Below are 57,671 nucleotides of genomic sequence, written 5' to 3' on the forward strand. Positions count from 1 at the left end.
CTCAACGATATGCCTTCTTCGCGTTTGGATCAGGTCTTGCAAGGTAGGGCTTCTGGGGTGTTGGTGACTTCTGCCAATGGTTCACCAGGTGCGCGCTCCAGTATACGGATTCGTGGTGGTAACTCCATCAATGCGGATAATGAGCCTCTTTATGTGATAGATGGTTTTATTGTCGGAACCGACTTTAACCTTAATAATATTAACACCAACGACATCGCCTCCATTGAGGTATTGAAAGATGCTACTGCCATCTCTATTTATGGGACGCGTGGAGCCAACGGGGTGATACTGGTTACCACCAAGAGTGGTGATTCCTTTAAAGGAGGAAAGCCCAATATTTCGGTGAATTTGTATCGGGGTGTGCAGACCATGGCGCGTAAAATCGACTATCTAAACGGACCCGATCGTGCAGATTACGGAACCGAGTTTGCTTTGAATTCCAATGGCGCTGATCCTTTCGTAGATCGTAGTGAAATTGGCGATACGGATTGGCAGGATGTAGTTTCACAGAAAGGAGCCATTTCTAATATGGACGTCTCGGTTGGAGGAAGTACCAAAGACCTTAACTATTATGTCTCGGCCAATTATTTCAATCAGCAAGGTATCATCAAAGGAACGGGGCTGGAACGTTACAACCTACGGACCAACCTTGATTTTAAATTGACGGATAAAATTAAAGCCGGTGTGCGTATGAATGGTACGCTTACCAATACAGAGAATAGTAAAGTAGATCTTTGGAATATGAGACTGGCCTTGTCGGCCTATCCGCTTTATTACCCTGATGGAGTTACCTATTGGGATCAGAATATCGTTCAGGGTGGTGCTTTGGCCAACCCGCTGGCCGATGTGGAGCTACGAACCGACTTCAGTTTGAATACCAATATTCTGACTACGGCCTATGTAGAATATAGCCCTTGGAAAAATCTTACTTTCCGTTCGACGATTGGACCTAAAATTACCTGGGGTAAAACCAACCAGTTCGATCCGGGTAACCTTCCCGTACGTGCCGCTGCTCAGCAGGGGGGCTTTGCTCAGATCAACAATACTTTTGAATATGATATCCTTCAGGAAAATACCGTTACCTATAACAAGGATTTCAACGAAAAAAATCGGATTAATCTACTTGCTGGTTTTACTTGGCAAAAAGGAAGCAGAGAAACTTTCTATGCTCAAACCCAAGGCTTATCCATCAACGCAATTAATTATGACAATCTGAGCCTAGGCGATCCGCTTACTTACCGGGTAGGATCTGGCTTCGCCGATTCTCGTCAGCTTGTATCTTGGCTGGCTCGGGCAAATTATACCCTAAACGACAAATATTTGTTTACGGCTGTAGGCCGGGTTGATGGTGCTTCGGTATACTCTGGGTCTAATAATGCCTATGCCTTCTTTCCATCTGTGGCTTTTGCCTGGCGGATTATTGATGAGCCATTTATGAAAAACCAACGCGTCCTGACCAATTTGAAATTCAGAACCAGTTATGGTAGTGCGGGTAAAGAATCCATTAGTCCTTATAGCACCCTTGCGGTTTTGAATAATAATATCTTGGTTTTCAATGATACCCAAACCATCGGAATTCAAAAGGGACGTCCCGCCAATCCCGACCTGAGATGGGAGACTACAGATCAGTTGGACTTAGGTCTGGAATTCGGATTTTTGAATAACCGGGTTACTGGTGAAATCGATTTCTATTATAAGAAAACAAAAGATCTGTTATTGGCACGCCAGATTCCCAAAGTGACTGGCTTCGATACCAAACTTGAAAACATAGGCTCTATTGCGAACCGGGGGATAGAATTATTGATCAATACAGTAAATATTGACCGCAAAAATTTTAGCTGGAAATCGACCCTGACCTTGTCGGGCAACCGCTCGAAGATATTGAATCTTGCTGGGGTTGACGAGATAATTATCTATAACCTGGAGCAAGGTGGGCCTGGTGCCAAGCTAATTGTAAATCAGCCGGTGGGCGTTTTTACAGGTGTGCAATACCTGGGTACATATAAGTCGGAGGCTGAAATTGCTGAAGACGGAAATCTGGGGATTCGCCAGGTAGTAGGTGGCCCTCGTTTTAAGGACGAGAATGGGGATGGTAAGATCAATAATGACGATCATGTCGTAATGGGTAATCCTGAGCCAAAGATTTTTGGTGGATTGAATAACTCCTTTCAATACAAGAACTTTACTTTCGACTTTTTCCTTCAGGGAACTTTGGGTAATGATATTTACCACGAATACAACCAGCAAGGGTTTTTTGGACTTAGTGAGACTAACGTGTATGCTGAGCAGATCAACCGCTGGTCGCCGACCAATCCTACCTCTAACATCCCTAAAGCGGGTGGTATAGCAAGTTTGTCGGATGTAGTGTCCAACTCCGCTATGCTGGAAGACGGTTCCCATCTGCGGCTGAAAACCGTAAAACTGGAGTATTTGCTTCCTATTGAGTCTAAGGTGTTAAAAAACCTTTCTATCTATGGTGTCGGAAGTAATGTGTTCTTGCTCTCTAAGTTCAGAGGATATGATCCAGAGGCGACTCGTTTTGGTACCAATTCTACCGTACGCGGTATCATTCGGAACCAATATCCTAATGCCCGAACCTATACCCTAGGTCTGAAAGCAAACTTCTAAAAAAATGAAACGAATGAAAAAGTTAATATTCATATATACACTACTTTTCTTAACGGGCTGCAGCAGCTTTTTGGAAGAAAATGTGAGAGGAGTCATTGCTCCTAATAATTTCTATAACTCAGATCAGGAAGCCATACAGGCCGCTAACGGTTTATACCTGGGTATGCGTACGGGTAATACCTACAAAGGCTGGCAGGGCATCACGACCTGGACCATGTTTGGTAGCGATGAGATGATGCCCAGCCGAGTATTCGGTGGTCTGGCGCCTATTATGGACTATAACCTTACCGAGACCAACTACTCCAATGCGTATGGAGTATGGAGGGATTTGTATGGGGTGATCGGTGATGCGAATTCGGTTTTGGCCAATGTAGAAGGTAACGAAAAGCTCTCTGTAGCTACGCAGAATACCGTGATAGGGGAAGCTCTATTTTTGAGAGCCTTGGCCTACTATCATTTAACGGCTATCTGGGGCGACGTTCCCTATTTTGTTACCGAGTTGCCATTGGATGAAGTAGCCGTATTGGGGCGTTCTCCGGAGGGACCTATCCGCCAGGCGATGGTTGAAGACCTTAAAAGAGCGGAGGGCCTGTTGCCCTCAGCCAACCAGGGTGCCAATATCGGTCGTGCTACCAAATGGGCAGCCAAGTTCCTGAGAACTCGCTTCAACCTTTGGCAGAAAGATTGGGCGGGTGCACTTGAGGCCACCGAAGATATTATTCAGAATTCTCCTCATAAGCTGTTGCCTACCTATGGGGAGGTATTCGACCTGAATAACCAGTTTAATGCGGAAGCGATATTTGGTTTCGACTATACCAAGGACGCGCCAAATAATAGTCAGGATATTACAGATAGTTTCAATCCGCGTCTTCGCGACGAACCCAAAGTAGCCTCGCAACGGAATGAATTCGCGGCTAAACTAACGGCACTTGGAGAGGAATTCAATGGTTACGGGTTGAACGTGCCCTTAAACGATTTGATCGACGATTTTCCTAAAGATGATCTGAGACGTCCATATAACCTACTAAATAATTATCTGGGCTACGATCTTACTTTTACCTATCTGACCAAGCGAACCAATTTTGACTTCGTTAATTCCCCCCGTGGCAATCATGGAGAGGCATGGATTACGATGCGTATGGGCCAGGTTTACCTTATGGCTGCCGAGGCGGCTAATGAGCTGGGGAAATCTGCTGAGGCTGAAACTTACATCAATAAGATTCGGGCCAGGGCTTATAGTCCCGCTAAGCCATATACCGGATTGAGCCAGACCGCCATGCGAAAAGCGATTCAAGACGAAAACCGCTGGGAACTGGCCGGTGAATCTGAGCGACGATACGATCTGGTGCGCTGGGGAATTCTGGTGGAAACTGTGAAGAATGCTAATTATGGTATCTTCAAAGGAAACGTGAATATTAAGCCTCATATGGTGAAGGCTCCTATACCCCAGCAGGAAATTGATCTGAACCCCGCTCTACTGGACTCCGATCCAACCAATAACGGGTACAGATAATTGCGATATCAATGACTATTCCTAAATCCTTTTCAAGTCTTTAGACTTCTAAAATCCTAAATCAAAACCCCTGGTGCTCCTGTTTTAGCAGGTTCTAGCACCAGGGGTTTTTTGGTAACTTTCGGGTGGACTCAGGTGTAAAATGTTTAATACTCCGGATTTTGTAAGTAAAAATAAGGGGTGGTTACGCTGGGTGCCAGAGCGGCACTTTACGCAACCACGCCGGGTTTAGGGTTTAGGGTAATATCGTTTCAAATATGATTTCTTGCCGACGAGTGGGAGGGCTATAATACTTGTGGGTTAAAGACTTCCATGACTACGGCACGATCACGGGCAACAAGGGTTTCTTTAGCATGGTAAATCTTGTTGCCTACCTTTACCGTATATTCCAGTTCCATCCCATTTCTAGGTTTATTCCCCCATTCATAGGCCTCATTTTCAAAGCTCCCGGATCCAGTAACGTCATATTGCGGATCGGCAGAAGAAATAACACATTTCCCGTTGGTGAAGTCCAGTAATAAAGGAAGGTTATCACTAATCTCTTCCGACTGAAAAGAGGTATTATAGGCTACTTGTTTCCTTCCCGTTGTAGTGAGCAAGGTTACCCCATTTTGTACCATATTGGCTGCTTTATAGGTTTTGGTTTCTATAAGTGCGCCTGTGGAATCTTCGACAGAGCTCTCGCCCTGAAAAAAGTAATTTCCATGATACTCATTGATATATTTAATAGCGAACAGGGTAAAGTCTTTGGGAGCTACGATCCAGTTCTCCTGTCTGCGGGGGTCGGGGTTGGTCATCGTGCTCTTTCCACTCACAATGGAGTCTACATCTGCTGATCCCACCAGACGAAGTGGGACTACATAGTTAAGGCCAATGGCTTTTGGATCATTGAAGAATGCCTCGGTCAGTTGTACTTCCACGGCCCCATTATATTTCCCCTGAGGTATCACCAAGCTATTATTAGACGAAAGACTGTAGTATTCTGCCGGTAAGGCCTGAATGGTATCTCCACCCGAGTTAAACAACACTTGCTGGCAAAGAGATTCGTCGACCGCGATTTGAAATACACGATCCCGGTCATTTTTATAGACCCCGCCCATAGCAGCCGAGATCAGGAATTTATGCGCATTATCGTTGCTGTTATCGTATATATCGTCTCCCAGAACCAGTGTTCTCACAGGATATTGATAAGGGAAATATCCAGAGGTATAATCGAAATCGGGATGGACAATTTCACCATTTTTGCAGGCAGCCACTCCCAGGCCTACCAGCAGGAATAAAAAGATTTGTTTCATATTATTGAACGGTTATGTATTTACTGCCATCCCTGGTTCTGGACCAGGCCAAACTTAATTATTTCTCTTTCTGGAATGGGCCCATAATGCATATACCCATTGTCATATACCCGGTTTTCAACTGTAAAATAGTCGTAACCCTGGTCGTTAATGCGAACTCCCATAGCCGGCTGGGCCAGGTCTGCCTTCCAGCGGCGAAGGTCCCAGAACCGGAAACCTTCGAAACACAATTCCAATCTGCGCTCATTGCGGATAAGTTCGCGCAGGGCTTGTTTGCTCGCAATACCGGAAAGGTATTGGTCGGGCTGTGCCAGTCCGGCACGTTCCCGAATCTTAGCAATGACTTCTTTGGCCGAATAGGCATGGCTGCCTTTTCCATCGGGCCCCCAGGCTTCGTTGGCTGCCTCGGCATAGTTCAAAAACAGCTCGGTATAACGGATATGGGTATTGAAATGTTTTTGACTGGAAGAAGAGGCAGGATTAACATTTACATCCTCCCTTAAAAGCTTTTTGAGATAATATCCCGTCCTGGTTGAGGTAGGAATATTTTCCAGAGCGTCTGGACCTCCTTCTGTTTCCGTATTAATTTCATTGCCTTTAAGCTTGCTTCCATTAAAAACGATATAATGTGAAAGCCGGGGATCCCGGTTGGCGTAGGGATCGGCGGGATCGTATTCCGACATGGGATCCGATATGGGGAAACCATTGGCAGAGGGAAAAGCGTCCACCAGATTTTGGGTAGGATTTATCCGTCCGTTTCCATAGAGGCTGGGCGGGAAGTTATCCCTTTCGCGGGCATTACTATTATAGATAGGTCTACGCCAAAGAATTTCTTGAAGATCCATTTTGTCGCCGGTTGTTATATCGGCCTGGTCTACCTGCTGTTTTCGATAAAAGAGGTGTCCCTTAGGGTCCATTCCTTGCAGTCCGCCAATATCATTGAGTAATGTAGCCGTAAATTCGGCAGCTTGTTGCCAACGTTGTTGGTCAGACTCGGGATTGAAGGCTGGGCTAGCGGCAAGTAGTGCGGTTCTGGCTTTGATAGCCAGGGCATGGCGCCCGCTGATGCGTTGCTGGGTATAGTCGCCAAATACTTCGTTATAATCTGCTAGGTCAAGTTGGGCAGGAAATCCTTCGGGGAGGATGCTGCGGTCTCCAAAATCCATGGGGATATACTTTCTGGCCTCTTCAATATCGGCAAAAATGCTCGCTACTGATTCAGAGAAGGCGGGTCTCGGCGTTGCAAAATCTTCCTGACTTTCCAGGAAGGAGTTATAGATAGGAGTGCCAAGGAGGGTACCTCCGGCGCCAATACCCCCGTGGTTTCGTAGTAAGTAGTATTTAAAAAGAGCTCGGAGTGCATAAGACTCTCCCTTAAAGCGTCGGATATACAGATCTTTAACGGCTGGGTTGGTCCATTTCCACGGCACTTGCTCCACGACCGATAAGAATTGATTTAGGTAAAGAATTCCCTTATTACAATTGTCCCAGGTGCTCTCCGGATTTAGCCTGGGCGACCACTCACCAGTAGCTATTCTCAGGTAGCTGCTGAGCCGGTTATTGGTAACTGCATCATCCGTGGCTACCTCTTCAAAAGAATAGTCGTTGGTAGGAATATAGGTATAGGCCTTGATGAGCAATCCCTCGGCAAACGCAGGGTCTTCATATACCCGGTCCAGGGTGTTATGGTTGTCGGCCTCGGGCTCCAGCATGCTGCAGGAGGGTATTCCTAAGGCCAATATAACGATCAGGAAAATGGTGGTTATTTGTTTCATATTCATGTCAGATTAAAAATTTGCTCGCACTCCGATAGAGAAACTTCTGTAAAGGGGTTCACTCCCTACCCGTAATTCTCTAATCTTCCGGTTTTTCGATACCTGAAACAAGTCGCTGGCATTGGCAAAAACATGTAGCTGGCTCATCCTTAAAGTTTGTGCTACCGAGGTAGGTAAGGTATAATTGAGCTGTACCTTGCGAATTTGGAAGTAATCGTTCTTATACAACCAGTAGCTGGAGCGCCGTAAATTATTGCTGCTTGTTTGCGTGCTTAGTCGCGGATAGGTCGCTGTCTCATGGGTTTCAGGAGTCCAGCTATTAAGTACTGTTTCGCTGTATTTGTCATTACCATCGATCCAGAAGTAGCTAGATTCCCTGAAATTCTTGGCTCCGTTCTGCCCTTCTCCAAGGACGAATAGTCCCCAATTTTTATAGGATACTTTCAGCTGTAATCCCGCAGAAAAGGGGGCTTGCCAGCGTCTTAGGAATACCTCGTCATTGGCATTGATGATGCCGTCATTATTCTGGTCCTTATATTTTATATCGCCTGGCTGCACCGTTCCAAAAGAATGTAAGGGGCTGGCGTCAATATCCGCCTGATCCTTAAACAGTCCTAAAGCTTCCAATCCGAAAGTGGCATCCCGGGGCTGGCCCTCCCTATTCTGGTATGCATTATCGTAAATCTCGTCTACCTGCATTCTTTTGGAGGTAACATAGAGTAGGTTGGTACCTATAAATAACCCCCAGTCTCCCCATTGCTTGTTAAATGTCAGGCCTAGTTCAGCACCTACATATCGATCGGATTCAAAATTTTCGTAGGCGATAAAATCACCGTAATAGCCCGGATATTGTGAGCCTGGCCGGGTAACGAGCCGGTCGTAGAGATTGTAAAAAACGTTGGCCTGTACGCCAATGGTTTTATTGAAGAATAGACCATCTACTCCTAAATTTAGCTCATTGCGGCGTGCGAATCCAAGATTGCTGTTGGCACTCCAGCTTGAGGCGACGCCACCCCGGTTACGCGTGCCCTCATACCAGTTGTAGGAGCCCGATCCGCCATAGCGATTGTCGTAATAAAAAAAGCCTCCTATGGCCAAATCGGTTTTCAGTATGCCCGCCGATACCCGCAGATTGAGGTAGTCCACTGCCTTAGCTGAAGCAAGGAACGACTCCTTATGTAGGGCCCATGACAGTCCTACCGAAGGAGAAAATCCTTGGCGGTTATTTTCCGGAAGCTTTACCGAATTAGCCAGGGTACTGCTGAAGTCGATGCTGTATTTGTTGCGGAACTGATAGGCTAGTTGCAGACCAATATGTGCATTTTTGACTCCCTGGAAGTTTCCATTTTCTTTATAACTACTTCCAAAAGCTAGTAGATTGCCCGTGAAGCGGTGGTCGTCACGAAATGTACGGTCGTATTTTACCTGACCATAAAAACCTACCCGGCGGCGGAAGCGTGAATTACCTACTACCTGTGTTCCAGGTCGGGTGTCGCGGCCGTGCTGTTTTAGGCTAATGATCCGGTCCTCATTTTCCGCCCAGGTCGGCTCATAAACGGAGTACTCGTTGGCAATAGTTTGGTTGTATGCCGTAAAGAAATCGAAACTGATGTTACTATGTGCCGATAAACCGGGTGTAACATCGGACAGGTCGAAATCGATCCGGTTATTAAATGTAAATTTACGATAGATAGACTGTACCGTTCCAGCGGCATAACCATCCCCAAAGGGAGAACTTAGATATGAATTGTTTCCGCCCAGTAGATACTGACCATCTACATCAATTTTACGGCCTTGCAGCAATTCGTTTTCAGAATCAATCAGGTTAAAGGGTAATAGTGGGGTATATTCATGAGGACGAATACTGTTAGCCTGGCTCCAGTAATTGCCCCTGGCTCCCTGATCACTACCGAATAAGGCTACGGCATCTATTGCCGTTTTAATCCGACGGTTTACCTTTAGATCCACGTTCCCTCTTACGTTAATAATATCGGTTCGGGCGTTTTTCCCTTCCCCGAACTTGAAAAGTCCTCCCTGAGAGTTCCATCCTATGTTGGTATAGAATCGTGCGTTCTCATCGCCCCCCGACAGGGCCGCCGACACATCGTGGTAGGTTTTGAAGGGTTTTATGAACTCCGAGGAGTAATAGTCGGTGCTGGGATAGCGGTATGGATTCCCTGATCGATAGTTTTCGATTGTAGCATCGGTATACTGTGGGGCTAAACCATCATTTTTCCGGGCCTGATTGAATACCGTCATATAATCGGCCGAATTGAGAAAGTGGGGCAATGCGCGCGGAGTGGAGAGCCCATAATTATAGGTGATTTCCGCGGTGGGCTTGTTGACTTTGCCCCGTTTAGTCGTGATCAGTACCACGCCATTCACGGCCGCGCTGCCATATAAGATGGCGGCGTTGACATCTTTGAGAATGGAGATCGATTCTATTTCAGAAAGTCGTAACCCCTCTATATCCCTGGGCAGGCCATCGACTACAAATAAAGCGTTGCCAGAATAAAGTCCGCTGCCCGTAAGGTCGCTGACATTGATGCCAATTCCGACACCTCTGATACTATTTCCTCCCAGCATGCCCAAGGAGCGCCCCGATAAGGCTGAGCTTGCCCAGATATTGAAATCATATTGACCGAAACTTTTGGGATCCAGAGCCGTTACTGCTCCGGTTAAGTTGCCTACCGTCTCCGATTTAAAGGCCACATTGGTCTTGGTATCTGGGTCGAATACGGGTTGAGCCTGGCTGGAAGTACTGTCAGCCTGCGCCCAGACCGAAGCGGGAGCCGTCAGAAGCAGTCCTAAACAGAAGCCTAATAAGATTATATTTTTCATAAGGTACTTGTTAAAGTTTTGGATGAGGACTACCAGCCGGGATTTTGAGGAAACCCATCATACAACCGGGTAAAACCAACTTGAATAGGTAGCCAGTTATGCTTTTTCTCAGCGGCTCTGCGGATTACCACCCGTTCCTCCAGATTGATGGGCTTGCCATCTGCTCCTCGGTTGAAATCTATAGCCGTCTTATCGAGATAGCGGGGATCGTCATTTCTATTCCAGCGACGCAAATCACAGAAACGGGCCCCCTCGAAGGCAAGCTCTATGGCCCGCTCCCGCACGATGGCTTCGAAAAATTCGTCTTTGGAGCCGGTGAACTTGTCCTCCAGGTTGGGTATGCCCCCCCTGTTGCGAATGGTATTGAGGGCATCTACCGCAGTCATACTATAATTGCTGGAGGTGCTTTTGGGGCCTCCATTGTCGGAGAAGGTTACCGCCTCTGCATACATCAAATAAATATCGGCCAAGCGCAGGTAGGGGATATAGGCTTGTAGACCATTGGCCTTGCTCGCCGAAAAATCGGGCCCTATGGGACTATAACGCTTATAATAATAGCCGGTTACACTGGGCGGGTTGATCTGGGACCGGTGGAAGCCTCCATTATAAAGCTGTGCGTATCGATCTGACCCGGAAGCACTGTGTATGCGGTCGCCATCGACTACAATATCTTTGTAGAACCTTGGCTCACGTCCTGTCCAAGGATCGTTCGGATCGAAGCCCGATGCAGGATCGTCGATGGGCAGCCCATTGGCCATGCGATAATTTTTGATGAAATTATGAGTTGGGACTTCGGCATTGGACCCGCTGTTCATGGAAAAAGAAGAGGGGACAGTAGCGCCCAGGGTGGACCATCTCACCCTACCCCGGTCATATATGGTAGGGCTCATGATTACTTCATCTCCTCCAGGTCTTTCATAATTCCAGCGCCAAAAATTGTCCGTCCATGATTCCCAGGGTTGTAGCTTGTAGATGCCGGTCTGGTCGGCAAGGGTAAGTAGTTCTCCGAAGGCCTCAGCAGCTCGTTGGGCCAAGGCTCCGTCGAAATTATTGGCCCCTTTGGCCTCCTCGTTGATCATAGGACTAGCGGCATAGAGTAACGATTTTCCGAGATAACCCAAGGCATGAAACTTGTTTATACGATCGTCGTTATGTCCTAAGGTGGCCTGCCCTGAGGGACTGTTATCCCAATGGTCAGGGAGTAAATCTGCCGCTTTTCGGAAGTCGTCGGCCATAAGTAGAGCCGTTTGCTGGAAATTCAAGCGCCGGAATTCGTCTGTAGTCAGTTCTTCCGTAGGGCTTAAGGTACGGGTGATATAGGGCATACCTCCCCAGTAGCGGCAAATTTCGAAATAGAACCAACCTCTGAAAAAATGGGCCTGCCCCCTTAACAGATTTTTTTCCTCATCAGTCCCTTGAAATAAGCCTTCTTGATCGAGTTTTTCCAGGGCAAGATTAGCTTTCCGAATGCCATACCAGGCGTATTCCCAAATTCTTTTGGTTCGGGAGTTATTGTCTGTTGTATTGACATTCTGTCCAAAGAAATATGCTTCGTTGGACCAATAATTACCATTGTCGAAAGGATAAGGGTAGTTATTTAATGTTTCGTCGGCAAACAGATAACGGTTCCATGCTCCACCCTTATTAGGATCCATGATGCAGTTATACATTTCCTCCACAAATCCTTGAAAACTAATGAAATTTCCGAAGGCCACTTGTTCGGTTATATCCGCTTCGGGCGCCTTGTCGAGATAGTCCTCACAAGAAAAGAGAAGTAGGGTGACGAGTACTAATTTAGTGCCCAGAATCCGGGGATACTTTAAATTGTATTTTTTCATAATCAATTTTATTCTAGAAGGAGAAATCAATACCAAGGTTAAATCTTCTCATAGTAGGGTAGGCGCCTTGGGTGGCACTACCGCCGCTGTAAGTTCCTTCGCGGTCGTCGGGGAGTTTGGACCAAAAGAATAGATTGGTGCCACTCAGGAATACCCGCATATTGCTCATCCGCAATCTTTCCAGAAGGGGTGTTTTAGCGAAATCGTAGGACAGTTCGGCGGTGCGAAGCCTTAAGAATGAGGCATCGTAGAGGTAGTAGTCGCCAATATTTTCAGCCTGTGTTTTCCACCGGGGCAAAAATGAGCTTGCATTTGGATTGTCTGCCGACCAGTAGTCGCGTACATGGCCAAAGACAATGTCTACGTCGTGCTGGTAGTTATTAAAGGAAATTTGGCGGTTAACATTGCTGGCTCCATATAGCTGAACCATCATACTGAAACCCTTATATTTTCCTCCGATTCCAAAGGTTCCCGTATTCTGAGGTACTCCCGTATACCCAATGGGGGGCGTATCTTCATTATTTTTGATGATGCCATCGCCGTTAAAATCTACTAGGTTGTAATAGCCTGGCAGCTTCTGCAGGTCATTGGTTTCGGTGGGCACGCTGGCATATACTTCATCCCAGTTATTATAAAAACCAGAACGAATCAGACTCCTGTTCTGGCCTATTGAATAGCCTGCGGCCTTTAGATAGTCGTATTGCAGGGGGGCATCATCCTTGGCGATAATCGTATTCTGATTATGGGCATAGGTAATATTGCTCCATATAGAGAGATTAGGATTCAGACGCTTGTTGAATTTTAGCTCTATCTCATAACCCTTTGATTTAACCTGGCCTAGATTGGCACTCGGGGGGGTAGTGCCGAAAAATGGCGGTACATTCCGGCTCGATCCCGACATCAAAACATTCGTCCTGTTTTCTTTGAATATATCGACGTTCAGATTCAGCAAGTTTTGGAAAAAGCCCATCTCAATTCCCAGGTTAGACTTCACTGCCGTCTCCCAGTGTATGTCGGGATTCCCCACTACGGATTCCCTATAGAAGTTATATGGGCTGGTGCCAGAGGTACTTTGATTTAAGCGGCTTCGTCCTCCATAGCTAAGTTGCGAGGCATAAAGCCAGCGACTGCCACTGATGTTATCGTCCCCAACTTTACCTACACTATAGCGGAATTTGAGATGGTCCATAATAGGATTTTTGAAGAATTTCTCATTCGAGACCACCCAGCCTAGCCCTACTGAAGGGAAGAAGTCAAAACGATATTTAGGGCCAAACTGCTCGGACCCATTATAGGCCCCATTTACCTCGAATAAATAGCGGGTGGCATAATCGTAGGTGGCACGGAATACCCAGTCCTCCCGATAGTTTTTAAACATGCTGCCACGTGCCGACTCCTCCCTTTTGGCCAAGGCCATGGCGGTAACATTGTGTTTTTTAAACTGGCGGGCGTAATTGATCTGGAACTGGTACATCAGTTTCCTAGTAATGGGGATATACGATGACCAATTGGCAGCACCGATGACCTCTTGTTTAATGGTCCAAGGGCGCAGGATCCAGTCATATTCCTCATCACTGACAGGGAGGTAGGCCGTATATTCGGCAGGATCCTGATCGGGCCCTTGGTAAAGATGAGGGTATATTTGTTTGTAGGCTACATTGGTTCTGGCTTCGGCAGGCCGGATGCTGTTGGCATTATCGAATATTCCTCCCTCAGAGCGAATGTTATTATCGTAAAACAGAGAGGCGCTAGCCTTAAGTCCCTTGGTGAGGAAGCCCAGATCCTGCTGTATGGTGAAGTCAGAATTTAATTGAGTCGCTCGTGTTTGGCGAACACCCAAATTATAAACAACGGCCAGTGGGTTCAGCGTATTATTTCCGCCCTCCTGATAGGCCCCCCAACGCCCATCGTCGTAGCGGGGAAGGAAAAGGTTCGGAGCCAGAAAATAAGCTGCTGACCACATCCACTGGTCGGCGCGACTGGTGCTCCCCTCATTATTATAGTTGGTGTTTTTCTGGCTATAATATCCGGCGAAATTTAGCTTTAGTTTGGTTGTTTTGGTGACACGAACATCGATATTACTCCGGAAATTGAAACGGTTGAAATCGTAATTGGGCTTATAGCCTTTTCCATTATCCTGATCGCGGAACATATCACCTTCGTTGAGGTAGGCCAGGGAACCGAAATATTGAACGGCTTTGCTCCCTCCACTGGCACTCAGGGTTGCACGGTGAGAAAACCCTACATCTTTAAACATGGCTTTGGACCAGTCTACATTCGGATATATCTCGGCATATTCGGGCGACTGGGGGAGTCTGTATCGCTGTACCAAATCGTAAGGAACATAGGCGTTCCAGGATGGCTCGTTTAGAACACCTTCACGTTCTATGATTTCATTTTTGGCCATCATAGCTGCGTAGGAGTCTAGCTTGTCGGGTTGCCGGGAGATTGTTTTGGCGGTGGTGGTGTAATTGAAATTGAGCTTGGTTTTTCCCTGAGCTCCTCTCTTGGTGGTAATTAAAATCACCCCGTTAGCCCCTTTTACACCGAATACCGCCGTAGCGGAAGCATCTTTGAGTACCGAAATGCTGGCGACCTCATTTGGGTCGATATTGTTCATGCTTCGCTCTACGTTGTCGACCAGGATCAGAGGTTGTCCTCCATTCCAGGTATTCTGCCCGCGAATGAAGATATTGGTAGCGCTTTCACCCGTGGTAATCCCTCCTGGTTCGCCTGAGGAAGTGATCGATACTATGCCGGGAAGCTGCCCGGAAAGGGCCTCTTTTAAGTCGGTTACGTTCCCGTTTCGTTTAATTACTTCATCCGACATTTGGGCTATAGATCCTACTACGCTTTCCTTTTTTTGTTCACCGAAGCCTACTACCACGATTTCATCGAGTATTTTATAGTCTTCAGCTAGGATAATGGTAAATTCGGATTGGCTACCAATGGGTACCTCTTGGGGAGTATAACCGATAAAAGAAAACCGAAGTATATTATTTCGCCCGACCCGATCAAGGGTGAATTTCCCATCAATGTCGGTAACGGTTCCGATGGTGGAGTTGGCAACCATCACCGTAACGCCGACAAGTGCCTCGTCGTTTTCATCCTTAACCTGACCCTTCACCGTAATGGTTGTGTCTTGGCGTATGGCGGGCTGTTGGGCTACAGCATGAGAGGATACTGGGATTCCTGGTAAGGGCCGCACCGATTTTTTGGCCCTTTCTTTGTCGTCGACCGAAACGGAAATTGCCGGAACGGACGCAGAAACACCGAAGGCTACTACAGAAAGCAGTGCCATTAATGTAAACTTTTTTTTCATGATTTTAAGCGTTAGGGATAAGTCAGTATAGTAATATTCTTGCTAGTACTGGTGCTATGTTGCTTAGGCGAAGGCCAAGCACTTTTCAGATATTTTAACTTAGGAGCTAAGGATCGAAAAGTACAGGCCAAGCATAGCAGAGGCATAGAATGAGGTCTGGCCGAATCATACGCATGCAATGTTTTTTTGTGAAAATAGAATGTTTCTTCTTTTTGCCGAACCCTGTTTCGAGTGTAACCCGGTGAGGAATCAGGCTAATATCTTCTTGGTAACATAGTCAACTATAATAACATGACGAAGAAAAGCGTTGATCCCATGACGAATAAATAAAATAATTTTTAGATTCAGTATAAAATAAGAAATAAATAGGATTTTGTAATTTCTTGAATGCTTGGGAAAATCCAAATAAATACAATTGTTATTCTATGTAATCTGGCTTGTAACCGCCATTTGAAGATTCAAACTCGCCTGGATTTTAAGTGTTTGAGCGACAGTAATGGGCGTAGCGAACTATAGGACTATTTTAATGTGTCTACAGTTGCGATTAACCCTGAAAAATTCAGGACGTAAAAGCGGTCACATCTTTCTGATATTATCGAAAAGTACCGCATAGGTATATATGTAAGGTTGTGCCTTGTATTCTGGAGAAAATACAATGGAAATAATTCGAATATGAGCCAGAATAATTATTAATTATTTTGACTCATATTGGACGAGAAATTACATTTAGTTGCTCAACTGCAGCATTTATTACTTCATGCAGAAAGGAATGGAAAACCTTTTAAATTTTTAATTTATGATGATTAGCTAGACTGCTTTAACCAACCTGAGGCAATGAGGTATTGGGCCAGACCATAGGAAAACATAATCCATAGGTCGGCGCCTTGAACCCCACCACCGAAACGATTGAGGGCTATAAAACTATCGGAGAGGATAAATAGTATGGCACCTATCAGTACTGCTGCGTATCCCGGAAGGAGAGGCTGTCGGAGAGAAGCCGTATAGCCCATCAGACAGATTACCCCTGTATAGGCATATAAGGGCAGTTGCAAAGGAGGCGGAATCTTTCCGTCTAAAGGTCCTCCTAAGAGCAAGGCAGCGAAACATAGAAAAGGAAGGAAAAACAAAGGTCTCCAACTGGACGTCATGAGAAAGAGTCGGATATAGCAAACCTGAGCACAAAAGAATGCCGCCAGGCCGAAAATAAAATGCTGTTCTCCAGAGAGCATCAAAAATAGGTCACCAATCCAGGAGAACAGCAAGGCTAAAAATAATATCCATCTCGACTTTATGCCCCCTTTATGATTCCAGACGAGTACGATCAGGTAAGGCATCAATAGGGGTTTAGTGGTGGCCGATAGGGGGGCATAGGCTAGAGAAATGCCCATTAAATGGAAAGTAAGCAATATAAAATAGCCAATTGTAACCTTCGTCATCATTCGCTTCTTTTGAAGTAGTTAAAGGAAATTTAGGACAAAGTACATTAGGGAACCTCCTGGCTAAATAGTGCCAAAAGAAAAATGGCATCAGCAGAACCATCCATGGTAGGTTCGTTGGTTGAGTAATCTGCCCAGTCGTCCATATATTTGATATGTGGGGGCTGCAGGGCTTCATATTCATCGGGTTCGTCAGGCTTAATGCCAATCATTCCACCGTGAATAGTCTGCCAGATAGGGCCGTCAACCAGGCTGCCTGCGATCATTTTTTTCTGAAGACGCCAAAATGGCATATGGACATCCAGTGGATAATCGCCGTCGGCAGGCAGCCCGGTAAACATACTGGTGCCCCAAGGATTATTGCCCAGAAGCCAGTCGCGGTGCGCTGCCAGCAGCGAGCGAAATTGCTGGTCACCGGTCATTTGTTCGTAGAGGTAGGCTTGTGTAGCAACAGCTACTGCCAGATTATTGGAACACCAAATAAAAAGATGACTTACGCCATAGGGATTGGTTGCGGCCTTAACTTTTATTTTCTCCAGGTTATGCCGATAATACCCAGCCAGTTCTTGTTTATCTCTCTGTGTTACAATTTGACTAAGTACAAAGTGTCCGATATTTATAAAGGGATACATTTGATAATGAGCAGCAGAGTCCATTTCCATCCAGGAAGTGGTATTTGCTAATTGTGCATAATGCAGACCATCTTTTAGGTATTCCTTCTTTTTAGTCGCTTTGTAAAGTTCGGCAGCAGCCCATTCCATATCGTCCGCCCAGGTGTCTTCGGTGTAGCGATAGGGCGCACCGTAACTATTGCCCTGTTGATAGCCTTCTTGCTTTTGCCCCATCTCATATAAATCAATGGCGGCGGTGAGGCACTTCTGGGCATAAGCTTGATCTATTGCTTTAAAATGTCGAAAACCTAAGGCCATAGCCGCTGCTGACCGGCCTGCGAGGTTAGCAATTCCAGTGGCTTCACTAAGATATTTTCCCGCTCCCTGGGGTTTCCCTGTAGCAAAATATACGGGTCGGGCTCCGTTTTCTCCCCAACCATAATCGGCATTGTCCTCGTGAGGCAGTTTAAAACCTCGATGGTCTCTATCATCAGCCACCTGGTGGTAAAGCTGACCGGATGCAGGGTGTAGTTGATGTATCCAGTCCAGGCCCCAGCGCGCCTCGTCAAGAATATCGGCAATCTGATTGCCCCCCTCTTTCCCCATGGCATCTACCTTGTCTCCAAACTTGGTTGGGGCCCATTCATAGGCCAGCAGCATACGGGCGGTAGCATTGCTAGACGTTATCAAATATTTGAGCTGGTCTCCGGCATCATGCCAGCCTCCCCTTGCATCCATTTGAGTGGAGTCAGGAAGGGGACCAAAAAATGTCCGGCCATCTTTTTGATGGCAGTATACATCCAAAAATGGATTGTACCCACAACGCTGTGAACGCATAAAATGAAGAACTTCTTCCTGATAGGCAGGATATGGGCCAATGGAAAATAGCCCAGAGCGAGTCGCTCCGTCAGCTGTGGTCAGAAAATATTGCCCCGGCCTTTCACAGGCTGTAAAATCTAAACTGTAATAGTAGGGAAATGGGTCCCAGGGCAAGGGTTTTTCATGAGGCATGATACGCATCACCGTTTTATTACTACCCGACATTTTTAAATATATGGGTTCCTTGCAAGGCTCTCTACTCAAGTAAAGAGCCTGCTTAATATCCTTTGCTGCATAGCCCACCAAGTTATATCGGAATAACCCTGATTGAGAAAATGCATTTTGTGTGATTAAAAAAAGTCCTATTAACGCTATCCTCAGCATCTTGATTACAATTATGAATAGAAAATAAATATAGATAATAAAGTTTGGTGCCTTTTGATTTTCCTGTCAGTTTGTTTTTGCTTTTCAGATTTAATCCCTCAAATGTCTTCCATAGTCCTGCTCATTAACCCCATTGCGGATGGTCATATAGGAATTACGCATTTCTGATTGCTCCTGGTCAACCCACTCTTTTCCATTGGCATGCCGGGGATTAATTAGTATAGGCTTGAGCTCTGGGATTGCATTGAAGAGATCAGGCAGGTCGTAATAAGCCAATACACCCGGTATAGAAGAAGGGATGTATTTAGTTTGATAGTCTTTTGCCAGTGTGATAGACTCAAATGAAATCAATGGGTCGATCATCACTAGTTTGGTGAAACCCTGCTGAAAGAGGGAGGCGTGAAGCAAGTCAGTCCCCAGCGTACCCCTGGAAATACCTATGAGCTTTTTTTGTAAGGGCAGCTTATTTTGGATAAATCTGGAGAGCAGCCCAATTTCTTCCATACGGATAGCTATGGGATATTGATGTGTCAAAATCCCCAGATGCCATAGGTTGAGTGGGACTCCTTCTATGACCGAATCGCCTCCGCGGATATATCCGGTAGAAAGCTCTCCAAATCCGCTCAGGTCGGGCAACAGTACAGGGTGGCCAGCCCTAAGCAGGGAGTGGGCAAACCCTTCCTCAGAAAGGGCGACAGCCTTACCACGATCGTCCAGTAGCATTACCGGCTCCAGGGATATCTTATTGGGCAGGAGCCAAAGTATAGGAAGATAGTGGTCTCCAGTCCCTTTTATCAAATACCGATCAATAGTAAAGCCCTTTTTTACTGCTCGGCCCGAGAAGATCGTCTCGGGTGTCACTGTGCTGGGTCTGTAGCCTGTTATTTTAATTATTTTTTCCACGAGTTCGGTTGCTGATTGAGCATTCGGCCTGCCGGCGATGAGCCGTTGGCTAAATTCTTTGTTTATACTAAAAATAGTTTCACTCTTCAAGTCCGTAACTACCTGTCCTGTAGTAGTCACTTGGAGCTCTAGTGGGCTTAAATATTGAACTTTCTCGTCGGTGGAGTCACCCGGATTGTTAAGTGCTTTCTGGAAAAATGCATAGGAAGCCTCCCGGTTTTTTAAGGTGGAGGCATGACCGGCATCGTCCTCTGTGAGCTGCATATTTTGGGGAAAGCCCCAGGCCCGATAGGCATTAAGGGCTTCGGCATGGGCATCTCTGGCACCTTGAATGGCAAACATATCGTTGGTGGTGGCTACTATTAATGCCGGTTTTGGAGCTCGTACGATTAAAAAGTCGGCCATATCCAGACCATTTTCCAGCCCATGCAGTAGGTTTTGTTCAGCATCCTGCGGACCATTAGAACGTAGAAGTTTATCGAAACTGGTGATATAACACTCAGGAGCTGCTGCCAGGATACGGTGGTCCAAAGCCGCTATATAGGCACTCTGGGTACCACCCCCCGACCTGCCCGTTATACCGATGCGGGCTGGGTCGACTTCTTTCCGGGTGAGTAAATAATCGACCGTTCTGATGCCATCCCAAATAAAATAGTTGGCCGGTGGCCGGCCAGAAAGAAAGGATTGACTGCCGGGGTAGCTATGCTCTTTTACTGCACTTTTTTGAAGGTCGGTGCCCGGATACTGGCTGCGCTCTCCCTGCCCAATGGGATCGAAGGCCAGAACAATAAATCCTTTTTTAACATAATTCAGAATTATTTGCTGGTAAGTCTCACTGCGGAATCCCTCGGTAGTATGGCCGCTACAGTAGATAATGGCTGGTGCTGGGGTAGCGCGTTGCTGAGGTATGAACAGAGCGGCCGTGACATAATATCGGGGTCTGGATTCAAAATATAGCTTCTCAACCCGGTAGCCATTTTTTTCGAAGCTGCCCGTTATAACAGGATTTAGGGGCGTTTTTTCGGGAAAAGAACCCACAGATAATGCGAGTTTCGATTGAAGTGTTTCCTGTCTCTGCTTCCACTGTGCCGGGGTCTTGAGGTCCTTCATATCTTTTCTGCGCTGTTCCAACTGACCAAAAGCGAGCTGGGCCATCTGCTTATACAGCGCTTTGCTTGGTTCTCCCTCATAATATTTCCAATAATTATAAACATCAAATTCGTTCTGGCCGAGACATAAGCCAGGCAAAATAGTCCAAATGAATAGGAAGAAGATAAGATAAGGTCTACTTTTCATGGTTTAGGATAGGGATTGATAATGGTTGTTATCTGCGTAAGCATTGATTATGTTTACAAGCAGGGCAAAAAATGAATTATATTTTAAGGTACGATCAACTTGACTATGGAGGCTATCCGAAAATATTTTGAAAGGAGTGTCAGGCAGTCGGAGGAGGACTGGGCAATCTTTTCGTCCAAACTGTCCCCTTATAAGGTGCAAAAGGGGGAGAATTTGCTAGCTACTGGTCAAACAGAAAAATATTTATCATTTATCGAGACTGGCATGCTGCGATTTTACAGTATGTATAGCCTGGAAGAAAAGACATTTGGTTTTGCCTTTGCGGGTAGTTTCGTGAGTGCTTACGATTCGTTTCTGACCCAGAAGCCCGCTGCCTATTCCATCCAGGCCCTGGCCGATTCGGAATTATGGCGTGTTTCCTACGAAGATTTGCAAATTATTTATCGGGAAACTCAGGTTGGAGAAAGGATAGGTCGACTGGCCTCGGAGGCTCTTTATTTGACTAAGTCGAAACGGGAACTTTCTTTGCTCTATGAATCAGCCGAATCCAGATATTTAAATTTATTCGCCGAGCAGCCCCACCTTCTTCAGAATATCCCATTGAAATATATAGCCTCCTATATAGGCGTTACTCCACAGGCATTGAGCCGGATCCGTAAGCGTATTACTTAACCTGGGTTCATTGATGCGGGTTGTATTATGACTTTACTTTGTAGGTGTCAAATGTAAATTTTATACCGAGATGAAACCGCTCATTCTACTACTTTTTGTTTTTGCTATTTCCGCCTTAGTCTTCAAACTCTTTTCTAAACAATATCAATGGAGCCGCTGTGGTAGGATTGCCATGTTTGCCATGCTCTGTTTTACCACCTTAGGACATTTTATGTATGCCAAAGGTATGAGTCTGATGATTCCGGAAGTCATTCCTTTTAAAATTGAACTGGTATATCTCACTGGTTTTTTGGAAGTGGGACTGGGGCTGGCTCTTTTAAGGCCAGGTATCAGGCAGAAGGCGGCATGGATGTTAATTGTTCTCTTTATCTTGCTACTTCCTGCCAATATATCCGCTGCTCTGAGCCATCTCGACTATCAGTCGGGAACCTTTGATGGCCCCGGGCCCGCCTATTTATGGTTTCGGGTCCCTTTGCAATTATTTTTTATTGGCTGGGTATACCTCTTTGCCATTCGCTCCTGATCTCATGGGCCGAGTATCGCTGGACTACCGATGGCGTAACATATGGGATCTCCAAATATTTCTATTTAATTATAATTTATATTGTATTAATTATAATTTCTTTTGATCAATACGCCTCATCAGAATTTGAATATTAGGCAAATTACCTTAGGTTATTTAGTAAAAAAACTGAATTTATATTTGGCAAAAGGGCAATACTGCTTACATTTGTCACTGAGAATTTTACAATATACTTTATCAACCTGAACCTTGTCTATCCACTCGTTTTCTGGCATTCGCCGGCTACGAACACTTCCCCAATGCTTTGATGTAGGAGAGTTTTCCTGGAATTGGTCCAAGTGGAAAAGTCATGTCTATAGGCTGGGTAAAGTGTTTTATTATCATTCTCATTTTTTTTACCTCCCCACCAATTATAATAAAAAAATTCTATGGGAAAACGAGTATTAATTCTTTTACTATGTTGCCTAAGCCTGGGTTTACAAACTACCTGGGCGCAGGCCGTGACTTTACGTGGTAAAGTTTCTACCACCGAAGACGGCAGTCCATTGCCCGGAGTGAGTGTGGCGATTAAGGGTACTACTACGGGTACGCTAACAGACGAAGCAGGGGAATTTTCCCTACCTGCTTCTAAGGGTAATGTTTTGGTATTTAGCTATATCGGTTTTCTTTCAAAGGAAGTTACTGTAGGCAACGCCAGCTACTTGGCGGTGGACTTGGCTGAAGATACCAGAAACCTTAATGAAGTGGTGGTGACCGCCTTCGGTGTCAAGCAGGACGTGCGGCAACTTGGCTATTCGGTGCAGAAGGTGGCATCTAAGGAGATAACGGATTCTCAGCAGCCGAACTTGGTAAATGCACTTCAAGGCAAAGTGGCAGGGGTGCAAGTTACCAATTCCGGGGGCGCTCCGGGTGCATCCTCCATTATGTTGATACGGGGTGGTACCTCCTTGAGCGGTAATAATCAACCCCTTTATGTAGTTGATGGTATCCCTGTGGACAATACCACTGCGGTGAGCCAAGGAGGCTTATCTGCAGGAACAGCCCCGGCTTCTAACCGGGCTATAGACATTAATCCGGAAGACATAGAGAGTGTTACCGTCCTGAAAGGCCCCGCCGCTGCTGCCCTGTACGGTCTTCGCGCTGCCTCCGGAGTTGTGGTCATTACCACTAAAAAAGGTTCGGGAGGAAAGGCCAAAATCAACTACTCTAACAGCTTTTCTTTCGACCAAGTGAACAAATTGCCCACCTTGCAATCGGTGTATAAACAAGGGGAGCAAGGGGTTTTCAATCCTAATTCTATAGAATCATGGGGGCCAAAATTTGAAGCCAATGATCCGATTTACGACAACCTGGCCGGAATGTTTAAAACATCATTTACCCAAAAGCATGATATTTCGGTAAGTGGAGGGAACGAGCGTTCGACTTTTTATGCCTCCGCTTCACGCTTCGATCAGAGCGGGATAGTGAAAAATACGGGATTTGAACGTACCTCTTTTCGACTTTCTGCCGACACAAAAGTGGGTGATAAACTTACGGTAGGAGGGAACTTGAGCTATATCAAATCGAGCCGAGATTATGTATCGCAAGGAAGTGCGAATGGCGTGATGGGAGCCGTTTACTGGCCCCGTAATGATAATATGGCCGATTATTTGAATCCGGACGGCACTCAACGCAATATCGTAAGCAACGACAACCCGCATTGGGGGGTAATCAACAAGCCATTTACCAACGATGTGGACCGCATCATGGCCATTGGTAGTGTGGTATACGACCCTTTCAAATTTTTAAATGTTACTTATCGCTTAGGTACGGATTATTATACGGACAATTTTAAAAGCGTTAGATCGGTGGGAACGACTATTGTGGGTGAGGAAAAAGGAGCCATCAGTCAGTCAACCACCAATAACCAAATCACTACCTCCACCTTATTGGTAACGGCCAAGAAATCATTTGGTGAAGATTTGAATATGAGTTTGACCCTAGGTCATAATTTAGAAGATGCTCACCGACAAACGGCCAGCTGGTATGGACGTAACTTCATCGATCCCAGCTTTGCCAATATCAATAATGTATTGGAAACTGATCGCACCATCTCTCAGAATATCCAGAAACGTCGCATCATGGGTGTGTTTGGTGATCTGAATATCGACTGGAAAGGCATTGCATTTCTGAATTTCCGGGGACGAAACGATTGGTCCTCGACCCTACCGGTGGAGGCGCGCTCATTTTTCTATCCTGCTGTAAGCGGCTCCCTTGTAGTAACCGATCTGTTAAAAGAAGTGGGGGGCGTTGCTGAGAATGATTTCCTTAGTTTCGCAAAAATTAGAGGATCCTGGGCACGGGTAGGTAAGGACGCCCCTCCTCATGTGCTGGCCTCCACTTTGTCCACTAGTACGAACAGCTTCACGATTGCTCCCCGTGGTTTTATCTCTAACGTAAACACCTACTTTGGAAATCCAACCTTAAGACCGGAGTTTACTAATTCCATAGAGTTTGGTGGAGACTTCCGCTTCTTTAAGAACCGGGTCAATGTGGATGTTACCTATTATAAGACCAGTACCGACGACCAGATTTTAGGTACAAGAACTCCTCCTTCTTCGAGTACTTTCCTCGCCTATCTGAATGGGGGCCAAATCGATAATGAAGGGGTTGAATTTATGGTGGGTGTACAACCCCTCAAAAGCAGCAAATTGACCTGGTCTTTAGACTTTAACTTTGCTCATAATAAGGCCACAGTGAAAAACCTTCCAGGGACTTTAGATCGTATCGAGCTTTCAGATGCGTGGGTAGCTGGAAATGTGGCGCAGGGAGCGGCCTTCCTTGGCGGTTCACTCTTCGGAATCAATGGCAACGTGTGGAAACGAAATGACTCCGGACAACTTTTGCTTGACGATAATGGTTATCCGCAGGTACAGTCTACCTTACAAGCTATTGGCGATCGTAATCCGAAATGGACTGGAGGGATAACCAATACATTAGGGTACCAGAACTTCTCACTCTCTTTTATGTGGGATGTTCGTATCGGGGGCGATGTGTATAATGGCACGGAAAATACTTTGGTGAACTCTGGCCTCAGCACCAAGACCCTTGATCGTGGCCAAACTAAGGTATTTGAAGGAATTATCGAAAAGACCGGTGAAGCCAATACCAAGTCTGTTGTTCTGGATCAGAATTACTACCAGACTCTGTACAGTAAGCAAGGTTATGATTTTGTTGAAAATGGAGGGTGGGTGCGCTTGCGTTATGTAACCTTGAATTATGCCTTACCCAAAGCCCTTTTAGGCAAAACGCCGATCAGCAGACTTCAGATCTTTGCGACAGGGCGTAATCTGCTATTATTTACCAAATACTCCGGTGTAGATCCTGAGGTATCTGGCAGTGGTGCCGGAGTAGGGGGGTCTGGCTCTTTCGGTTTCGACAATCTTGGTGTGCCCGCTACACGTGGTTTCGATATCGGGCTAAAAGCCTCGTTCTAGTAAGCAACAGCTCACTGTAAACGAAAAATGCTTATTTAATTTTAAATACTATTTAGTGTATTATGATAAAATCACTCGCTAAAATATACCTGCCGCTGTTAGGTGTCTTACTTTTCAGCGTATCCTGTTCCGATTATTTAGATGTCAACAGTGATCCTAATAATCCATCACAGGTGCCTGCGCACTCCCGTCTGGTAGGGGCCATTACCACGGCTAATGGCGCTGCTCAATGGCGTGGGACCCGAGAAATTACGGGAGTCATGCAATATGGCGTTACCAAAAATACTACCGGTTCCAACCGGAATGCCGAGACTTGGCGTTTTACTGCTTCCTATTTCCTATGGCAAAATGCCTATACCTGGGCGCTACCCAATGCTGTGGATTTGGCCGTTTTAGGAGAGAAGGAAGGTTCCCCCCATTTTGTTGGTGCAGGAAAGGTGCTTCAGGCATTTCTATATGGTTTGCTTACCGATCAGTATGGAGCCATTGTAATGTCGGAAGGGTATGATGGAGTATCTCAGGTAAAACTTACCCCGAAAATGGACGACCAGCAGACGGTTTATCAAAACATAGATAAATTGCTTGACGAAGCCATTGTAGCCTTTGAAAATCCTAATAATAAGACTCCTCTGAACTTTAGCGGAGGCGATATCATGTATCAAGGGGATGTAGAGAAATGGAAAAGGCTGGCTTGGTCCTTGAAAGCGCGTTATCTCAACCATCTTTCGAAAAAGAGTACGTATGATGCTCAGAAGATTATAGAAGCCTGTACAAAAGGATTCAATGCGGATGGGATGGATGCGGAGTTTGCTTATCTGGCCGGTGCCCAACAGACCGACGAGAATCCTTTCGCAAGCTGGGGAGGATTTACTAGTACCACCGATCCACGATATTTCACGTACTCGCAGTTTTTCGTTGACCTCCTTACCAAATTTCCCGTAACAGAAGCGGCCTTTGTAGATCCTCGTATACATAAGATTATGAAACCAGCCGCTTCAGATGGTCAATATCGGGGACTAAAACCGGGTATGGGACTCGCGGGCGGACAAGGAGGAACGGGCCAGTTCACCAAAGAGGCTGACTATGGTCCCTTCTCTAAGAGCGGCTTTTATACCAACGCAACATCACCCTTCCCCTTCATCACCTATTCGGAGGTGAAGCTGATCGAAGCAGAGGCGCAGTTGCGGGCTGGAGATGCAGCGAAGGCATTGGTGGCATATGAAGAAGGCGTAAAAGCCAATATGCGTAAGTTGGGAGTTTCTGCTACTGACATTGCTGCCTATTGGACAGCCCAGCAGGCCGATGGACTGGCGGCACACTTCAATGACAAGACTAAAGGTCTCAGTCATATTATGCGTCAAAAATACATTAGCCAATGCTTGAACCCGGAAACTTGGGTAGATATGAGGAGAATGGATTACAGTCAGGCAATATATGGACCGAGTCTGACTCGTCCTGCTAATATCAATACCGTCGTATTCGATGCGAATGATGAAAACGATTGGATTCAAGCTATGGTATATGAAACCAATGAGCAGAATAGAAATCCAGATAACGTAGGGGATAACAGTGAAAAATATAGATTAAGAACACCATTATGGTGGAATCAGCCCTGATCGTTAATAATTATTTTGATGCAGCAGGCTTCTTCAGAGAAGCCTGCTGTTTTGCGTTTGAGGGCTCCCGATCTATTAAAATTCTGTAAAGACAAGGAGGTTTTGGGCAACACACGCTTTGATTATACAAATAAAAATCAATGGTCTATAGCCTATCTGAATAAAATTGATTGAGTTGCTTATGGTCTATTATTGCATATTAGCAAATATTGCAGAGGTGGCTCTTCACTAGATAGTCCCATATATCCGAAGATGTTTATGGGCCAAAATAGCCTCATCGATCGAATGGTTAATTCTAAAAAATGACTCCAGGCAAATGGTAAAGTACGATATGAATATGAAAAAATTACTGATCTTTATTTTCCTGATAGGTACCACAAGTTATACTGGCAGGGCTCAGAAGGAGGCCAGCAAGTTGGCAATTGTCTTTATAGGTAATAGCATTACCCAAGGTAAGGGCGGTCCCGAGGGCTCGCCACCCCCTACTCATGCCGTTCATTACCTAAAGCAAAAAAGGGGCTTGTCCGATCTGCCTTACATAAATGTAGGCAGAAGTGGAAGCACGACGGTAGATTGGCTTCCAGAAACCAAGAAATTTTTCTCCCTGGCTCTTAATGCTGCCGATAGTCTGTCAAAATTGCCGGGTTATGGCCTGGTGTTTTCATTGAAATTGGGAACTAACGATAGTGCGATGAAAGGGCCTAATGGTGCGCCGGTATCTGGAACTACTTACCGGCAAAATATTACAAAAATCATTGATACCTTGCTTCAACGCTATGCGGGAAGTGAGGTGATCCTGCATCATCCGATTTGGTATAGCACCAATACATATAACACCTCCATGTATTTAGAGGAAGGGCTGGAACGGCTCAATTCGTATATTCCGATACTCGACGAGCTTGTTTTAAGCTATCGTGACAGGTTCCCGGGAAGGGTACATCTGGGAGATACAAAAGCTTATAAATATTTCAAAAAGAACCCTCAATACTTTAAGAATGAACAGGGACAACAGGGTATCTTTCATTTGCACCCCAATGAGGCTGGGACTAAGGTACTGGGCGAATTTTGGGGGAAAGCCATTCATCGCCGAATTCGTTGAGGAAGAAGTTGCTGCAGAATTTTTCTGTAGGCAAGATAATCACGATGCTGGAAATTTCTGTCAAATTCTGTTGTCTCCCATTGCCTTTCTGACAGTAAATTACTAGTTTGTAGTTATAAAGTGCTTCCTATGCAAATGTCCATATACCATAAATGTTCTGATTATGATCTCTTCGAGCTTTTTACGAAGGGGGACGATCGTGCTTTTGCAGAAATTTATGAGCGTTATAAAGGGCCTTTGTTTATGCATAGCTATAGAATTCTAGAGAATGAGGAGGAAGCTAAAGACGTATTGCAGGAGCTTTTCACTGCCCTATGGAGTAAACGGGAGCAGATCCATTTACAATCGAGCCTCTCGGCATACCTGTATTCAGCCACTCGGAACAGGGTACTAGACCTCATTGCCCATAGACAAGTGAAGCAGCGCTATATCGATTCACTTTCCGATTTTATTTCATCGGGCACCTGCATTACTGAGGAACATCTACGAGAGAAGGAGCTGGCCTCCATGATAGAAAAAGAGGTAAGTCTGCTGCCAGAGCGGATGAGGTTAATTTTTGAGCTAAGTCGGAACCACGACCGATCTTATAAAGAGATTGCGGAAGAATTGAATATCTCGGACAAGACGGTAAAAAAGCAGGTGAGTTACGCTCTGAAAATTTTACGGGAGCGATTGGATCTTACCCTTATTATTTCTTTAATAATGGAAATATTATAATTTTTTTTGAAATGGTCTACTACCAAGGGCCATCAGAGTCGTCTTATATGCAGTGACGAAAAAATACTGCATCGATGAATAAGGAAAAAGCCGAGGAACTGCTTCAGAAACTCAGAAAAGGTACGATAGAACCACAGGAAAAGGCCCTGTTAGAAAGCTGGTATCTCACGCTAGGCGGAAATTCCTCCCTGTCGGAGCCTGAATTGCAGCGCCATTTCGATGAGGTCTGGGAATCCGTCCAACAGCAGAAGGCGAGTATCCCGCTCCGTCAGCAGTTGAGTCCATTATGGCGCTGGACGGCCGCCGCCTGTATCTTACTGATAGGAGCTTGGTTTTTGGTGGAAAATTCTGGCAATAAACAACAGGTGCTTACAAGTCATGCAGATCGGGCCCCAGGAACCAGTAATGCAACTATTCTACTTTCCGATGGTTCTGAGCTGGACCTGATGGAAATGACATTAGGGAAAGAGACAAGAATAGGGGAGGTTACCCTTGTGAGACCAAAGGAAGGGGAGGTGGTATACCAAACCACGAACGAAGAAAGGGATATGGAGAATACGATTTTTCATACCATTGCCACCCCAAAAGCGGGGGAGTATAGGGTAACGCTCGCCGATGGTACCAAGGCTTGGCTCAATGCCGCCTCATCCATCCGATTTCCCGCTATTTTCGGATCCCGGGAAAGACGGGTGGAAGTGATTGGGGAAGTGTATTTTGAAGTGGCCAAAAAAACGCATAATAACAAGAATGTCCCTTTTAAAGTAAGAGTGGGGGCACAGGAAATAGAGGTTTTGGGAACGCACTTCAATGTCAATAGTTACGCCGACGAAGGCGTGGTGCGCACTACCCTTTTAGAAGGTAGTGTAAAGGTGCGGGTATCCGCTCAGGAAGTACTCTTACACCCGGGGCAGCAAGCTACATTCAATCCCAAACATTCAACTCTGGATAGGCAAACGCATAGCCGTATAGATGTTAAAACTATCGACGGTGAAACGGCTGTAGCCTGGAAGGAAGGTTTCTTTAAGTTTGACCAGGCTAGCCTTCCCGAACTGATGCGTCAGATAGCGAGGTGGTACGATATGGAAGTGGTGTACGAAGGACCTATTCAATCTCATGAGTTCGTTGGACAGATCGAGCGAACCTCCAGTTTGTCAAAAGTTTTGCAAATCCTGGAAATGGGTGGTGTTAATTTTAAAATTGAAGGAAAGAAAATAATTGTCATAAATCAATCTAATCAAATATGAAGTGTATGCCTAAATAATTCTGTATCTGGTAGACATTCCTGCAAAAAAATGCCGCTTCAGTTGCGACCTGAAACGGCATAAGCCCGGATGTGTACGGCCGATGCGTAAGACGCAACCGGTCAGTAATTCTTATGTGACTAAAAATAACTTACAGCCTAGACTTATCTCAAAAATATGAAACTTTTTTTACAGAGAAAAGTACCGTATAGTAATATGCGTTCTTTTTCCAAACTGATAAGGGTGATGAAACTTGCCATATTCTTAATGACCGTAGCTATGCATGTATCTGCTGCGAGCTTCTCCCAAAAGGTGGTATTAACACTAAAAAACGCACCTCTATCGGCCGTTTTCGGTCAGATAGAACAGCAGACTGGGTACCGTTTTTTTTATGACAATAAACTTGTCAAGAAAGCGGGTACGATAACAGTTGATTTTAATGGAATTTCCGTGGAGAAGGTTCTTGATCAGATCCTGGTGAAGGAAGGTCTTACCTATTCCATTGTAGATCAGACTATTGTGATTAAGAAAAAGCCGAAAGGGACGTCGAAGACATCGGAACCTACTCCTGCTTTAGGAAGCCGGCCCTTAATTTTGCTGGGGGGCGACCAAAGATCAAATTCTGGAATAGTGGCAAGAGGATCCCATTTGCAGACGCTACCCCAAACAGCGGAATTAACCGTAAAAGGTATTGTCACGGATGAAGAAGGTGAGCCATTGCCGGGTGTCAGCATTATCGTAAAGGGAAGCCAGCGTGGGACAGTAACATCAGTATCGGGATCCTATGAGCTAGTGGTTCCCGACAAAGAAAGTGTTCTCGCTTTTTCCTATGTAGGTTATCTGGCCCAAGAAGTAGCAGTGGGCAATCGTGGGGAGATTAATGTGAAGCTAAAGGCCGATACGAAGGCGCTCGAAGAGGTAGTCGTTATTGGCTATGGTACTCAGAAAAAGGCTAATCTTACCGGGGCGGTGTCAACCATTGACGTAGCAGCTCAAACGGAAAGCCGCCCAATTACTTCACTTTCGGCCGGACTTTCAGGACTGGCCTCTGGTTTATATGTCAATCAGGGGAGCGGTCGTCCTGGCAGTGATGGTGCCACTATCCGCGTAAGGGGGCAGGGTACACTCAATGACTCTAACCCCTTGGTGATTATCGATGGCGCAGTGGGCGATATGAACCATTTGAATCCTCAGGATGTAGAGTCCATATCCGTTTTAAAGGATGCTGCTTCGGCCGCTATTTATGGATCTCGAGCTGCAAATGGAGTAATATTAATTACCACCAAGAAGGGGCAGTCGGGGGAGGCTAAGATCAGTTATAACTCATTCTTTTCTATTGCCAAGCCTTCAAACGTGATCAAAACGGTATCCAATTATGCAGATTATATGGGTTTGATCAACGAAGGCTATCTTAACAGTGATGCCAATGCAACACCTATTTTTTCTCAGGAAAAAATAGATTTATGGAGAGCCAACGAGGGAGGCAATTCCTTGTTGTATCCTAATACCGACTGGAGTAAAGAGGTGTTCCAGACCAATGTTGTTCAGAACCATAATCTTTCTTTCTCGGGTGGGGCTCCCAAACTGCGTTATTTCGGCTCTATGGGCTATTTGAACAATCCAGGGGTAATTGAAAAAGCGGGGTACGAGCGTTTTAGCATGCGCCTGAACCTCGAAGCGAATGTGAAACCCTGGTTAACTCTAGGAGCCATGCTCAATGGAATTGTAGCCAATACTGAAATCGGAACGGATGTATTGGACGATGTATTTACCTATGCCAGTGCCAGTACACCGGGCATGGTATTACGTGCTCCCGATGGAAGATTTGGTAGTCCCAATAATCCTGAAGATGATCCCCAGTCCAACAACGTCTTGCACCGACTATATGGCCGCAAGGGGGATTATAAACAGAATAAGCTAACGACCAGGCTTTATGGAAAATTACAACCTCTGGAGGGTCTCTCCATTGAGGGATCCTTCAATTATGTATATGACGACGAAATGCGCTATCAACAGCCTGTTTTCAATGATCGCTGGAATTTTCTGACGAATACCATTGCCACGTCTGGAGTAGGGAGAAGTTCGGTGTATAACCGTAACCAGAAAGACTTGCAGTACTATATGGATGGGATTGTGCGTTACGAAAAAATGCTTTTTGGTGACCTTAACCTGAATGTAATGCTGGGTACCAGCCAGGAGTATTATAAGACGAGCTATTTCTCGGCCAGTAAAATGGATTTGATAGACCCGACTTTGAGTGTGATCGATGCGGCCACCATGGATGCTAATGTGTCGGGAAATGCCTCCGACTGGGCCATGCGCTCGCTATTTGGAAGACTGTCTCTCAACTTGAAGGACAAGTATCTGCTGGAGGCTAATTTACGCCGCGATGGAACTTCACGCTTCGCATCTGGGTCTAGCCGTTGGGGACTGTTTCCTTCTTTCTCGGCTGGATGGCGCATTTCGGAGGAATCCTTTTACGATCTGAGCTGGATGCCTACATTAAAGGTTAGGGCTTCGTATGGCTCACTGGGTAATAATGCCGTGGGAAACTACGAATATCAAGCAGTGTATAATGCGGCCAACTACGTATTGAATGATAACCTTTTCGTGGGTTTCGCTCAAACGGCCCTTTCCAACGCCGGCCTTACTTGGGAGAGTACCTATATTACCAATATAGGTATTGATTTTGGCTTGTTTAATAATAAGCTAGACGGTACCATCGACCTATTTAATAAGCATACCAAGAATATCCTCATCAATCTTCCCGCTCCTTTGGTGGTTGGGAACGCTTCGATACCGAAGCAGAATGCCGCAGAGGTCCAAAATAAAGGTATTGAGTTAAATCTGACTTACCGTGACAGAATAGGCGAGCTAGGGTACCGAATCGGAGGTAATTTTACTTTTATCGATAATAAGGTTACCAAATTCAAAGGAGATGAGCGTAGTATTTCTGGTGCTAACCTTATTCAGGAAGGATATGCCATCAATACGCAATATGTATTGGCAACCGACCGGATTATTCAAACTGATAGCGACCTAGCATTGGTTCAAAGCATGATTGATAATGCGCCTATTGACGAGGCTACCGGTAAGAAACGCAATCCATTTGCATCCTATGGTACCCCACAGCAGGGCGATTTGCTTTATAAAGATACCAATGGGGATGGAGTCATTAACGACGACGACCGGGTGACAGTGGGTCATGGGAATGCGCCACGGATTACCTATGGCTTTAATCTGGGACTAGATTGGAAAGGCTTCGATTTATCAGCTTTATTTCAAGGCAATGCCGGAATCAAGGCCGTATGGAACGATTTCTACCATACCAGTGGAGTACGCTGGGGATATTTGGTTAACCAGGAGGTGGCCGACGGACGCTGGGTGCCAGGCCGTGTCGATGCCACCTATCCCAGACTCCTTAACTATAATAATACCCTGAATACCCGAACCAGCGATTTTTGGTTGCAGAATAAGTCCTATCTCCGTCTGAAAAACATACAAGTGGGTTATACTGTACCTAAAAATATTACAGAAAAGCTTAAGATTTCGACGGTTCGGGTTTTTGGTAGCCTTGAAAACTACCTCACCTTTACCAGTTACAAGGGCATAGATCCGGAGGTGAGTGGTACCCAATACCCCACCATGAAGCAAGCCCTGTTGGGAATCAACTTAACCTTCTAATCAAGATTTGTCATGAAGAAAATACTTTTTTTTATATTACTCCTGTCCGTTAGCAGCTGCTACGATCTGGATACGCAACCCTTCGACAAGGTGAGTGCGGGAACGTTCTGGAAAACTGAGGCTCATGCCCTACAAGGGGTAATGGGCGTGTACGCCGATTTGAACGATCATAATGTTTTCGGACTCTATAATATGTTTGACAATGCCACCGACATTGCTTTAGGGTATGACGGGCAGGGGTTGGGTGATATCATCGCAGGGACTTTTACCGACAGAAGTACCAACGTAGTCAATCGCTGGCGCCGGGGTTTCGATGGGATCCAGAGAGCCAATTCCGTTATACGCAATGTAGCAACCATGGATATACCCGAAGAAAGCAAGCGAGTTTATATTGCAGAAGCTCGGTTTTTGCGCGGGCTATATTATTTTTATCTGAAAAACCTGTTTGGAGGTATCCCAATTTACGATGAAACGATAGATCTTAATAAGGATTTTAATGATCTGAAGAAGCCCCGTAATACAGAAGATGAGGTTCAGGCCTTTATTCTCGCCGACCTGGCCGCCGCTATTGCTGGTCTTCCAGTGAGCCACGATCCAGCCCATCTAGGAAGAGCCACCAAGGGAGCCGCTTATGCACTTCGGGGGAAGGTGTTCCTCTACGATAAAAAATGGGAGGAGGCCAAGGCCGACTTCGAGGAAATTGTTCAGAACAAAAATAATAGCTATGGGTATGCACTCTATCCTGACTATGCCGGGCTGTTCAACCTGGAAGGGGATAATAGCAGTGAAATGTTGTTTGCTGTTCAAAATAAAGGTGGGGTAGGCTTTGACTATGGGATGCCATTTGCGCATTATTTGGGCACTCGATCCACTTTTGGGAGTTGCTGGAATAACGGGCTTCCCTCCACTAAATTAGCCGATATGTATGAAAATCGGGATGGAACTCCATTTAATTGGGATGATCAAATTCCGGGCTACACTGGCAGTAAAGCGGTGAAAAGGGAAGCGATGGTGGCCACACTAAGTAGTGGAAAACTTACGGCAGTTCCCGATACTGCCAAGTTAGGCAATATTTACCGCAACCGAGATCCGCGCATGATGCAAACCTTAGTAGTACCTTATTCATGGCAGCTAGGCTGGAATGCGAATGCACCAAGACCCATGCAGCTTGTACTGGCAACGGGTGTTAACGAAAATTTTGGTCAAATTCGGAATAACAGAGGCTGGATGACCTACGTATGGCGAAAATTTGTTCCTGAAGGTAACCTCAATGGTGAGCTTACAAATCGGGCACATACTCCATTTAATTTCCCTTTGATCCGTTTGGCGGATGTTTACTTAATGCTTGCGGAGGCCTATAATGAAACAGGGCAGCTGGAAAAGGCCATTATTGAGCTGAATAAAGTTCGTGCTCGAGCGTCTATGCCGGGTCTCAATAGCGGTGCAGTAACTTTGGCCGTAGGAAGCAAGGCTGAAATGACCCAGCGTATTATCCATGAGCGGGCGGTGGAGTTGGCTGGAGAAGGCCATCGTTACTTCGATTTGAAACGTTGGGGCTTATTGAAGGCCTATACGGAAGGCAAAGTTGAAAAAAGTATCGTGGATGACATTTTGCTCACAAGAGGCTTTCAGGATCGTCACCGCATCTGGCCCATCCCAGCGCAGGAGATTGAGGTCAATCCGGCACTTACTCAAAATCCTGAATGGTAAAATAGAACTATCTGAGTATCTCAGTAATTTATAGTAAATTAATAGGCAACTAGCGAAAGTATCGCTTGGTTGCCTATTTTTTTATTGACCTATCGTTTATTGCGAGGGTGCTTGCTCTTGGGGAATTAGATGACAACTGTAAAATACTGCCTAGGTATTGGCATTATTTTTGAATCAAGCTACGTTATCTCTACGGCTTCTTTATTATAGGAGAAAGACATTGTAGAATAATGACGATATTATTTGAATTGACTGCTTAAAGTAATAGAAAAGTTTTTCTATATATAGCTAGAATTTAATATTTATCTACCAAATAGTTTGTAATCGTGACTTGTAACTGGATTTTCCGTATTGATAATTTAGCAATATAACCTTCCCTCATATGTACCAGAACGAGATTTTCCCTGCAAGAGATATTGCACTTTCACTCAGGCAGCAGCTTCTGGATAATTTGTTGCCTGTATCCGTCATGGTTAATAATATGGGTGAAATTATTCCGAGCCTTTCTCCCCTCAACGAAGCGGTGGAGTCCTGTTTTGAAATGGCCAATGAAGCATGGATCCTGATGGAGCCGGAATCTTTATCCCTGGCCAATCCCCTTTTACTTACTCTTACTGCCCAGGAATCAGTAGCTTACTGGTTGTGTATTACCTTAGATCCGCAGAATCCTCTCTATTCAGTTATCCGGCAATTAGGTCTTGAGCACAGCCTTAAGCATTCGTAATCCATTCTAATTGACTAACATTTTCTTTGTCCACGCCCGAGATCCCAGATGCCGTCTAGACCCGTGCTGGAGATAATTCGATAAAATACTCCTGTATAAATTCTTATTTTTCTCTAGCCTTCTTCCTTAGTTAAACCGACTTTATTTGACGTTCAGTTGATAAAATGTAAAACGTAAGTAAGTTTAAATTACTAATAATTTTCTAATTCCATAAGATTGTTGGATTCATTGAATAGTAAAGTGTTTATATTTTTATACATATAGCTTGATATATCAATGCGAACAATATTATATTTGTTGGGTGAATATAAGATACACAGTCTTTTATAGCTCCACTATACCATACACTTAATGATTAGCTTGACAACGAATTTTTTAATTTTATCAGAAGAGGTGAACCTGGTTGACCAGATATCAGGTATGCTCGAATTGCTATATAACGGCGCCACTGTCCATTGGGGGCCCAACTTCAGGGAAGGGTTAAATAAATTGAAGGATTTAAGACAGGTAGAACTAATTATCCTAAATGCCCAGATGTCGGCAGGAGGAAGTCCTGGAATAGTCGGAGCCTTCAGAGGGGTTCAGCCTGGCGTAAGGATCCTAGTGGTGGCTGAAGAAAGCGGTATCAAGCAGGCTATTCATTTCCTAAGTGCTGGAGCCAATGGGTTATTAAATAAAAATGCGTTAGATCAGGAATTTCAAATTGCAGTTAAAAGAATTTTGTCAGATAAAAAATATCTAACAAAGTCTGTATACCAAAAAGTTACCGACGATTTCTTGTCCACGAACAAGTCTTCTGGTACACTCCGGGAAATGCCATTATCGCCACGCGAACAGGAGGTTATGCATTTGCTGCTTCAGGGAAAACAAACAAAAGAAATTGCCTCCTTATTAAATCTCAAACTTCCGACAATAAGCACTCATAAAAGCAAGATTTTTCAAAAGATGAAAGTGTCTAATATTGTGGAATTATTTCGGAAAGTAAATAAAGAGAATTTATAAGGATTCACAATAGATTTTAGGTTTGTTATAACTTTTTTCCCTGTATTCTGGTCTTAAGTCTAGGAATATCAGAGGGCAGGCATCAGATATATTTTCCAACACAATGGCATGAGGGGATCTCTCCTGAGACTTGAATCCCCTTGGCAAAGTCTAAGTAATACTATAGATTTCGCCTCTCGTATGGGCATAACAGTTATCGCCTAACTGTACTCCTTTTCCAATTTTTTATAAACCCTAACTGGCCCGGGTTTAAATCTTATATACTTCATCTGAGGCACTTTAATGGAATGTGTTCGGTATATATCTCAGTCTTGGCCAGAGGCTGGCTTACCCAATACGATAAAACAGAGTCTTGCAAGTTGGTCTTTTGGTACCATCCTTAATCAGCAAAGCCGTCAGGCCTGATATCCTTTGGAAAACATGGAAAGCTATGGAGGAGGTACTGATCTCGGTATGTCGTCAGAACATTTATCAAAATATATTCAATGGATTAGAAATATTTTTAGTTTATAATAAATTAATTCGAGTTGTAACACGTTGCTAAAACTTAATTTTGTGCACTCTGGTCTGAATAAACCAGATTCAGGCACTCTCATGAAAATAGTCAAATTGGGGATTTGATTCAAAAAATCCTGAGAAACTGAAGTGACTTTTGTGGAAAATACCGTAATACAAGGGCATATTTCTGCTGATTTCAGATCTATTGCCTCAAAAAATATACTAATTTTTTGATTTTAATTTATCGAACTGACGGGCATAAGTCCGGAGTCCACACACACACAATTCTATGAAAAAGATTACAGCTATTTCAGCACATTTTTGCTCACTGATCTGTGATGCAGAAGCCCATCAATTTATCTTACCCTTTAATTATTAATTTTATGAAAAAGTACACGGCAGAATTTTTAGGAACATTTTGGCTTGTTTTAGGTGGCTGTGGTAGTGCAGCATTGTCGGCAGCATTTCCAGATGTAGGCATCGGCCTGCTAGGAGTGTCCCTTGCATTTGGTCTCACGGTCCTCACCATTGCTTATTCGCTTGGGCATATTTCGGGTGCGCATTTAAATCCGGCAGTTTCCATAGGCTTATGGGTTGGAGGAAGATTCTCTTCGAAGGATTTGATCCCTTATATCTTCTCTCAGGTATTAGGGGCTATTGCAGCTGCCTTTGTACTGTATACCATAATTACCGGAAATGGTAGCCTGATCGGAGACTTTGCTGCAAATGGCTATGCTGAACATTCGCCAGGGAAGTACAGTATGTCTGCCGCCCTGATTACCGAGTTTGTAATGACTTTTATGTTCTTAATTATTATACTAGGCTCTACCAGTAGTAAGGCCTCAGTTGGATTTGCTGGCCTGGCCATCGGTTTGGCTCTAACACTGATTCACCTTATCAGTATTCCGGTCACCAACACTTCTGTTAATCCTGCCCGGAGTATTAGCCAGGCACTATTTGTTGGCGGTTGGGCTATGGAGCAATTGTGGTTATTTATCGCTGCTCCTATTGCCGGAGCCGTGCTGGCGGGTATAGTATACAAAGCCCTACTAGAAAAGGAATAAGGAAAGTTATTTTGGACTGCAACCTCAGGATATTTGCAGTTCTATTCACCGATATGGTGCTGGGAGCCGGGATTGTTTCAATTCCGGCTCTTTTATGCGCTTTGCTCACGTTTATTCCCAATCGATAGTCGCATTGCCGACGCTCAACATCAATACTTAAGTTATATAGAAGTTTTTGTCTGTAATACGGAGCAGGTAATCCAATTTTTGTTGTCTAGTTCTTTTCGTCAATTTTTCTACAATGGCATGGGTTCTAATTGGCTTAATATCAGCTTCTATACCCACTGGTATATCTTAGCTTTCCTCTGATGGCCTTCTACTTTTAGCTCTGGATGCCTGTCGGGTTATAACTTACTATTAAAAATAATAGATAATAGACAAGCGTTGACCGATACTACCGTAACAATTTTACGTCCAATAAATAAATAACGGATCGGTTGTTAAAATATTTCTGCCTCATTGGTACTTTATATATTTAATTTACTAATTTAGTGTACTATATTTGTCAAATATTTATTTTCAAGCCTATGTAGATCAGTTTATTTTTAGTTTACTTATTGTTACTATAATTGTTTAAATAAACTAGTATTTATACGATAATACTTTTAGGTATATTGCTTAAATTTAATCAAATTCTCTTCCTTTTACTGTTGAAACGGAACTGATTTACCGAAATGCGGCTATCGGAAGCTAGTTCGATTATGGGGGCGGTTAAAGACGCTAAACGATTACTTTCTACTTCATCATAACATAAAGACTATGAAAACTATTGGATTAATTGACGATTTTATCATCATTCGCTTGGGACTGGCTTTGGTTCTCAATAATACCTTTTCAGATCTGGAACTCCTGGAGGCAGAGTCTCTTGATGAGTTTGAGAATTTATATCCTGGGAAGCGCCCGGAATTAATAATACATGGTAATAACAGTACTAATCGGCAGGAGTGTATTAATCTTGCAGCCAGGATAAAGGAGCAATATCCGACAATACCTTTAATCGTATACGACGATCACCCCAAGCTTAATCTGGCTATACCGTATTTTGAGGCGGGGGTAAATGGATATATATTGAAACAAAATATCGCTGAGGAAATCGTACCAGCAGTGAAGGCCATGAGAAATAACCGCCTCTTTCTATGCCAGGACATGATTGAAAATCTATTGATGTATATAGCCAAAAAGCAGCACCAACTCTCCAGCCCGAGTTTGCTTACACCCAGAGAGTCAGAAATTGCCCGTTATTTAACTCAGGGCATGAAGACTTCTTGGATAGCTAAAACCTTGGGAAGAAAACCTTCTACCATCAGTACCATTAAACACAATATTTTTGAAAAAATGAAAGTTGAAAATATAGTCGAGTTAAAAAAGGTATTCCTGGAAGGATAAAGTCATATTCAGTATCAAGACCTTATGGTCTTTGCGGAATTCTTTGCGTACTTTGTAGCCTACTCTTCCGCAAAGCGTTTTATGAAAAGAAGGATCCCCAAATGGCTCGCGATATTCATTAAAGAAACTTATGCTCTATTTTTTCAGGCCTTTGACGCTTCCATCAGTGCATGGATGAGTTTATTGGTTATTTTATTGGTATATGCACTGACATTCTTAGAACAGAGCGACACCGTTTTTATAGCCTTGCTCGATCAAAATCCATTAAGCCTAAGTTTATTTATCCTCCTTCTATTTTTTCTTGTTGAAGTCGTAGCCTATTATCCCACTTTTATTCATTTTAACCGAAGGGCTAATATAAAGGTGAGGTGGTTCATAAGACCTATTTGGTTGGGAATGGGCCTGATTACCTTTAGGCAACTCAAGGTTCCAGATCCTTTTAATTCACGCTTTCGATTTGCCCTGGGCCTCAGCTTACTGACTGCCGTGTTTTATATGATTACACGGATACATTTTAAAAATGTCTTGGTGCTGCAGGGTTCCGATATAGAAATTTTTCAAGGCAAGGGATTGCTCAATGTGCGGACTATGGCCTGGACATTTTTTATAGCTGGTCAAATGACCTATATCCTGTTAGATTATATATTAGGGATGCGTTGGCCTGATAAAACGTCTAATCTTCGACCCCATAAAATTCTTTTCTATGCTGCCTTTGCATTTCTTCTTATTGGCATATCGGCAACGCTCTATACTTCTACCACCTATGGTTGGAGTAGCTTTAGCTACTATAGCTTTTGTACGATGATGTTTGGAATGGCATTATTTTACACCATATTCAAAATCAGCCGCAGGCAGGTGATTTTGCGAACGGACGAGCAATTCCTATTTTTCCTTGCTATGGGTGGAGTGTTGAGTTTGTTCGTGGTGTTGGTTGCTCATATGTATCCATTGCTTTTTAATCCTTTGGTGATCATTCTAGCCTATTTTCTGGTGTATTATGGCGTGCTAATTATTCCTCTGAAACATTATCTCTATTACAGACAGTTCGATCGGGCACGTCCCCCCTATAGGAGGCCAGTAGCTTATTATGTTTTTAGTTGGGGAGTGCCTATTGCCCCTTTTCTTTTTATCGGATATTATATCTATTTCGAATACATAGTAGGTAATGACTTACATGTCCTGGAAACGGTTAGTCAGCAAGCTTACCGTCCAGCCCAAAAAAGTGGTCCTGTCGGACTTGAAGAGTTCAAAGGGCGGCTGCTTCAGCATTTTTCTGAAAGGGATACCTTGTATTTTATTTCCTTATATGGCGGCGGGGTAAAGGCGACCGTTTGGGACCAGCTAGTACTTGCAGAGCTGGCTTCCTCTCGCTATCCGAATCTTCTGGAAAACACCGTGGCCATGTCGGGAGTGTCGGGAGGTGCTATAGGCCTGTCTTTATTTACGGCAACCCAACGAATAGGTCGTGATCCTGTAGAGCTCGCCATAGAATTAAGTATGAAAAACTTTGCAAGTATCGACATTACCTATTTATTGGGCCGGGATATGATATTTGATCTGTTGGGGCAGGGCTTGTTAGACCTGTTGGGGGTATCCGAGGATCGGGCCAAGAGAGCCATGCGGGAATATGCGAATATAACAGCAGGTTACCCTTCCAATTCCCGAGCTCCGAATCCATTGATCGATAGTTCATTTCAGGACTATTGGGCCCCATTATTTAGAGAAAAGGGTGAGGATAAAGGCTTTTATCCGGCGTTGCTAACCAATGCCGCAGGCACCCATGCTCAGAGAGGTATTGCTTTCTCGGTGAAGATGGATAGTGTAAGGTTTGATGATATTTTTCTGGACTCTAATAATCTGCTAAACTTTGAAGATAACCGTTCATTGCCCTATTTATACGCCGCTTCTACCTCCGACCGTTTCCCTATTTTTAGTCCAGCAGCTAAAGTGAAGACCAAAGGCTATTTTGTAGATGGTGGATATTTTGAAAATAGTGGTTTGATGAGCTTGATGGATTTTAGTACTTTTCTGAAAGAAAATGTGTTCCCGAAGGAGGAACGATGGAGAGCCAAGAAGCTCATATTTATACAGATTGCCAACGATCAATCGGTGTATATTCGTGATCTGCTTCAGCATACGTCAATACGGAAGAAGGTAAAGGACTTTCCCGAGTTTGGTTCCATAATTAAAGCGGTAACATCCATAGGTTTCATTTCTACTTATTTGAATAGCAAATTTGAAAGAGATGAAACGGTGGAATACGTCCAGGTGCTATTACCCTATATCGTAACTCAATCGGATTTGGACGCTCTATATCAGGGAGAGGTGGACACCAGTGGAATCAGGGAATTGGTCATGAAAAAAAACCGCATCATACTGGATACCTATCGCTCCGATCCCTATGCTTTGGTACAACCCCCTTTGGCCAGACTTCTGGGCAGACAGGCCTTTAAGTATATGCAGTCCAATTTGGAGAATACTAAAATAAGGGAATTGAGGTAGGGAGCCGGGGATTCTTAGTCTTTCTGCCAAGCTTTCGATGTCGTAATGTCCTGGTTAGAATATCCATAGAAATTAATACCGCCTATTTATGACAATACCTTTCTTAAGCAACGGCTAAAGGTGGCGGGTGTCGTACCTAGGTATGTGGCGATATAATGATCTGGAATTCGCCGGAAAAGGTTCGAAGGTTGCTGTATATAATGTTCGATGCGCTCTTCCACGGAGAGATATTTAAATACTTTTACCCGATTGGTGAAATTGATTAGATGCTGTTCTAATAACTGTACTGCCAGCCCAGCCATCTTTATGTCGTCGGCAATAAGCTTCCGGTAGGATTCATATGTGATAGAAATGCCTGACGTGTCTTCCAGGGTCTCCAATACCTCGTTTGAAGTTTGCTGCAGAAGAAAACTTTCGGCTATGCAAACAATATCCCCATCCGAAACCAGAAGAGAGGTAATGTCTTCCGAACCTCTTAGATAGTAGGTTCGCATGGCCCCTTTGTCAATAAAATAGAGACATTTACTGATCTGTCCTACGTCCACAAGCACCCTCCCTTTTGGAATCATAAATGATTTCAGATTTTCCCCAAAAGGTGAATTCATCAGGTCGGGGGGGCTGCTATTGGAAGCCTCAAATAACTTATGCAGTAAATTCGAATCCTCAGTCATTTTAGTCTTCCATGTTAGTTTTGAAAATATTCGGCGAGCAAAAAAATTGTCGTAGGACAAGTCAAATCTATGTCTAAGGACAAGTGATACAAATATAGGTTAAAGTTAAATTGGGGTTTATTAAATGCATAGGAAATAAAGATCATTTTGAGAATAAATATCACTTTTAAAATCTGACGGTCATGATAAAGTTCATTATTACCTCTAAGTTGGTTATGCTACTCCTGCTGGGTTGGATCCCTGCGGGTGAATGCAGGGCACAGCAGTCGGCTAACCACGAATTACAGATTGGCTTTGGCCCCTGGGCTCGAGAGCAAGTGTTGGACGACATGTTATCGAATTCATTTCGATCTCTATTCCGCCTTCCCATCCACAGCTTTGATTTCTCTGAATCCTATACGCTTACCTATCGATATCAGACACCCAAGCGACTTGCCCTGGGCCTGACAGCGGGTCTGACAAAAGGCTCAACCTTTAGGGATGAACTGTTTTCTTCAAACACTTCTTACGGACATACCAATGCCTTAATGGCTATTGAAGCAAAGTTTGCTTATCGGGAAGTGCGGTTATGGTCTTTCTATGGTGTGGCAGGTCTTGGAGGTTATATGGTAAAAGTGAGTAATCCGCAAAACCCTAAGGGAAAGGATATCTATGTATTTCCTACTAATCAGATTACTCCCTTAGGAGTTCGGTATGGAAAAGGTCTGGGGGGCTTTGTTGAGATTGGGTATGGATACAAAGGCATTCTGAATTTCGGAGTAAGCTCAAAGTTTTAAAGTGGATATTTGAAAATGTGTTTGCAAGGGCTAGCGCTTTATTGCACAAAAGGACTAGGCTCAACAAATAACCCGTAAAGTTATGGGAGGTGTCTTTTAGGAATTCACTTATATTACCGTTCATGAATGATGCGCTTCAATAAAAAATTGCAGGCATGGTCGGTTATCCAGGTTTGCGCAATACCGGTAAAGGCTATTTTGTAATCAGGATAGGTTGGAGGAAAGGAAGATTTAGGAAAATTGATGCTCCTGCCCTGCTTGTCGCTTTAGTCTCCATTTCTCCTTACCACGCTGAACGGTTATACTTTAATTCCGTTCTATAAGGAGTCCACACCGTTTACGGAACTTTTCACCCCCGATATACTGTCTAGGTTTAAAAGAAATCTGAATTACGCAACATGAAAAAAATAGGATTTTTATCGTTTGGGCATTGGTCTAAGCACCCAGCCTATAAGGCCCAGACGGCGAGTGATACCTTGCTTCAATCTATTGACCTAGCGGTAGCCGCCGAAGAGATAGGTTTGGATGGAGCTTATTTTCGTGTCCATCATTTTGCGTCTCAGCTCGCATCACCGTTCCCATTGCTTTCGGCTATTGGTGCCAAAACGAGAAAAATAGAAATTGGTACAGGGGTGATTGACATGCGCTACGAAAACCCGCTCTATATGGTGGAAGATGCCGGGGCTGCAGACCTGATATCAGAGGGGCGCTTGCAGCTAGGGGTGAGCAGGGGGGCGCCGGAACAGGTGATCGAAGGTTGGAGGTATTTTGGATATGAGCCAGCAGAGGGAGAAACTGACGCGGATATGGGACGTCGTAAGGCCCTGGAATTCTTGGAAAGACTACAAGGCAAAGGTTTCGCTGAGCCAAATCCTAACCCGATGTTTCCCAATCCTCCGGGCTTGCTGCGTCTGGAGCCTTATTCTGAGGGGTTGCGAGAACGAATCTGGTGGGGTGCAGCTTCCAATGCTACTGCCGTTTGGGCCGCAGAAAACGGTATGCATCTACAAAGTTCTACCTTGAAATACGATGAAGGGGGCAAGCCATTTCATATACAGCAGGCCGAGCAGATTAGGTTGTACAAAGAGGCATGGAAGAAGGCTGGGCACCAGCGCCAACCTAGGGTGTCGGTGAGTCGGTCTATTTTTGCATTAGTAAACGATCAGGATCGTTATTATTTTGGACAGGAATCGGATAGGAGAGACAAAATCGGAATGATCGAACAGGATAAACGTGCGATTTTTGGTAGAGGCTATGCCGCAGAACCCGATCAACTCATTAAGGAGTTGGCCCAGGATGAGGCCATCAAGGAAGCGGATACCCTACTGCTGACCATACCCAATACACTGGGCGTCGATTACAACATTCATGTGCTGTCATCTATTTTGGAGCATGTAGCACCCGGACTGGGATGGCGCTAGGCTATTGGGGTAGAAGTATGTATGCGATTACACTCGTTAAAATGAACTTCCGCTCACGTGACCGACTTTTCCCTAAGCCCTAAGCCCTAAGCCCTAAGCCCTAAACCTTAAAGCCTCAAGCCTAAAAAACTGGGAGGGAGACGGGTCTCGAATCGGGACGCCGAACCGCCGCGCACTATAGAACCACAATCTAGTGGCTGCTATCTGGGTATGGGTGTCTGATTTTATTCTAAAAATACTCGTTATCATGAACTCAACGGCTACCGATCGGTTTGTTCCCTAGGCCCTAAGCCCTAAGCCCTAAGCCCTAATCCCTAACACAAAAAAAAGACTGCCTAAAAAGACAGTCTTAAAACTGGGAGGGAGACGGGTCTCGAACCCGCGACCTCTAGAACCACAATCTAGCGCTCTAACCGACTGAGCTACAACCTCCGTTTGCGGTCACAAAAATACGAAAAGGTTTACAGATTGCAATAAAAAAGAAAAGTATTTTTTTGCTTCTGTAAACCTTTTTGTGTCTATAATTTTTATTTCGCTGCAACAAACAGATTTTCAGCGGCTTTCCAGTCTACTACATTCCAATAGGCGTCGATATAGTCTGGGCGTTTATTCTGATATTTTAGGTAATAGGCGTGTTCCCATACGTCAAGACCCAAAATCGGTGTGCCTTTTACTTCGGCTAGGTCCATAATGGGGTTGTCCTGATTTGGAGTCGAGGTGATAGTCAAAGCGCCATCTTTTACGATAAGCCATGCCCAACCGGAACCAAAACGAGTAGCGGCTGCCTTTTTGAATTCTTCTTTGAAAGCGGTAAAGGAACCGAAAGTGGAATCGATGGCTTTTGCTAATTCTCCTGTAGGCTCACCTCCGCCATTGGGAGAAAGTGATTTCCAGAAAAATGTGTGGTTATAGTGTCCACCACCGTTATTACGAACGGCAGCAGAGGCTTTGCTCACTCCGCTTAATATTTCTTCTATGCTTTTACCCTCAAGTTCACTACCTGCGATGGCGGCGTTCAAATTGTTAACGTAGGCCTGGTGGTGACGGTCATGATGAATTTCCATGGTAAGTGCGTCGAAATTAGGCTCCAGTGCATCGTTTGCGTATGGTAAGGGATCTAGTGTAAATGCCATTTTTGAATTGAAGTTTATGGTTAATAATATTAAACAGTACTGCTCTAACAAGATATGAACATATTATGTTCTTAGCTGAGAAAAAAAGTTATGAAGAAGTGTTTGACTTTCTTCAGCCATTAAACCCTGTACGACTTCTGTCTTAGGATGTAAAAGATTCATGCCAATTCTAAGGAACCCTTTTTTGTCATCAGGTGCGCCGATCACGATTCTGCTGATTTGGGTCCAGCTCAGGGCTCCTGCACACATGATGCAAGGCTCGAGGGTGACATACAGCGTGCAATTCTTGAGGTATTTGGCCCCAAGGTGTCCGGCTGCAGCGGTAATAGCCAGCATTTCGGCATGCGCTGTTACATCCTGAAGGCGCTCGGTTTGATTATACCCCTTACCCAAAACCCGTTCTCCATGCGTGACCAGGGCTCCCACCGGGATCTCTCCTTCGGCATAGGCACGTTGCGCCAGCCGTATGGCTTCCTGCATAAAGTAATGATCGATAAGGTCGGCTTCCAGGTTCATACAATAGCTTGGGAGTTATTTTAATAAAATGGGATATCCTGCATAAAGAGGATATCCCATAGATAAAAGACATTGGTTGATTATGGCTTCAGAACCCGGTGGACCTTACTTAAGGATCCGTTCTCTATCCGAATGAGATAGATACCTGAAGATAATCCAGTAAAATCTAACTCGTTAAATTGTGACTTCGTGTGTTTCTTTTGGTGAATCACGCCGCTAGGGTCGATTAACTCAAGCGTGGCGCCACCTTCAGCCATTTGGCCCGAGAACTCCACCAAGCACTGGTTTTGTATGATTGTAGGATAAACCTTCACCCAATTGGTGATAGGAGGCTCAACACCCAGTACCGGGTCTACTTGTACTCGGGCAGAACCTTTTCCTGTCGCATTACCACAGGCATTAGATACCTCACGGATGGTATAGGTAGTAGTTTTGGCCGGAGCAACATTAATGTTCATCGGGGTTGTAGTGGCCCTTATCAGGGAGTCTTTGCTGCCATCATTTAAATACATCTCCCAAGGTCCCACTCCTGAAAGCGCTACTGAAAGTTTTGCCGTTTCACCCACAATTATCGTTTGTGACCCGGTCAGCGTAGCACCCGCAATAGCGTTGATTTTTAAAGGAATTGGACTGATTGTTCCGGGGCGTGTAAAATCGGGGTTAGGGTTCTCGCTTGTAACCCTAACATAATATGTTCCGCCTGCCGTACTGTCCGGCACGGTGGCAATAATGGAGGATCCATTAACCACCGACGGAATGGAATAGAAGCTATCTGAGTCGGTCCTTGTCGACACCTGAACCACAAATTTACTGTCGTTAGGGAAGTCTCCCGATTTCTGATATAGGATCTGAAAGGTCTTTCCAGCACAGACTTCTGCTACCGATGGGTTTCCTGTAGTAATATTGGGCACCAATACATTTACAACTGCAAAACCTAATGGTATACCCGCTCCACAGGCGTTAGATACGCCGGTGACTAAATAGGTAGTTGTAACGGCGGGTTTTACAGGAATGCTGATATTGGCCGATGTCGCCGTGCCTTTTGTACTATCGGATAGGGTGTAGGTCCAGGGGCCGTCACTGGTAAAGGCCAGAGAAATGTTAGCTGTCCCTCCGAATGGAATAGTAGAAGTGCCCGAGATGGTAGCCGAAGGCTTGGCCTTGATATGGATTTTAATTTCTTCTTTGGGACTTTCGCAACCATTTACCTGGCCGGTCTGGGTAACATAAAATGAATAATCTTCTACTTTTTCGGTAAAAGGAGTGAAGGGATATCCTTGCCATTCTCCGGTAGTCGTACGGTACCATTTCAGTGCATAGCCCTGAGCATCCAGAATAGGAGCCGTTTCTCCCTGACAATAGGCCAGGTAAGTTGTTGTCACTGGCTTTGGTGTGGTATTCACCCTTACGTCAATTTTAGCCCTGTCTCCAATACAGCCATTAAGAGTTTGGCCCACATAATAGGAGGTAGTACCACCAGTTTCCGTAGAGGGGGTTGGAGCAGTAGGAACTGCTGAGCCGCCCGTTGCATTATTCCCATACCAGTTAAGTACGGCTCCAGTCTGTGCTGTGGCCGAAAGGGGATCGGCTTTTATAAACTGACAATATTCTATAAAGTCCTTAGTGAGTACGGGAAGAGCAGGAAGTGGTTTAACGGTGATTTTCTTGGCTACGCGCGAAGGACTTTCACAATTTTTATTGCTGACCTGAACAGCATAAAAAGTAGCATCCCCAGGGTTCTTTAGATTAACGGTCGGAACCGCAGACAAGGGCGACCCTCCGGTTGGAGCTGCATACCAGGCTATGGTGTTGCCTGCAGTGGCCGTAGCAGAAAAGGCATAAGACTTATCGACTTTCTCCTGACAAAATTCCTCGGCACTCACTGTCGCAAGAGCCGGAGTAGGATTTACAACTACGGTTACCTTTGCCCTAGGGCTTTCACAAATTAAGGTAGAAGTACCTACAGTATAAGTGTTCTTCTGTGAGGCATAATAATCCGTGTTGCCAGCTGTTGCTGTGGAGGGTGTTGGGGCCGTTGCTAGCGGAGTGTTGCCTGTAGCGGATGTATACCAGTTGAATGCGGCTCCACTCAGCGGAGTGGCAGTTGCCCCTACACAAAGTGCGTCGGGTTGGGTAACAACTGGTGTCAAGGGTGTGTCCTTTACAACGACCTCGATTTTAAGCCTCAAACTTTCGCAAGATCCTGAAGTTGTCTGGCTGACATAATAACTAGTACTTCCTGCAGCAGTGGTATTAGGAATAGGCGAGCTGGTTAGTGCCGTTCCGCCTGTTGCTACTGTATACCATTTCAGGGTCGTCCCAACGGCTGTCAATGCGGTTGCTTTTTCATTTTGGCAGAGAGTTACCACTGGCATAGAAGAAGTTGGCGTGTTAGAAATGGCCCTGGTAGTGACTTCTATTTCGGCTTTCTCACTTTCGCATCCATTCGCAGTTTGTGAAACAAAATAGCTTTTAGTTCCAGCTACTGTGGTGGCGGGAGTGGGCGCAGTACCGCTGGAAGTAGTTGAAGTGGCCGTGTTATACCATTTAAGGCCTGTCCCCGTAGCAGTAAGTGCTGTTGCAGTTTCGTTTAAGCAATAAATGACAGGGCTGACTACCACCGGGGCTGCGGTCTCCTTTATAATAACATCAATTTTAGCTCTGGCACTTTCGCAAGGGCCTACTGTTTGTGATACATAATAACTCTTTGTTCCAACTATGGCGCTGGAGGGTATAGGTGCCGTGGCGGACCCTGTTCCTCCTGTAGCAGTCGTATACCATTTCAAATTAGTTCCAGAAGCCGTAAGGGCCACTGTGCTAGCGTCCTTACAATAGGAGATGTTAGTCACCGTTGGTGCTGCCGGTGGCGTACATGCGGATACGGTTACGGTGATTTGTGCCCTTGGGCTCTCACAAGCACCGACGGTTTGTGTTACCCAGAAGTTTTGGGTTCCTGCTGTGGTGGTAGTCGGGGTAGGTGCCGTGGCAGAGCCCGTACCTCCTGTCGCAGCGCTATACCATTTCAGGGCGGTGCCCGTGGCGGTTAACTTGGCAGGCGTGTCGCCCACTGTATAAGAAATATTGGCTACCGTGGGTGCTGCCGGGGGCGTACATGCGGATACGGTTACGGTGATTTGTGCCCTTGGGCTCTCACAAGCACCGACGGTTTGTGTTACCCAGAAGTTTTGGGTTCCTGCTGTGGTGGTAGTCGGGGTAGGTGCCGTGGCAGAGCCCGTACCTCCTGTCGCAGCGCTATACCATTTCAGGGCGGTGCCCGAGGCGGTTAACTTGGCAGGCGTGTCGCCCACTGTATAAGAAACATTGGCTACCGTTGGTGCTGCCGGTGGCGTACATGCTGATACGGTTACGGTGATTTGTGCCCTTGGACTCTCACAAGCACCTACGGTTTGTGTTACCCAGAAGTTTTGGGTTCCTGCTGTGGTGGTAGTCGGGGTAGGTGCCGTGGCAGAGCCCGTACCTCCTGTCGCAGCGCTATACCATTTCAGGGCGGTGCCCGAGGCGGTTAACTTGGCAGGCGTGTCGCCCACTGTATAGGAAACATTGGCTACGGAGGGTGCTGCCGGGGGCGTACATGCTGATACGGTTACGGTGATTTGTGCCCTTGGACTCTCACAAGCACCTACGGTTTGTGTTACCCAGAAGTTTTGGGTTCCTGCTGTGGTGGTAGTCGGGGTAGGTGCCGTGGCAGAGCCCGTACCTCCTGTCGCGGCGCTATACCATTTCAAGGCAGTGCCCGTAGCGGTTAAAGCGGCAGGCGTGTCGCCCACTGTATAGGAAATATTGGCTACGGTGGGTGCTGCCGGTGGCGTACATGCTGATACGGTTACGGTGATTTGTGCCCTTGGGCTCTCACAAACCCCGATGGTCTGTGTTACCCAGTAGTTTTGGGTTCCTGCTGCAGTGGTAGTCGGGGTAGGTGCCGTGGCAGAGCCCGTACCTCCTGTCGCGGCGCTATACCATTTCAAGGCAGTGCCCGTAGCGGTTAAAGCGGCAGGCGTGTCGCCCTCATTATATGAAACATCAGAAACGGAAGGAGTTGTGGGTGGAATTGAAACATTTAGCGCCGCACTTTCGGAGCCAGTGACGGCTGGGGTAGTGGTTATTACTCTAATTTTATAAGCTGAGCCAGCAACTGTTGCAGCTGGTATGGTCGCGGAAATGGGGGTGGTGATGCCGGATCCGATAACGGTGGGTGTGGAAAAGTCTCCGGTTGGGTCCGATAATTCAACAGTGTAGGTCGTTGGGTCTGGAAATGTGCCGGTTGTCGAAAAGGCTACGGAGGCGGTAGTACCTGCACAAATGCTACTAGGGGTGACTACACCGGTGCTGATACTTTGTGCAAATGTCGCAGTTGTCCATAAGACGAGAGCTAAATTTACAAGAGTGACTTTTAAGGTAAACAATTTTTTCATGTACAGTTTTAATTTCTATCCACATTGCAGTTTACCGGTAAAGTTAGATATAATTTTCAAATTCACGGACTTAGGGTAGTGCGCTTTTACGATCGGTAATAGAAGCGTATACTGTTTCCTGAATCCTTCGCCGAATTCTGTGGGTGTTAATGAGGGAGTTTCGGGCACTGGGATAGACCCGATTCGATAGGAAGATAAAGCTTAAATCTTCGTCTGGATCCATCCATACCATGGTTCCAGTAAAACCTGTATGACCGAAGGAATTTGGGGAGACCATATCGGAGACATAGGAGCTGTTCCCCGAGCTCGGAGCTTTGTCCCATCCGAGACCCCGGCTATTGGGCTCATTATATAATCTGCTAAAGTAGGGAATGGTACTGCTTTTAAAAATCTGTTTATCCCCATACTTTCCCTTCCATAGATTCATTTGACAGAGAACCGCCAAATCCTGGGCCGTGCCAAATAAACCTGCGTGCCCCGACACCCCGCCGACCTCGGCAGCCATCTGATCGTGAACAGTACCCCTCAGCAGTTGATTTCGATAGTAATTATCCAGCTCCGTGGGAGCGATTTGAGACACAGGAAACTGAGTCAAGGGTTTGAATACAAGATGTTTTAGTCCTAAGGGGGCGTATATATTGCTGTAAACGAAGGAATCTAAACTACTTCCAGTAATTCTCTCTACTACTTTCTGCAGGGTAAGGAAACCCAAGTCACTGTACATAAATCCATATTGGCCAGACCGCAATCGTTTATTGTTCAAAGGGGATTGAACAATCCACTTCCATACCGAATCTCTTAGAGCGCTTTTCGCATATAATTTTGGAGCCACCTGAAGGCTAAACGTCGTATCAGGCTGAGTTCTGTAATATTCAGGCTGAAAACCCCCACTTTTTGTTAGGGTTCGATTCCAGAGGGTAGGATAGAACGATTGCATACCTGACTGATGGAGAAGCAGGTCACGAATGCTTATGCTTTCTTTATTGGTTCCAATCAGTTCGGGTAAATATTTAGATGCCCGTGCATCAAGATCAAGTTGTTGACGGTCATAGAGCAGCATAACAGCTTGCAGAGTAGCTGACACTTTGGTAAGAGAGGCCAGATCGTAGAGCGTTTGTTCGTTGACCGGATCTGTAGAGCGATAATCCAGGGTTCCGAATTGCCTGTTATAAACAATCTTGCCTCTTCTGCTAACTAATATTTGACATCCAGGGAAGGCTTTCTGCTCTATGGCTTCCATGGTGACGTTGTCTATCTTCAGTAAAACTTTGGAATTCATTCCAACACTTTCCGGCGTGGCATTGGCAAGCCGGTTAGCAGTTGATAGATTTACTCCCGTCCCCGCCTTATATGTCTGCACGGAAACCGGTAGCACTCCGGTAGCTTCCAGGGCCCCAAAGAGAATTTGAGGAAGGAGTTCTTGTTGCTCGGCCCCGTCTTGGTTGGCGCAAACCAACGCATCCACTTCCGGGAAAGAAGCCAGGCTATAAGGTGTACCAAAAACACAGAGGATGACTTTTTTACCCTGCCCTTTTAGCTGACTGACAAAGGAAACGGATTTCGGGTTAACGTGATAATTGCGATTAGGCCTGGTGGAAAGGCCGTTAATGCCAACGATTACCGTTGAGTAGGGCGCAAGATGATCCAACATTTCGCTAATCTCCTGCTGAGACTCTGGTCCGTCATAGAAGGAATAGGTCTGCATGGGATGATAGAAATTGATCATCTTATTGAATTTCGCATGGGTACCTGAACCCATCGAGACTGTGGCAATCTGATCACTCGTTCCCGGTGTAAGGGGTAGGAGATTTTTATCGTTATTAACTACTGTAATAGAGGCCTGGCACAGTTGTCGATATAACACCTGACTACTTTCCTGATTCAGATCTTGATAAAGGTTTTCAATTGCTATAGGTTGATAGCGGTTTAGGCCTGCCCAGTATTTTCCCTGGAGAATCCGTTTTACCTTATCATCGATAATCTTCTCACTAATTTCTCTGCTGGCAATAGCTTGTTTGATTCTGGCCACTGTCTCTCCCACATTTTCGGGATATAGTAGAACGTCGTTGCCTGCAATAAGGGCCTTCAGATTGATTTCCGGAGCAGGCCCTGTTTTGGCCACGCCACGCATATTCATAGCATCTGTAAATACGAGCCCGCGGAAACCCATTTCTTTGCGAAGTAGTCCGTTGATGACCTTACTGGATAGGGAGCTGGGCAGTTGCGGGGTATTGTCCAGTACAGGGACATAAAGGTGCCCGCTGAGCACACCCATCAGGCTGTCGGCAATCAGGCGGCGGTAGGGGTAGAGGTCAGTTTCTGTTAGCTGCTCGCTACTATGGGTAAGTACCGGCAGGGTGTAGTGGGAATCTGTTCCAGTATCTCCATGACCCGGAAAATGCTTGGCTGTGGCTATTACACGTTGGCGCTGAAGTCCTTTCATATACGCAACGGCTTTTCGGGTTACGTTTTCTCGGTCTTCGCCAAAGGAGCGAACCCCTATTACAGGGTTTTTGGGATTGCTATTGATGTCGGATACCGGAGCAAAATTGATATGGATGCCTAAACGCTTGCACTGCCTGCCAATATCTTCACCCATCTGATCGATGAGTTCATTATTCTTAATAGCGCCTAACACCATTTGTTTAGGGAATGAAATAGTGCTGTCCAAACGCATACCTAGACCCCACTCCCCGTCGATTCCAATAAACAAGGGCACTTTGGAACGTGCTTGATAGCGGTTGCTTAGTCTGGCCTGGCTTACAGGCCCTCCCTGAAAGAAAATAAGTCCACCTAAATGATATTCTTCTATGAGTTTGTCAATGTAATTGTAATGCCGGTTATCCCTATTGGAATAGGTTGCTACCATAAATAGCTGACCGATTTTTTCATCTAGGGAAAGGCTGTTAAGCGTGCTATCCACCCAGGCCGACTCGGGCAGTACCAGGATGGGCGAATTCTTTTTTGTTCCTTTATGTGGGGTTGGCGTGGTAGGTGTAGGCACGACTTCACTCTTAATGCCCACCGATTTATGAATGAGCATCAGCGCCCCTGTAACGGCAGGGCTAAGGATAATCAATGCCAATACCGCCAGAGTCGCATACGAGCGTTTTTTGATCCAAAATTTCATATGCTTTTTATCTATTTCTTCCGTTATGTCCTATTAATTAAACGTAGGTTTATTTAATAAGTCACTTCAATTAATTTTCCGAGAACTACAATTATAACAATTTTTTTGAGTAAAAATCCCAGATCACGAACGATTTAAGGCAATTCTAATAAATTGGCAAAATCCTACACTATGGTGTAGTCCTTGTTAGGGATGCAAAAACATTTTCCAGGGATTGCCCTGAAGCTCTCAGATTTTCTAACGTAGTATCCACAACGAGACGTCCTTTATTGATCAGCAGTACCCGGTCGCAGAGTGCCTCTACCTCTTGCATGATATGAGTAGAAAACAAAATTGTTTTTTGTTTTCCAGCCTGGCGTATAAGGTCTCTGATTTCAAGGATCTGGTTAGGGTCCAAACCGGTAGTGGGCTCGTCTAGAATTAGAACCTGAGGGTCATGAAGAAGGGCCTGGGCCAACCCAACCCGTTGCCGGTATCCTTTAGATAGTTGACCTATCTTTTTACCCTGCTCAGCAGTTAACCCACAGTCGTCCATAACTTGTTGAATACGGAGTTGTAGTTGGTGCTTATCTAAGCCGTAGAGTTTCCCCGAGAACTGCAAAAACTCTTTAATGTATAGGTCTAAATACAGGGGATTATGCTCTGGAAGATACCCGATTTTACTTTTAGCCAACTGGGCATCTTTGCCCAAATCATGACCGGCAACCCGCGCAGATCCGGAGGAAGCGCTCAGATACCCGGTCAGTATCTTCATCGTGGTTGACTTACCTGCTCCATTAGGACCCAGAAAGCCTACTATTTCACCGGGTTGGAGCTCAAAGGTTAGGTCATCAATGGCCTTTTGCTGGCCATAATATTTAGTTAAGTTGTTGACTTGTATGGACATGTGTGGGGTACCTATTAATAATGGTGGAGGGTGGGTAGCTGCTGGCAGACTCCAACCCTTTACAAAGTACCAATTTTAGGGCTACACTTTCAAGAATAATTTATTTTTAAAGAGCAAATACATAAATGCCCACTGGACCCCGATAAAGGCCAGTACTTCGCCTACTTTTTCTGCTGCTTCAGGAAGAAAGTCTAAAATTCCACCAAAAAGGGCATGTGCAGTATATCCAAAATTAATAAAATCACCAATCATATAAATCACAATCGAATTCATCCCGATAACCACAAAGAAAAATGTCCATTTGCGGAAATTCAGAACATCGATAAACCAATAAAATAGTGCGAGTAATAAAGCGCTAAATCCTCCTGCACATAGGACAAATGAGCTAGTCCAAAGATTTTTGTTGATAGGAAAAAAATGATTCCAGACTATACTGATGAGCAAGCTGATGACACCGGCAGCTACCAGGTAAAACACCTTATTCTGCTGGCTAATGAGATCATTGCCTTTCCGAAGCAGCTCCCCGGCGAATATTCCCAAAAGGCCTGTCCCTATCGCTGGAATCATTGTAACTAGTCCTTCCGGGTCATGAATCGTTTTATAGAGTTTTCCAGGGACCAATATCTGATCGAAATAGCTAGCTGGGTTACAATCCATAGTAAGCAGTCCGGCTCCACAGCCTGGAACGGGGTAGAGCATCATAAAGGCATAATAACCCAACATCAGCGCTGCAAACCATAACCATCGGGCTTTAAAGCCGAAATAGAGATAGATAATTTGTGCGAACATCCCTGCCAGGCCAATTCTGCCCAGCACGCTACCATAGCGCATATTTTCCCACTCCGTCTGGAAAATACCATTATTATAAATGATGCCTAAAAATACCAGAATCAAGCCTCTCTGAATTACTTTTCTGATCATGGCTCCCGGGGGTACGCCCTTTTCTAAACGACTCCCCAAAGAAAAGGGAGTAGAAACACCGGCCAGAAACAGAAAAGTGGGGAATATTAGATCGTATGCTCTGAATCCGTGCCATTCAGGATGGGTAAGTTGCTGAGCTATGGTGATGCCCCATGCCCACCCCGTCACTTTTGCCAGAACAAAAAATATCTCTTCTCCCCCGGCAATCCAAAACATATCAAAACCTCTTAAAGCGTCTAGAGATAGTAATCTTTGGTTTTTGGGTTGCTGATTTGTTTTGGTTTGTGCCTCAGTTGGCAAATTTTCTATGGTAGTAAGGGGCATAGACTTCAGTTCGTTATTTCAATATACAGTTAAACTACTGGAATATTTGTCAAAGATACTAGTCTGCTCAGCACAATTTTTTTCTATCGCCCGGTTTTTATGGGCAAAGGTTACCGGTGAGGTTTAGCCGGTTACTCAATTTATTGTCCTATACGTTCTTCCTAATTCGTCTTTTTATTTCTTTATTCTGATCTTTGATTCATATCAGGTTAAATCCCCTCCTTTCATTTGGAAACTTCTATACTCTTTAAGTCAGCGCTGCTAATTATAAGTCTGCTAATCACCATCTTTTTATGGGTAAGAGCGAGTAATCCACTAGAAACCGATAGGTCTGCTACCGCAAATTTGATTTTGGTGGCTCTGGTACTGCTCACCTTCTTATCCCGTTACTGCTATATGTCCGATGTGGAGCCCAATGTTGATACAAGCACCTGGCTGGCATCGACCCTTTCATTGAGTGCGCTTCCAGATAAACTATGGTTACTTTTGAACTACACGGATTCCCGTCCGCTCACGGTATTGCCAATTTGGCTTTCCTATTCCCTGGGAGCACCTCTTACCTATACCATGGCAGAGATAGTAGGATTGATATTTTGGCTGATTTCAATCGTTTTTTTTTATCGCAGTCTATGCTTATTTATTCACCCATCTATAGGCCTCCTTTTGGTCTGGTCCATATGCCTGCTGATTGGGACCACCTCGTATAATGATCATATCGCCTATAATTCAGAGCATTTAAGTATTTTGGTTCTGACGATGTGCTCGTATGGGTATTTGAAGATGGAGAAAACTGGATCTATTACCATCCCGGCCGCTGTTTTGCTAGGGGGAGCCCTCGGGAGCTTGCTTTATATTAAGTTTCAGAACGTTCCCATGGGCTTAGTC

General features: G+C 45.1%; 33 protein-coding genes, 1 tRNA gene and 2 pseudogenes (2 of these 36 running past the window's edge). 20 read left to right on the top strand and 16 right to left on the bottom strand.

What is annotated here, in order from left to right:
• Nucleotides 1–2,628: the 3' portion of a SusC/RagA family TonB-linked outer membrane protein gene (locus tag X939_RS0120230; protein ID WP_025765102.1), read on the top strand. Its footprint begins 390 nt before the window's first position; the window shows 2,628 of its 3,018 coding nt (coding positions 391–3,018); the start codon falls outside the window, past its left edge; it ends in the stop codon at nt 2,626–2,628.
• A gap of 13 nt (nt 2,629–2,641) precedes the next feature.
• Nucleotides 2,642–4,141, top strand: coding sequence for a RagB/SusD family nutrient uptake outer membrane protein (locus X939_RS0120235; RefSeq protein ID WP_025765103.1), 1,500 nt, complete (start codon nt 2,642–2,644; stop codon nt 4,139–4,141).
• A gap of 284 nt (nt 4,142–4,425) precedes the next feature.
• Here X939_RS0120235 and X939_RS0120240 read toward each other — a convergent pair whose 3' ends face one another.
• The 8 genes from X939_RS0120240 to X939_RS0120275 form a co-directional block, all read right to left on the bottom strand.
• On the bottom strand, nt 4,426–5,436 hold the full coding sequence (locus X939_RS0120240; RefSeq protein ID WP_025765104.1) for a DUF5627 domain-containing protein: 1,011 nt from the start codon (nt 5,434–5,436) through the stop codon (nt 4,426–4,428).
• A 20-nt stretch (nt 5,437–5,456) separates the two neighbouring features.
• Nucleotides 5,457–7,211 carry a RagB/SusD family nutrient uptake outer membrane protein gene (locus X939_RS0120245; protein ID WP_025765105.1) on the bottom strand — a complete coding sequence of 585 codons (1,755 nt, stop codon included), beginning with the start codon at nt 7,209–7,211 and terminating at the stop codon, nt 5,457–5,459.
• A gap of 12 nt (nt 7,212–7,223) precedes the next feature.
• Nucleotides 7,224–10,052 carry a SusC/RagA family TonB-linked outer membrane protein gene (locus X939_RS0120250; protein WP_025765106.1) on the bottom strand — a complete coding sequence of 943 codons (2,829 nt, stop codon included), beginning with the start codon at nt 10,050–10,052 and terminating at the stop codon, nt 7,224–7,226.
• 29 nt (nt 10,053–10,081) lie between these two features.
• Entirely contained in the window at nt 10,082–11,890 is a 1,809-nt protein-coding gene (locus X939_RS0120255; RefSeq protein ID WP_025765107.1) for a RagB/SusD family nutrient uptake outer membrane protein, read from the bottom strand.
• 13 nt (nt 11,891–11,903) lie between these two features.
• Entirely contained in the window at nt 11,904–15,212 is a 3,309-nt protein-coding gene (locus X939_RS0120260; RefSeq protein WP_025765108.1) for a SusC/RagA family TonB-linked outer membrane protein, read from the bottom strand.
• 803 nt (nt 15,213–16,015) lie between these two features.
• Nucleotides 16,016–16,651 (bottom strand): lysoplasmalogenase, encoded by a 636-nt coding sequence (locus X939_RS0120265; protein ID WP_025765109.1) that lies wholly within the window; start codon nt 16,649–16,651, stop codon nt 16,016–16,018.
• 44 nt (nt 16,652–16,695) lie between these two features.
• Complete coding sequence (locus tag X939_RS0120270) at nt 16,696–18,462, bottom strand: glycoside hydrolase family 9 protein (RefSeq protein WP_025765110.1); 1,767 nt, start codon at nt 18,460–18,462, stop codon at nt 16,696–16,698.
• A gap of 90 nt (nt 18,463–18,552) precedes the next feature.
• Entirely contained in the window at nt 18,553–20,661 is a 2,109-nt protein-coding gene (locus X939_RS0120275) for an alpha/beta hydrolase family protein (protein WP_025765111.1), read from the bottom strand.
• A gap of 105 nt (nt 20,662–20,766) precedes the next feature.
• Here X939_RS0120275 and X939_RS0120280 point away from each other — a divergent pair, with 105 nt between their 5' ends.
• The 15 genes and pseudogenes from X939_RS0120280 to X939_RS0120350 all read left to right on the top strand — a co-directional run bounded on the left by X939_RS0120280 (nt 20,767) and on the right by X939_RS0120350 (nt 42,575).
• Nucleotides 20,767–21,333, top strand: coding sequence for a Crp/Fnr family transcriptional regulator (locus X939_RS0120280; protein ID WP_025765112.1), 567 nt, complete (start codon nt 20,767–20,769; stop codon nt 21,331–21,333).
• Between the two features lie 70 nt (nt 21,334–21,403).
• Complete coding sequence (locus tag X939_RS0120285) at nt 21,404–21,856, top strand: DoxX family protein (RefSeq protein WP_025765113.1); 453 nt, start codon at nt 21,404–21,406, stop codon at nt 21,854–21,856.
• A gap of 428 nt (nt 21,857–22,284) precedes the next feature.
• The gene (locus X939_RS0120290) at nt 22,285–25,332 is read left to right on the top strand and encodes a SusC/RagA family TonB-linked outer membrane protein (RefSeq protein ID WP_025765114.1); all 3,048 of its coding nucleotides are present in this window, start codon (nt 22,285–22,287) and stop codon (nt 25,330–25,332) included.
• Between the two features lie 62 nt (nt 25,333–25,394).
• The gene (locus tag X939_RS0120295; protein WP_025765115.1) at nt 25,395–26,948 is read left to right on the top strand and encodes a SusD/RagB family nutrient-binding outer membrane lipoprotein; all 1,554 of its coding nucleotides are present in this window, start codon (nt 25,395–25,397) and stop codon (nt 26,946–26,948) included.
• A gap of 337 nt (nt 26,949–27,285) precedes the next feature.
• Entirely contained in the window at nt 27,286–28,047 is a 762-nt protein-coding gene (locus X939_RS0120305) for a GDSL-type esterase/lipase family protein (protein ID WP_025765116.1), read from the top strand.
• Nucleotides 28,048–28,176: 129 nt separating this feature from the next.
• The gene (locus X939_RS0120310) at nt 28,177–28,764 is read left to right on the top strand and encodes an RNA polymerase sigma factor (RefSeq protein WP_229236121.1); all 588 of its coding nucleotides are present in this window, start codon (nt 28,177–28,179) and stop codon (nt 28,762–28,764) included.
• A 74-nt stretch (nt 28,765–28,838) separates the two neighbouring features.
• Nucleotides 28,839–30,008, top strand: a complete 1,170-nt coding sequence (locus X939_RS0120315) for a FecR family protein (RefSeq protein ID WP_025765118.1) — start codon at nt 28,839–28,841, stop codon at nt 30,006–30,008.
• A 243-nt stretch (nt 30,009–30,251) separates the two neighbouring features.
• Nucleotides 30,252–33,689 carry a TonB-dependent receptor gene (locus X939_RS0120320; RefSeq protein ID WP_229236122.1) on the top strand — a complete coding sequence of 1,146 codons (3,438 nt, stop codon included), beginning with the start codon at nt 30,252–30,254 and terminating at the stop codon, nt 33,687–33,689.
• Between the two features lie 192 nt (nt 33,690–33,881).
• Nucleotides 33,882–35,384: pseudogene (locus X939_RS0120325) on the top strand (RagB/SusD family nutrient uptake outer membrane protein); the annotation flags it as partial.
• Nucleotides 35,347–35,433: pseudogene (locus X939_RS24175) on the top strand (hypothetical protein); the annotation flags it as partial. The pseudogenes X939_RS0120325 and X939_RS24175, both read left to right, overlap by 38 nt.
• A gap of 348 nt (nt 35,434–35,781) precedes the next feature.
• On the top strand, nt 35,782–36,123 hold the full coding sequence (locus X939_RS0120330) for a hypothetical protein (RefSeq protein ID WP_025765121.1): 342 nt from the start codon (nt 35,782–35,784) through the stop codon (nt 36,121–36,123).
• A 351-nt stretch (nt 36,124–36,474) separates the two neighbouring features.
• Nucleotides 36,475–37,125: a response regulator transcription factor gene (locus tag X939_RS0120335; protein ID WP_025765122.1), complete on the top strand. Its 651-nt coding sequence runs from the start codon at nt 36,475–36,477 to the stop codon at nt 37,123–37,125.
• A gap of 881 nt (nt 37,126–38,006) precedes the next feature.
• The gene (aqpZ, locus tag X939_RS0120340) at nt 38,007–38,687 is read left to right on the top strand and encodes an aquaporin Z (RefSeq protein ID WP_025765123.1); all 681 of its coding nucleotides are present in this window, start codon (nt 38,007–38,009) and stop codon (nt 38,685–38,687) included.
• A gap of 759 nt (nt 38,688–39,446) precedes the next feature.
• The gene (locus X939_RS0120345) at nt 39,447–40,073 is read left to right on the top strand and encodes a response regulator transcription factor (protein ID WP_025765124.1); all 627 of its coding nucleotides are present in this window, start codon (nt 39,447–39,449) and stop codon (nt 40,071–40,073) included.
• 81 nt (nt 40,074–40,154) lie between these two features.
• Nucleotides 40,155–42,575: a patatin-like phospholipase family protein gene (locus X939_RS0120350; RefSeq protein ID WP_025765125.1), complete on the top strand. Its 2,421-nt coding sequence runs from the start codon at nt 40,155–40,157 to the stop codon at nt 42,573–42,575.
• Between the two features lie 86 nt (nt 42,576–42,661).
• Here X939_RS0120350 and X939_RS0120355 read toward each other — a convergent pair whose 3' ends face one another.
• Complete coding sequence (locus X939_RS0120355; RefSeq protein WP_025765126.1) at nt 42,662–43,246, bottom strand: Crp/Fnr family transcriptional regulator; 585 nt, start codon at nt 43,244–43,246, stop codon at nt 42,662–42,664.
• A gap of 182 nt (nt 43,247–43,428) precedes the next feature.
• On the opposite strand from X939_RS0120355, the gene X939_RS0120360 reads away from it, so the two are divergent.
• Nucleotides 43,429–44,022, top strand: coding sequence for a hypothetical protein (locus X939_RS0120360; protein WP_025765127.1), 594 nt, complete (start codon nt 43,429–43,431; stop codon nt 44,020–44,022).
• A 398-nt stretch (nt 44,023–44,420) separates the two neighbouring features.
• Nucleotides 44,421–45,443 carry an LLM class flavin-dependent oxidoreductase gene (locus tag X939_RS0120365; protein WP_025765128.1) on the top strand — a complete coding sequence of 341 codons (1,023 nt, stop codon included), beginning with the start codon at nt 44,421–44,423 and terminating at the stop codon, nt 45,441–45,443.
• Between the two features lie 357 nt (nt 45,444–45,800).
• On the opposite strand, the gene X939_RS0120370 is transcribed toward X939_RS0120365, so the two are convergent.
• The 7 genes from X939_RS0120370 to X939_RS0120400 all read right to left on the bottom strand — a co-directional run bounded on the left by X939_RS0120370 (nt 45,801) and on the right by X939_RS0120400 (nt 56,786).
• A tRNA-His gene (locus tag X939_RS0120370) sits at nt 45,801–45,876 on the bottom strand.
• Between the two features lie 94 nt (nt 45,877–45,970).
• Nucleotides 45,971–46,576 (bottom strand): superoxide dismutase, encoded by a 606-nt coding sequence (locus X939_RS0120375; protein ID WP_025765129.1) that lies wholly within the window; start codon nt 46,574–46,576, stop codon nt 45,971–45,973.
• A gap of 63 nt (nt 46,577–46,639) precedes the next feature.
• A complete protein-coding gene (locus tag X939_RS0120380) occupies nt 46,640–47,092 on the bottom strand; it encodes a nucleoside deaminase (protein WP_025765130.1) in 453 nt (150 codons plus the stop codon).
• Nucleotides 47,093–47,172: 80 nt separating this feature from the next.
• Complete coding sequence (locus tag X939_RS22720) at nt 47,173–51,525, bottom strand: T9SS type A sorting domain-containing protein (protein WP_025765131.1); 4,353 nt, start codon at nt 51,523–51,525, stop codon at nt 47,173–47,175.
• 70 nt (nt 51,526–51,595) lie between these two features.
• The gene (locus X939_RS0120390) at nt 51,596–54,655 is read right to left on the bottom strand and encodes a serine hydrolase domain-containing protein (RefSeq protein ID WP_025765132.1); all 3,060 of its coding nucleotides are present in this window, start codon (nt 54,653–54,655) and stop codon (nt 51,596–51,598) included.
• 169 nt (nt 54,656–54,824) lie between these two features.
• A complete protein-coding gene (locus X939_RS0120395; protein WP_025765133.1) occupies nt 54,825–55,541 on the bottom strand; it encodes an ATP-binding cassette domain-containing protein in 717 nt (238 codons plus the stop codon).
• Between the two features lie 81 nt (nt 55,542–55,622).
• Entirely contained in the window at nt 55,623–56,786 is a 1,164-nt protein-coding gene (locus X939_RS0120400) for an acyltransferase family protein (RefSeq protein WP_025765134.1), read from the bottom strand.
• A gap of 228 nt (nt 56,787–57,014) precedes the next feature.
• Between X939_RS0120400 and X939_RS0120405 the strand changes: the two genes are divergently transcribed.
• Nucleotides 57,015–57,671 carry the 5' end (the start) of a hypothetical protein gene (locus X939_RS0120405; protein WP_025765135.1) on the top strand. 960 nt of this gene lie beyond the right edge of the window, so only the first 657 of its 1,617 coding nucleotides appear in the window; it begins with the start codon at nt 57,015–57,017; the stop codon falls past the right edge of the window.

Origin of the sequence: Dyadobacter tibetensis Y620-1, assembly GCF_000566685.1 — a bacterium.
Lineage (GTDB): Bacteria > Bacteroidota > Bacteroidia > Cytophagales > Spirosomataceae > Dyadobacter > Dyadobacter tibetensis.

Excerpts from the sequence above, each read along its gene's own strand:
- X939_RS0120235 (WP_025765103.1), top strand. The coding sequence starts at position 2,642 with ATGAAAAAGTTAATATTCATATATACACTACTTTTCTTAACGGGCTGC.
- X939_RS0120240 (WP_025765104.1), bottom strand. The coding sequence starts at position 5,436 with ATGAAACAAATCTTTTTATTCCTGCTGGTAGGCCTGGGAGTGGCTGCC.
- X939_RS0120245 (WP_025765105.1), bottom strand. The coding sequence starts at position 7,211 with ATGAAACAAATAACCACCATTTTCCTGATCGTTATATTGGCCTTAGGA.
- X939_RS0120250 (WP_025765106.1), bottom strand. The coding sequence starts at position 10,052 with ATGAAAAATATAATCTTATTAGGCTTCTGTTTAGGACTGCTTCTGACG.
- X939_RS0120255 (WP_025765107.1), bottom strand. The coding sequence starts at position 11,890 with ATGAAAAAATACAATTTAAAGTATCCCCGGATTCTGGGCACTAAATTA.
- X939_RS0120260 (WP_025765108.1), bottom strand. The coding sequence starts at position 15,212 with ATGAAAAAAAAGTTTACATTAATGGCACTGCTTTCTGTAGTAGCCTTC.
- X939_RS0120265 (WP_025765109.1), bottom strand. The coding sequence starts at position 16,651 with ATGATGACGAAGGTTACAATTGGCTATTTTATATTGCTTACTTTCCAT.
- X939_RS0120270 (WP_025765110.1), bottom strand. The coding sequence starts at position 18,462 with ATGCTGAGGATAGCGTTAATAGGACTTTTTTTAATCACACAAAATGCA.
- X939_RS0120275 (WP_025765111.1), bottom strand. The coding sequence starts at position 20,661 with ATGAAAAGTAGACCTTATCTTATCTTCTTCCTATTCATTTGGACTATT.
- X939_RS0120280 (WP_025765112.1), top strand. The coding sequence starts at position 20,767 with ATGGAGGCTATCCGAAAATATTTTGAAAGGAGTGTCAGGCAGTCGGAG.
- X939_RS0120285 (WP_025765113.1), top strand. The coding sequence starts at position 21,404 with ATGAAACCGCTCATTCTACTACTTTTTGTTTTTGCTATTTCCGCCTTA.
- X939_RS0120290 (WP_025765114.1), top strand. The coding sequence starts at position 22,285 with ATGGGAAAACGAGTATTAATTCTTTTACTATGTTGCCTAAGCCTGGGT.
- X939_RS0120295 (WP_025765115.1), top strand. The coding sequence starts at position 25,395 with ATGATAAAATCACTCGCTAAAATATACCTGCCGCTGTTAGGTGTCTTA.
- X939_RS0120305 (WP_025765116.1), top strand. The coding sequence starts at position 27,286 with ATGAAAAAATTACTGATCTTTATTTTCCTGATAGGTACCACAAGTTAT.
- X939_RS0120310 (WP_229236121.1), top strand. The coding sequence starts at position 28,177 with ATGCAAATGTCCATATACCATAAATGTTCTGATTATGATCTCTTCGAG.
- X939_RS0120315 (WP_025765118.1), top strand. The coding sequence starts at position 28,839 with ATGAATAAGGAAAAAGCCGAGGAACTGCTTCAGAAACTCAGAAAAGGT.
- X939_RS0120320 (WP_229236122.1), top strand. The coding sequence starts at position 30,252 with ATGAAACTTGCCATATTCTTAATGACCGTAGCTATGCATGTATCTGCT.
- X939_RS0120330 (WP_025765121.1), top strand. The coding sequence starts at position 35,782 with ATGTACCAGAACGAGATTTTCCCTGCAAGAGATATTGCACTTTCACTC.
- X939_RS0120335 (WP_025765122.1), top strand. The coding sequence starts at position 36,475 with ATGATTAGCTTGACAACGAATTTTTTAATTTTATCAGAAGAGGTGAAC.
- aqpZ (WP_025765123.1), top strand. The coding sequence starts at position 38,007 with ATGAAAAAGTACACGGCAGAATTTTTAGGAACATTTTGGCTTGTTTTA.
- X939_RS0120345 (WP_025765124.1), top strand. The coding sequence starts at position 39,447 with ATGAAAACTATTGGATTAATTGACGATTTTATCATCATTCGCTTGGGA.
- X939_RS0120350 (WP_025765125.1), top strand. The coding sequence starts at position 40,155 with ATGAAAAGAAGGATCCCCAAATGGCTCGCGATATTCATTAAAGAAACT.
- X939_RS0120355 (WP_025765126.1), bottom strand. The coding sequence starts at position 43,246 with ATGACTGAGGATTCGAATTTACTGCATAAGTTATTTGAGGCTTCCAAT.
- X939_RS0120360 (WP_025765127.1), top strand. The coding sequence starts at position 43,429 with ATGATAAAGTTCATTATTACCTCTAAGTTGGTTATGCTACTCCTGCTG.
- X939_RS0120365 (WP_025765128.1), top strand. The coding sequence starts at position 44,421 with ATGAAAAAAATAGGATTTTTATCGTTTGGGCATTGGTCTAAGCACCCA.
- X939_RS0120375 (WP_025765129.1), bottom strand. The coding sequence starts at position 46,576 with ATGGCATTTACACTAGATCCCTTACCATACGCAAACGATGCACTGGAG.
- X939_RS0120380 (WP_025765130.1), bottom strand. The coding sequence starts at position 47,092 with ATGAACCTGGAAGCCGACCTTATCGATCATTACTTTATGCAGGAAGCC.
- X939_RS22720 (WP_025765131.1), bottom strand. The coding sequence starts at position 51,525 with ATGAAAAAATTGTTTACCTTAAAAGTCACTCTTGTAAATTTAGCTCTC.
- X939_RS0120390 (WP_025765132.1), bottom strand. The coding sequence starts at position 54,655 with ATGAAATTTTGGATCAAAAAACGCTCGTATGCGACTCTGGCGGTATTG.
- X939_RS0120395 (WP_025765133.1), bottom strand. The coding sequence starts at position 55,541 with ATGTCCATACAAGTCAACAACTTAACTAAATATTATGGCCAGCAAAAG.
- X939_RS0120400 (WP_025765134.1), bottom strand. The coding sequence starts at position 56,786 with ATGCCCCTTACTACCATAGAAAATTTGCCAACTGAGGCACAAACCAAA.